The organism is Microcoleus sp. AT3-A2 (assembly GCF_036705685.1).
Lineage (GTDB): Bacteria > Cyanobacteriota > Cyanobacteriia > Cyanobacteriales > Microcoleaceae > Microcoleus.
Map to the genome: position 1 here is coordinate 57,672 of NZ_JAUBVF010000020.1, position 40,921 is coordinate 98,592.

The 40,921-nt window shown below is 46.2% G+C and carries 39 protein-coding genes (1 of these 39 running past the window's edge); 22 read left to right on the plus strand and 17 right to left on the minus strand.

The genetic code is table 11. The annotated features are described in order from the left end of the window. Both QUB37_RS13855 and QUB37_RS13860 read right to left on the minus strand, forming a co-directional pair. Positions 1-210 carry the beginning of a PIN domain-containing protein gene (locus QUB37_RS13855; protein ID WP_333162821.1) on the minus strand. It extends 588 nt beyond the left edge of the window, so 210 of the gene's 798 nt are visible here — the first part of the coding sequence; the start codon lies at positions 208-210; its stop codon lies off the left edge, out of view. A 19-nt stretch (positions 211-229) separates the two neighbouring features. Next, positions 230-676, minus strand: coding sequence for a helix-turn-helix domain-containing protein (locus QUB37_RS13860; protein ID WP_333162822.1), 447 nt, complete (start codon positions 674-676; stop codon positions 230-232). Between the two features lie 311 nt (positions 677-987). Here QUB37_RS13860 and purB point away from each other — a divergent pair, with 311 nt between their 5' ends. Both purB and QUB37_RS13870 read left to right on the plus strand, forming a co-directional pair. Further along, positions 988-2,283, plus strand: a complete 1,296-nt coding sequence (purB, locus tag QUB37_RS13865) for an adenylosuccinate lyase (RefSeq protein ID WP_333162824.1) — start codon at positions 988-990, stop codon at positions 2,281-2,283. Between the two features lie 300 nt (positions 2,284-2,583). Next, the gene (locus tag QUB37_RS13870; RefSeq protein ID WP_333162826.1) at positions 2,584-3,309 is read left to right on the plus strand and encodes a M15 family metallopeptidase; all 726 of its coding nucleotides are present in this window, start codon (positions 2,584-2,586) and stop codon (positions 3,307-3,309) included. A 74-nt stretch (positions 3,310-3,383) separates the two neighbouring features. Here QUB37_RS13870 and QUB37_RS13875 read toward each other — a convergent pair whose 3' ends face one another. Then, positions 3,384-4,223, minus strand: coding sequence for an SH3 domain-containing protein (locus QUB37_RS13875; RefSeq protein WP_333162828.1), 840 nt, complete (start codon positions 4,221-4,223; stop codon positions 3,384-3,386). Between the two features lie 245 nt (positions 4,224-4,468). Here QUB37_RS13875 and QUB37_RS13880 point away from each other — a divergent pair, with 245 nt between their 5' ends. Beyond that, a complete protein-coding gene (locus QUB37_RS13880; protein ID WP_333162830.1) occupies positions 4,469-5,836 on the plus strand; it encodes an NACHT domain-containing protein in 1,368 nt (455 codons plus the stop codon). Positions 5,837-5,917: 81 nt separating this feature from the next. Next, the gene (locus QUB37_RS13885; protein WP_333162832.1) at positions 5,918-6,163 is read left to right on the plus strand and encodes a type II toxin-antitoxin system HicB family antitoxin; all 246 of its coding nucleotides are present in this window, start codon (positions 5,918-5,920) and stop codon (positions 6,161-6,163) included. A gap of 35 nt (positions 6,164-6,198) precedes the next feature. On the opposite strand, the gene QUB37_RS13890 is transcribed toward QUB37_RS13885, so the two are convergent. Next, a complete protein-coding gene (locus QUB37_RS13890) occupies positions 6,199-6,762 on the minus strand; it encodes a Uma2 family endonuclease (RefSeq protein ID WP_333162834.1) in 564 nt (187 codons plus the stop codon). Positions 6,763-7,086: 324 nt separating this feature from the next. Here QUB37_RS13890 and QUB37_RS13895 point away from each other — a divergent pair, with 324 nt between their 5' ends. The 4 genes from QUB37_RS13895 (at position 7,087) to QUB37_RS13910 (ending at position 11,241) form a co-directional block, all read left to right on the plus strand. Beyond that, on the plus strand, positions 7,087-8,070 hold the full coding sequence (locus QUB37_RS13895) for an alpha-ketoacid dehydrogenase subunit beta (protein WP_333162835.1): 984 nt from the start codon (positions 7,087-7,089) through the stop codon (positions 8,068-8,070). 144 nt (positions 8,071-8,214) lie between these two features. Then, entirely contained in the window at positions 8,215-9,612 is a 1,398-nt protein-coding gene (gene secD / locus QUB37_RS13900; protein WP_333162837.1) for a protein translocase subunit SecD, read from the plus strand. A 163-nt stretch (positions 9,613-9,775) separates the two neighbouring features. Next, positions 9,776-10,744 carry a protein translocase subunit SecF gene (secF, locus tag QUB37_RS13905; RefSeq protein WP_333162839.1) on the plus strand — a complete coding sequence of 323 codons (969 nt, stop codon included), beginning with the start codon at positions 9,776-9,778 and terminating at the stop codon, positions 10,742-10,744. Between the two features lie 116 nt (positions 10,745-10,860). Next, complete coding sequence (locus QUB37_RS13910; RefSeq protein WP_333162841.1) at positions 10,861-11,241, plus strand: hypothetical protein; 381 nt, start codon at positions 10,861-10,863, stop codon at positions 11,239-11,241. A 211-nt stretch (positions 11,242-11,452) separates the two neighbouring features. Here the strand turns inward: QUB37_RS13910 and QUB37_RS13915 are convergent, their stop codons facing one another. Further along, a complete protein-coding gene (locus QUB37_RS13915) occupies positions 11,453-12,937 on the minus strand; it encodes an ATP-binding protein (RefSeq protein WP_333162843.1) in 1,485 nt (494 codons plus the stop codon). A 1,430-nt stretch (positions 12,938-14,367) separates the two neighbouring features. Between QUB37_RS13915 and QUB37_RS13920 the strand changes: the two genes are divergently transcribed. Both QUB37_RS13920 and QUB37_RS13925 read left to right on the plus strand, forming a co-directional pair. Then, on the plus strand, positions 14,368-14,766 hold the full coding sequence (locus QUB37_RS13920; RefSeq protein WP_333162845.1) for a DUF4342 domain-containing protein: 399 nt from the start codon (positions 14,368-14,370) through the stop codon (positions 14,764-14,766). 583 nt (positions 14,767-15,349) lie between these two features. Continuing rightward, the gene (locus QUB37_RS13925) at positions 15,350-16,192 is read left to right on the plus strand and encodes a hypothetical protein (protein ID WP_333162847.1); all 843 of its coding nucleotides are present in this window, start codon (positions 15,350-15,352) and stop codon (positions 16,190-16,192) included. A 226-nt stretch (positions 16,193-16,418) separates the two neighbouring features. Here QUB37_RS13925 and QUB37_RS13930 read toward each other — a convergent pair whose 3' ends face one another. From QUB37_RS13930 to QUB37_RS13945, 4 genes are all read right to left on the minus strand, one after another. After that, positions 16,419-17,804, minus strand: a complete 1,386-nt coding sequence (locus QUB37_RS13930) for a hypothetical protein (RefSeq protein ID WP_333162849.1) — start codon at positions 17,802-17,804, stop codon at positions 16,419-16,421. 393 nt (positions 17,805-18,197) lie between these two features. Beyond that, positions 18,198-18,344: a hypothetical protein gene (locus QUB37_RS13935; RefSeq protein ID WP_333162851.1), complete on the minus strand. Its 147-nt coding sequence runs from the start codon at positions 18,342-18,344 to the stop codon at positions 18,198-18,200. Between the two features lie 271 nt (positions 18,345-18,615). Beyond that, a complete protein-coding gene (locus QUB37_RS13940; protein WP_333162853.1) occupies positions 18,616-20,145 on the minus strand; it encodes a YifB family Mg chelatase-like AAA ATPase in 1,530 nt (509 codons plus the stop codon). A 58-nt stretch (positions 20,146-20,203) separates the two neighbouring features. Continuing rightward, the gene (locus QUB37_RS13945; RefSeq protein WP_333160752.1) at positions 20,204-20,386 is read right to left on the minus strand and encodes a hypothetical protein; all 183 of its coding nucleotides are present in this window, start codon (positions 20,384-20,386) and stop codon (positions 20,204-20,206) included. On the opposite strand from QUB37_RS13945, the gene QUB37_RS13950 reads away from it, so the two are divergent. The 3 genes from QUB37_RS13950 (at position 20,385) to lnt (ending at position 24,468) form a co-directional block, all read left to right on the plus strand. Beyond that, positions 20,385-20,732, plus strand: a complete 348-nt coding sequence (locus QUB37_RS13950) for a histidine triad nucleotide-binding protein (RefSeq protein WP_333162855.1) — start codon at positions 20,385-20,387, stop codon at positions 20,730-20,732. The genes QUB37_RS13945 and QUB37_RS13950 overlap by 2 nt on opposite strands. Before the next feature lie 545 nt (positions 20,733-21,277). Beyond that, complete coding sequence (psbA, locus tag QUB37_RS13955; RefSeq protein WP_333102764.1) at positions 21,278-22,360, plus strand: photosystem II q(b) protein; 1,083 nt, start codon at positions 21,278-21,280, stop codon at positions 22,358-22,360. 335 nt (positions 22,361-22,695) lie between these two features. Continuing rightward, positions 22,696-24,468 (plus strand): apolipoprotein N-acyltransferase, encoded by a 1,773-nt coding sequence (gene lnt, locus QUB37_RS13960; RefSeq protein ID WP_333162890.1) that lies wholly within the window; start codon positions 22,696-22,698, stop codon positions 24,466-24,468. 67 nt (positions 24,469-24,535) lie between these two features. Here the strand turns inward: lnt and QUB37_RS13965 are convergent, their stop codons facing one another. Beyond that, positions 24,536-25,441: a bestrophin family ion channel gene (locus tag QUB37_RS13965; RefSeq protein ID WP_333162857.1), complete on the minus strand. Its 906-nt coding sequence runs from the start codon at positions 25,439-25,441 to the stop codon at positions 24,536-24,538. Between the two features lie 370 nt (positions 25,442-25,811). On the opposite strand from QUB37_RS13965, the gene recJ reads away from it, so the two are divergent. Next, complete coding sequence (gene recJ, locus QUB37_RS13970) at positions 25,812-27,908, plus strand: single-stranded-DNA-specific exonuclease RecJ (protein WP_333162859.1); 2,097 nt, start codon at positions 25,812-25,814, stop codon at positions 27,906-27,908. A gap of 121 nt (positions 27,909-28,029) precedes the next feature. On the opposite strand, the gene psb30 is transcribed toward recJ, so the two are convergent. Beyond that, the gene (gene psb30 / locus QUB37_RS13975; RefSeq protein WP_015175616.1) at positions 28,030-28,170 is read right to left on the minus strand and encodes a photosystem II reaction center protein Ycf12/Psb30; all 141 of its coding nucleotides are present in this window, start codon (positions 28,168-28,170) and stop codon (positions 28,030-28,032) included. A 346-nt stretch (positions 28,171-28,516) separates the two neighbouring features. Here psb30 and QUB37_RS13980 point away from each other — a divergent pair, with 346 nt between their 5' ends. The 3 genes from QUB37_RS13980 to QUB37_RS13990 all read left to right on the plus strand — a co-directional run bounded on the left by QUB37_RS13980 (position 28,517) and on the right by QUB37_RS13990 (position 29,925). After that, positions 28,517-28,885 carry a YkgJ family cysteine cluster protein gene (locus QUB37_RS13980; protein WP_333162862.1) on the plus strand — a complete coding sequence of 123 codons (369 nt, stop codon included), beginning with the start codon at positions 28,517-28,519 and terminating at the stop codon, positions 28,883-28,885. A 172-nt stretch (positions 28,886-29,057) separates the two neighbouring features. Continuing rightward, on the plus strand, positions 29,058-29,381 hold the full coding sequence (locus QUB37_RS13985; RefSeq protein WP_333162864.1) for a hypothetical protein: 324 nt from the start codon (positions 29,058-29,060) through the stop codon (positions 29,379-29,381). 256 nt (positions 29,382-29,637) lie between these two features. Beyond that, complete coding sequence (locus QUB37_RS13990; protein ID WP_333162866.1) at positions 29,638-29,925, plus strand: YggT family protein; 288 nt, start codon at positions 29,638-29,640, stop codon at positions 29,923-29,925. Positions 29,926-30,149: 224 nt separating this feature from the next. Here the strand turns inward: QUB37_RS13990 and QUB37_RS13995 are convergent, their stop codons facing one another. The 3 genes from QUB37_RS13995 to QUB37_RS14005 form a co-directional block, all read right to left on the minus strand. Continuing rightward, on the minus strand, positions 30,150-30,581 hold the full coding sequence (locus QUB37_RS13995) for a hypothetical protein (RefSeq protein ID WP_015175619.1): 432 nt from the start codon (positions 30,579-30,581) through the stop codon (positions 30,150-30,152). Positions 30,582-30,643: 62 nt separating this feature from the next. Then, positions 30,644-31,663, minus strand: a complete 1,020-nt coding sequence (locus QUB37_RS14000; protein ID WP_333162868.1) for a shikimate dehydrogenase — start codon at positions 31,661-31,663, stop codon at positions 30,644-30,646. 163 nt (positions 31,664-31,826) lie between these two features. Further along, positions 31,827-33,191 (minus strand): P-loop NTPase fold protein, encoded by a 1,365-nt coding sequence (locus QUB37_RS14005; protein WP_333162870.1) that lies wholly within the window; start codon positions 33,189-33,191, stop codon positions 31,827-31,829. A gap of 351 nt (positions 33,192-33,542) precedes the next feature. On the opposite strand from QUB37_RS14005, the gene QUB37_RS14010 reads away from it, so the two are divergent. Continuing rightward, positions 33,543-33,770 (plus strand): hypothetical protein, encoded by a 228-nt coding sequence (locus QUB37_RS14010; protein ID WP_333162872.1) that lies wholly within the window; start codon positions 33,543-33,545, stop codon positions 33,768-33,770. A gap of 494 nt (positions 33,771-34,264) precedes the next feature. Here the strand turns inward: QUB37_RS14010 and QUB37_RS14015 are convergent, their stop codons facing one another. Beyond that, a complete protein-coding gene (locus tag QUB37_RS14015; RefSeq protein WP_333162874.1) occupies positions 34,265-37,042 on the minus strand; it encodes a phycobilisome rod-core linker polypeptide in 2,778 nt (925 codons plus the stop codon). Between the two features lie 466 nt (positions 37,043-37,508). On the opposite strand from QUB37_RS14015, the gene QUB37_RS14020 reads away from it, so the two are divergent. Then, complete coding sequence (locus QUB37_RS14020; RefSeq protein WP_333162876.1) at positions 37,509-37,664, plus strand: hypothetical protein; 156 nt, start codon at positions 37,509-37,511, stop codon at positions 37,662-37,664. 60 nt (positions 37,665-37,724) lie between these two features. Next, on the plus strand, positions 37,725-38,909 hold the full coding sequence (locus QUB37_RS14025; protein ID WP_333162878.1) for a class I SAM-dependent methyltransferase: 1,185 nt from the start codon (positions 37,725-37,727) through the stop codon (positions 38,907-38,909). A gap of 364 nt (positions 38,910-39,273) precedes the next feature. On the opposite strand, the gene QUB37_RS14030 is transcribed toward QUB37_RS14025, so the two are convergent. Together QUB37_RS14030 and QUB37_RS14035 are read right to left on the minus strand one after the other, a co-directional pair. Continuing rightward, a complete protein-coding gene (locus QUB37_RS14030) occupies positions 39,274-39,603 on the minus strand; it encodes a PIN domain nuclease (protein ID WP_333162880.1) in 330 nt (109 codons plus the stop codon). Next, entirely contained in the window at positions 39,604-39,885 is a 282-nt protein-coding gene (locus QUB37_RS14035; protein ID WP_333162882.1) for a hypothetical protein, read from the minus strand. A 243-nt stretch (positions 39,886-40,128) separates the two neighbouring features. On the opposite strand from QUB37_RS14035, the gene QUB37_RS14040 reads away from it, so the two are divergent. Next, complete coding sequence (locus tag QUB37_RS14040) at positions 40,129-40,260, plus strand: hypothetical protein (protein ID WP_333162884.1); 132 nt, start codon at positions 40,129-40,131, stop codon at positions 40,258-40,260. A 138-nt stretch (positions 40,261-40,398) separates the two neighbouring features. Then, on the plus strand, positions 40,399-40,665 hold the full coding sequence (locus tag QUB37_RS14045) for a hypothetical protein (protein WP_333162886.1): 267 nt from the start codon (positions 40,399-40,401) through the stop codon (positions 40,663-40,665). The last annotated feature ends 256 nt before the right edge of the window (positions 40,666-40,921 follow it).

Consider the following 40,921-nt stretch of genomic DNA (forward strand, 5'->3'; position numbering starts at 1 on the left):
GGGAAAGGCTGTATTGATTTCCGCTTCAAGATGGATTGCTTTCTCCTGGCATAATATCCCTTGGCGGACAAGGTTGCTCATTGCTTCATCCAGGATTTTCTGCGACCAATAGGGTAAATACAGACCAGCCTCGGCGGTGGAAAGCAGAGTATCGCGCAGATACATAGGAAACAGGACACAAGCATCGAGGACAACACTAAGCTTAGACATATTAATGTTGGAATTATTTCTATGCCTCGTACAAACCAGCTTCTTCGGTCATCTCGATTAGCCGATCCAAGTGTTTGCGACGTTTGTTGTCTCGATGTTCTTTATATAAAGTTAAATCCTCCAAACGAATACGTCTATGCTTTCCTACTTTGATACAAGGAATTTCTCCCTGGTCTAGTAACTTGACCAGAAATGGTCGGGATACATTCAGAATATCAGCAGCTTCTTGTGTTGTCAGTTCGTGATTGTGAGGTACTAGAGAGATAGCTTGACCTGATGCCATTGCACGCACGATCTGACGCAAAATGCTGTAGACTGATTCAGGAATTACTATCTCTTCTCCGTTACTTCCGACTAATTTTGGTTGTGCAAATTCGTGGCTGAGAATCCGATCTAATTTTGCTATTTCTTCTTGTTTTTGTTCGGGAATCAAAACTGACTCAAGCGATGCTTTTTGGTTCAACATAATTAATCTCTTTTTTGATGTGATAGTTTTTGAAGCACAGAGTCAATATTTTATGCCTCAGCAGACAGAATCTGCGATCGGGGAAAACCTGTGCAGCCATTGCTGGAAGGGGTATGTAAGTATTTGGCCGGCATATACTTGGTTGTTTCCTTGACGATAACACTTACTGTGCCATAAACGCAATATCCGAAACAGACGAAATATTCAAACTCAGAAGAGGGATAGTTCGATCGCCCCAAATTCCCCATCCCGACTGAAGACAGAGGCCTCGCAGATGTACAATAGGACGATCGCATTCCCCAACTCCCACCGTGATAGAGCGCTACACCTTGCCCGAAATGGGCAACATCTGGACTGAAACCGCCAAACTCAAAACCTGGCTGCAAGTAGAAATCGCTGTCTGCGAAGCTCAAGCCGAACTCGGCTACATCCCCGCCGCCGCAGTCGAAGAAATCAAAGCTAAGGCTAATTTTGACCCCAAACGAGTCCTCGAAATTGAAGCGGAAGTCCGCCACGACATGATCGCCTTCTTGACAAATGTCAACGAATATGTAGGCGATGCCGGCCGCTACATTCACCTCGGCTTAACCAGTTCCGACGTGCTCGATACCGCTTTGGCGCTGCAATTAGTCGCCAGCGTCAATATCTTGTTAGAACGTGTCGAAGAATTGAGTCAAGCTATTCGCTATCAGGCTCAACAGCATCGCAATACCGTCATGGTTGGCCGATCGCACGGAATTCACGCCGAACCCATCACCTTTGGCTTTAAACTAGCAGGATGGCTGGCAGAAGTGTTTCGCAGCCGCGCCCGATTAGTGAATTTGCGATCGTCCATTGCAGTCGGCAAAATCTCCGGCGCAGTCGGAACCTATGCTAATATTGACCCGCGAATTGAAGCGATCGCCTGTCAAAACCTCGGACTCGAACCCGATACCGCATCTACTCAAGTCATTTCGCGCGATCGACACGCCGAATACGTCCAAACCTTAGCACTCTTAGCAGCATCGATCGAGCGTTTTGCAGTAGAAATCCGCAACCTGCAACGCACCGACGTTCTCGAAGTCGAAGAATTCTTTTCCAAAGGGCAAAAAGGCTCATCCGCCATGCCCCACAAACGCAACCCGATTCGATCGGAAAGACTGACAGGGATGGCAAGAATTGTCCGCGCCAATGCCGTCGCAGCCTTAGAAAACGTGGCGCTTTGGCACGAAAGAGACATCTCTCACAGTTCCGTAGAACGGATGATTTTGCCCGACAGTTCTACAGTAACTCACTTCATGTTAGTAGAAACCACAGACTTAGTAAAACACCTGCTAGTCTATCCCGAAAACATGAAGCAAAACATGAACCTTTACGGCGGAGTCATCTTCAGCCAGCGCGTGATGTTAGCTTTAGTAGAAAAAGGCACGAGTCGCGAAGACGCCTACAAAATTGTGCAATCTTGTGCTCACGAAGCTTGGAACAAACCGGGCGGCAATTTCTACAATTTAATTGCTAAGGACGATCGGGTAACGGCTAAGATGACGACCAAAGAAATTGATGATTGTTTCGATCCGCAGTATCAATTGAGGCATTTAGATTTAGTGTATCAGCGCTTGGGAATTTGAGGACAATTAACAATTGAAAATGACTCATAGAGAGAAGTGATTTATCATTCTCGCGCTTGTCCCACAGTCCGCCGGGGGTTAAAACCCCCGTCTCATAGCTAAAGTCGGTTAAAACCGACTGAAAGACTCATAAAATAAAAGTTTTAGAGAACTATTTCAGTCCTCTTCAGAGGACTTTAGCTGTGAGACAGGGGTTTCAACCCCTGTCGGTCTGGCGGGCTGACAGACCACACGAAAAGCGGGAAAATTCCCCAAAATATCAAATGTAAAAACTCTATTAAATCTCCACTTAACAGAGCTATGAAATTAAACCGATTTACAAGATATCTAATTCTATTCATCCTCGTATTACTATCTACAACCACACTGAATTATACAACATCTATTCGCGCCCAGGAGCCGCCACAAGTGCAAAATACCCAACCAGAATCAAACCCAGTAGTACCTGAAAGTATTTTCATGAGTCAACTTCCCAGTGGGGCGCGACTGGTTGACATCCGCACCGTAAATCCCAACATTCGCCTCGATATCCGATACGCCACTACTAATAATTTCTTGAAACGGAAACTTTACACTATATCGAAATGCGCTTTGAGAAGTTCCGTTGCTCAACAGTTAGGGCTAGTTCAAACAGATTTGGAAAAAATCGGATTGGGTTTGAAAGTTTACGATTGCTACAGGCCTTTCTCTGTGACTAAGCAAATGTGGCAAGCTTGGCCAGATCCGCGCTATGTTGCTAATCCTGCTAGGGGTTCGCGACACAATCGCGGTGCTGCTATTGATTTGACTTTAGTCGATCGCACTGGCAAAGAATTGGAAATGCCAACACCTTACGATGATTTTACCGAAAAAGCTCACGGAGATTATCAAGGCGGCAGCGCCGAATCTCGGAAAAATCGTCAAGTGCTTAAGGATGCGATGAAAAAACACGGATTTATGAGTATCACAACTGAATGGTGGCACTTTGATTCGGAAGATTGGCAGAAATTTGCGATTCTTGATATATCGCTTGGAACGATTCCTTAATTATACTATTGATTAAAAGTTGCATATCCGGTTAGGGAGACGGCACTGCCGTCTCCCTAAATATGTCAGAAAACTTATCGTAATTTAACCGAAAATTCGTATTCGTATCCCCGGAAATTTGAGTTTAGTTCTAATGTGTAATTGCCAGTTACTGGCACTTTTCCAGTCCACTCTGTTTCATTGCCTTGATAAGCATCTCCTGCTAAAAGCTTGCCACCAGGAGTTATAATTTGGGGGAAAACATCTTTGCGATTCCTAACAGTCATAGTTTGACCTTTTCGGGCGCGAATCCGGTAAGAGTGGGTGCCTCCGCCGATAATTCGACCTTTAACAATTGCCTCATCTCCTCCCCGCCGAAAATTAATCTGCTGGTTGACGTTAGAACAACTGCTTTCGGTGCGGTTTTTGGCAATCCAACCGGGCGGATCGTTAATTCGCAGCCAACCGTTTTGTTCTTCGACGACTGAAACAAAGGTATTATTTTTAAGTCTTCCTACTATGTTGCTGCCCCTTACTTGCGGGATCGATCGCACATTTAGCGGTGGATTCGGATCGCTGACTACAGCTTGGCTGATTTTGCAACCCGAATTTGGCGGTGTGACAACTACTGGCTCAACTTTTGGCCCAGAAACTCCTGCAACTAGCGAGGATTGAAGTGCTGGGGTTTTTGCAGGTTGGGGTTCGGATTTCGGAGATTGTGCGGCCTGGGTTTGTGCTTGCAGAGGTTCTGGTTGCCGAGATTCAAGGTTGTTCGTCGGCCCTGCAATCTGGTTTGTGGTGGATGCCGGTGATTCTGCAAGGGGAGGATGGGATTGTTTCATCGCACCCGACTGTATAGTGGCAACAGCTACTCCCACCGCTGTTGCCACTCCTGCTAAGCTTACTGTGATGATTTGAGCCTTCGTAAATGACATAAAAAACCCTCTCTGTATCTATACTAATAATTTTTGTTTGGGAGTTGAGGCGATCGCCAGTTAATTTATAGTGGAAATACCTAGTGCGGGCCACAGGGTCAGGATTTTTATATAAAATTTTACATGGATAATTGTCGCAATAATTTGAGTCAATATATACTGGACGCCTATACTGATGGTAATCTTGCTCTGGGGTATTTGCGCGCAAATTTGCGAAAGTAAGCGTTCAGCGCGAGGTACATAAAATGTCAAAATTGATTCCTCTGAGATTACAACCGCCTCGCGATCGATTGTTGGAGGAGGTGAAGCAGGAAGTCCAAGCAGGACGATCGCAGTCTTTGCACGCCGCTGTGCTGGCTAACCTCAGTCAAGACTCGCCGCCAACGGGTGTTAACCGCTGTTGGGATGTGGAAGTGAAAGCCGGCAACCGTCCGAGTTTTCGGCTTCCTCCCAAAGCCAGCATTGCTAAAGTGTTCGATCGCAGCGGTGGCAAATTGGTAATTTTGGGAGCCACGGGTGCAGGCAAAACTACAACGCTGCTAGAATTAGCTCGCGTGTTAATTTCCCGCGCCCAAAAAGATGCTAGTTTTCCAGTACCAGTGCTGTTTGAACTCGGATCATGGAAAGCAGAACCCGGGGCGATCGCAGATTGGTTAATTGCTCAACTTCACTTCAAATACGGCATCTCTCCTGCTGTTGGCAAAAAATGGCTTGCCGAACAACAATTGCTGCCTCTCCTCGACGGCTTGGACGAAGTAGAAACCGACCGCCAAAATATCTGCATTCAAGCAATCAATCAGTTTGTTGAAAGCGAATTTAAACCCAAACATTTAGTAGCTTGCAGCAGTTTTGAAGCTTACAAAAACTGCCAGACTAGATTTCGCCTGCAAGCAGCGGTTTTATTGAAACCTTTAACAGAAACTAAAATTCAGAATTATCTGCTAGAAGCCAGAAGCCGCGAACTTTGGTACAGCATTGAGCACGAGCCGGAGTTGTTGAAATTGGCAAAAGTTCCCTTGCTTTTGAGCATGATGGCTTTGGCTTACGACGATATTTTAATTGAAGCTTGGAAGCGCATAACTTCCGCAGAAGAACAGCGCAAATATTTGTTAACTGCCTATATTCGCCACCAAATGACCGGGCAAGTCAAGCAGTATCCCAGAGGTAAGGAACTGCGGCCCGAACAAATTCGCCACTGGCTGGGATGGTTGGCGAGAAGGATGGAACAGCAAGGAATTCAAGAATTTTACCTCGATCGCATACCGTCTAGCTGGCTGCAAACAGCCGATGAACGGCGCAAGTATCAGTTTGGAGTTAAGCTGGCTGGCGGGCTGATTTGGGTGATTTTGGGATTAATTGCCACCCTAATCTCCGGGTCAATTTGGGGAATAGCTGCGGGTGCTGTTGCTGCGGTAATTAGTGCTTTGTTGCCGGGAATTCCGGGGATTGAAAGGTTTATATTGCGCCTAGTTATGTGGTCTAACGGCTACATTCCTTGGGATTACAGGCGTTTTCTCGATGCTGCGACCGATCGCCTGCTGCTGCAAAAAACTGGCGATCGGCGTTATCGATTTATTCACGATTTATTGCAAAAACATTTTTCAGAAATCTAAATGCCGGAGGTTGACAAAAACAAATATAATTGATGTAACTGTGAAGGAGATTCCAATATTCGACAAGCAAAAGGAAACTCAATGACTGTAAAATTCATTCTGAGCGAATACGTTGACAAAGCGATGGCTGAGGCTACGTATGACAAACTTGAAGATCATAGCTTTGTTGGGAAAATTCCTGTTTGCAAGGGAGTCATCGCCTTTGGTTCAACTTTAAAAGAGTGTCAAAATGAGTTGCGATCAACTTTGGAAGACTGGATTTTGCTAGGGTTGAAATTGCGACATCGAATGCCCGTCATTGACAATATTGATTTAAATATGCAATAGCTTCTCCACTACCATACACTCATCATAAAAAAAGTTTATGGTATTTTTGCCATCTGAAATAGCTTTTCAGCAGTAAATTCTAATCCATCAAAAAGTGTATCTATTAATAGCGTATCTCCCATATAAGTCTGCGGTGCTGCATCGGGGTAAAAAACTGTAATGCTTCTCGCCTTGCTATCTACTACCCAAACCCGCAATACCTTAGCATCTAAATAATCTCTCGCTTTAGCAGCTAACTGACCGAAAGTTTGTTCGGGTGAAATAATTTCTATGACTAATTCTGGGGCTACAGGACAGGCTTCATCTTGATTCCAGTCAGGAGATAAGCGTTCGTAAGAAACATATAAAATGTCTGGTACTGGCACCCAGTCTCGCCCCTGGCGGGTTAATTTTACCGCCCATTCTACACCAATTTCTCCCCGTTCCTCACCCCACTGTTCGAGGAGTTTTATTAGGCTTCTGGTGAGGCGAGAATGAAATTTTTTAGGTGACATCTTCGGTACTGCTTGCTCGTCAATAAGTTCGTAGGTAATATCGCCTTCTCCTTCGGGAAGAGCGAGAAACTCTTCCAGAGTGAGTTGAGTTTTTGTCTGGAGCATAATATTCCTCTGCTGTGGGCAGGCAAGTTATATCATTTCCGGTGTAACCGGAAATGATGTTGACTGTTGACGGTTGACTGTTCACGGCGTCAACCGTCAACCGTCAACCGTCAACCGTGAACTCGAATTTACTATTCCGATGCTAACGGATTTGATATTAGTATTATTTTAACTTAAATATTCATTGACATAATACAAATGTTATGATAAAGATTGGCAAAATCTCAGGTTTTAACTGCCGAATTTGCGATCGACTCCTAGATCGACACCCCCGAAAGGTTAAGATTCTAATCTGACCCTCCTGCAATCATTGCTTCACCTCCTATGGCAGAAACCTTATTGTTCAACGCCCTCCGCGAGGCGTTAGACGAAGAAATGGCCCGCGACTCCGCCGTATTCGTACTCGGCGAAGACGTAGGTCAATACGGCGGTTCCTATAAAGTCACCAAAGACCTCTACAACAAATACGGCGAACTTAGAGTGCTCGACACCCCGATCGCCGAAAATAGCTTTACAGGCATGGCAGTAGGCGCAGCAATGACGGGATTGCGACCGGTCATCGAAGGCATGAACATGGGCTTTTTGCTGCTGGCCTTCAACCAAATTTCCAACAACGCCGGAATGCTGCGCTACACATCCGGTGGCAACTTCAAAATGCCAATGGTAATTCGTGGGCCTGGCGGCGTGGGCCGACAACTCGGCGCCGAACACTCCCAACGCCTAGAAGCATATTTCCAAGCAGTACCGGGTTTGAAAATAGTCGCTTGTTCGACTCCCTACAACGCCAAAGGACTCTTAAAATCAGCCATCCGCGACGATAACCCCGTTCTGTTTTTCGAGCACGTCCTTCTTTACAACCTCAAAGAAAATTTGCCAGAAACAGAATATTTAGTGCCGCTGGACAAAGCAGAAATTGTGCGATCGGGCAAAGATGTCACCATCCTGACTTATTCCAGGATGCGGCACCACGTCTTGCAAGCCGTGCCAGCCCTGGTAAAAGAAGGTTACGATCCAGAAGTAATCGACCTAATTTCTCTCAAACCCCTGGACATGGAGACCATCGGCGCATCCATTCGCAAAACTCACAAAGTAATTATTGTAGAGGAGTGCATGAAAACAGGAGGCATTGGTGCCGAACTCATTGCTTCGATTAGCGATCGATTTTTTGACGAACTCGACGCACCGGTTTTGCGCCTGTCTTCACAAGATATTCCCACACCTTACAACGGCAATTTGGAAAGACTGACAATTGTCCAACCCAATCAAATTGTCGAAGCAGTCCAAAAAATGGTAGCTTTGCGAGTATAAATAGTGATTAGTCAGTAGTCATTGGTTGACTGTTGACTGTTGACTGATGACTGTTGACTGATGACTGATGACTGATGACTAAAATCTGCCAACTGCCAACTGTCAACTGACAACTGCCAACTGACCAATGACTAATAATTAAATATGCAAAAACAACGTTCGCTATTAGCCCTAATTTTTGTTCTAATCATCGCCGCCATTACTGTAATAGTAACAATTCCGACGCGGCTGGGATTAGACTTGCAAGGAGGGTCGCAACTCACAATTCAAGTAAAAACTACGCCCACAATTCCCAAAATTGACCCGGGAATGTTAGAAGCAGTGCGGCGGATTGTCGAAAACCGCGTCAACGGTTTGGGTGTTTCCGAAGCATTAGTCCAAACAGTAGGAGAAGACCAGATTCTCGTGCAGTTGCCCGGAGTAAATGACCCGCAGCAAGCAGAACGAGTTTTGGGCGGCACGGCCAAGCTAGAATTTCTGGAACAACTGCCTGGAACAGAAGCACAATTAGCCATTGAGAGGCAGTTGCAGCAGGAATTGCTGGTCAAACAAGAAGAATTGAAAATTCGCCCGAATGAGGCTGCTATTAAAGAAAATCAGGCTGCTTTGAAAAGAAGTAATGAGGCGATCGCCAAACTCTTCAAAAGCAGCGGTCTCGGCGGCGAAAACCTCAAAGACGCTCAACCTCAACCCTTGGCGTCTGGAAACAACTGGAACGTTGCTCTTGTTTTCGATACCAAAGGAGGCGAACTCTTTGCCCAACTCACTAAAAATTTAGCAGGCACAGGACGCAGTATCGGTATTTTTCTAGACGAAAGAATGATCAGTTCTCCAGTCGTCGGAGTTGAATTTGCCCAAACAGGAATTACTGGTGGGAGTGCCGTAATTCAAGGCAACTTTACAACGCAAGAAGCCAACGATTTGGCAGTGCAATTGCGCGGTGGTGCTTTGCCGGTGCCGGTCGAAATTGTAGAAAACCGTACTGTCGGCGCTAGCTTGGGTAGAGACAGCATTCAAAGCAGTATTAACGCAGGTATCGGCGGCTTAATTTTAGTCTTGATTTTCATGGTTGCCTACTATCGACTCCCCGGCGTAATTGCCAATATTGCGCTGTTAATTTATGCTCTGTTAACTTGGGCAGCTTTCGTGCTTTTGGGAGTGACATTAACCCTGCCGGGAATTGCGGGTTTCGTGCTCAGCATCGGGATGGCGGTGGATGCTAACGTGCTGATTTTTGAGCGCACGCGGGAAGAGTTGCGGGCGGGGAAATCGCTTTATCGATCGGTCGAATCGGGTTTTTACCGCGCTTTTTCCAGCATTTTAGACGGCAACGTCACAACAGTTATTGCTTGTCTTGCTTTGTTCTCCTTGGGCGCAGGTTTAGTTAAAGGGTTTGCTGTAACTCTGGGATTGGGCGTAGTAGTGAGTATGTTTACTGCGCTCACTTGCAGCCGCACTCTGCTGTTCGTAGTATTGAGCTTTCCAGCATTGCGGAAACCTCAGTGGTTCTGTCCTAATTTGTCGAAAACTGCTAATAGTTAATGGGTAATTGGTAATTGGTAATTGGTAATTGGTAGTTGGTAATCGGTAATAGTTATCAACTACAAACCGCTAAAAATTAGTTGTAAATAATTAATTACCAATGCCCAATTACCAATGCCCAATTCCCAATTCCCAATTCCCAATTCCCAATTCCCGCTAAATTATGAAATTCAGTGTAATCAAATATCGATCGCTCTGGTGGAGTATTTCCGCCGCTATAATCCTCGCAGGTATAGTGTCGATGGCGATTTCTTGGACTCGTCCCGACATCCGCGCACCACTGCGCCCCAGTTTGGACTTTATCGGCGGCACTCGGCTGCAATTTGAACTCGACTGCACGAAACCGGAAAATTGTAAACCCATCGATCTTGCTGCTGTCCGCCAAGTCCTGGACACCCAAGGTTTGGCCGGTAGCAGCATTCAAGTTATCGGCAAAGAACAGCGCGGTTTGTCGCTGCGAACAAAAACTTTGGATGTCGAACAGCGGACTAATTTGCAAACAGCTTTGAGCGAGAAAATAGGCACTTTTGCTCCTCAATCTATTCAAATAGATACGGTTGGCCCTACCCTCGGCAAACAATTATTTACTTCGGGATTGTTGGCTTTATTTCTTTCCTTTGCTGGAATTACGGTTTATCTAACATTCCGGTTTCAGTTGGATTATGCCTTTTTTGCTTTCGTTGCTCTCTTCCACGACGTGTTAATTACTCTTGGTGTTTTCTCAATTTTGGGTTTAGTTCAAGGAGTGGAAGTTGACAGTTTATTTGTGGTAGCGCTCTTGACAATTATCGGTTTTTCTGTTAACGATACAGTAGTAATTTACGATCGCGTGCGCGAAGTAATCAAGCTGAATCCGGGACAGTCGATCGATCAAATTGTCGATGATGCGGTAATGCAGACGCTGGGAAGGTCAATTAACACGACGTTTACCACGCTGCTGACATTGTTTTCAATCTTTTTGTTTGGCGGCGAAACCCTCAAATACTTTGCTTTAGCATTGATTGTCGGTTTTATTGCGGGTGCGTATTCGAGTATTTTCGTTGCCAGCACGCTGCTAGCTTGGTGGCGCAGTCGCACCGGTCACTCCATCCCCGTCCCCGCAGAAGGAATCAACCAGTCAGAGGAAGTTTAATTGACTGTTGACGGTTAACTGGTGACGGTTAACTGTTGACGGTTAACTGTTGACTGACTAATAATAAATCCTCAATAATCAATAACCAATGATAAATGACAAATGACAAATAACAAATGACTACTGACCAAACTTTTCAAATTGAAGTCCAAAGGCTTCACAAACTAACAGTTTACGGCCGCTGGTTAACTGTGATATTGCTGTGGATTAGCGTCGGTTCTTTGAGCATTTGGGGTTTGCGACGCGAAATAGCTTTGTGGTTAGAACACTTCACTTGGGCGGCGGTGCGCTACGGTTTATCTTTTCATCGCTGGCCCACTCTCGGTTTGGGTTTGTGCTTGGGGATGACTTTAGGAGTGCTAACTTGGCAAAGTCGCAATATGATGCGAGGATTGCCCCACCGGGAAAAACAGGGTTTGGAACAACAAGTGCGCCGCATTCGCCAACAGGGGCCGAGTCATCCTTTGTGGAAGTGGGTTTGCAAAGGTTCGCGGTAGCTGACGGGCTTTATTCTTTAGTCTCAAGCGAGAGGAACGAAAGTTTGACAAGAAGCGGTTTCAACGGCCGAATCCCTAACTTTTATTCCTTCTTCCTTCTATCCTTTACATCCGTTACATCCGTTACATAATCCGTTGCCGAACTTCCTTCTATCCTTTACATCCGTTACATCCGTCGAGCGAATCCGTTGCCGAACTTTCTTCTGCTATATCACGCAAAGGGAGGCAAAATCTGTGCTAGGGAAGACTGTTGAAGTGGAATTTCGATCGCAAATTCTGCTCCTTTTCCCAGTTCCGAAAAACACTTCAATGCGCCGCCGTGTTGGTTCACAACAATTTCATAGCTAATCGACAGTCCCAAACCCGTTCCTTGACCGACCGGCTTAGTAGAAAAGAAAGGGTCAAACAACCGCTTCCGAACATCTTCTGTCATCCCCGGGCCGTTGTCAGAAATTTTAATTATTACCTTTTTTTTATCAATTAACTCGGTGCGAATCCGAATCGTAGGAATCAGGCAGGTAGACTTATAAACTGATGATTTAGTCTTTGTACAAGACTGATTTTGCTCGCATGATTGCGACTTTTTCGCGCTTTTATTATCGACATTTTCGTGTTTATTAGACTCAACAAGAGCGTAAATTGCATTAAGTAAAATATTCATAAATACCTGATTGAGCTGTCCGGGATAGCACTGCACCAGCGGCAAGTCGCTGTATTCTTTGTGAATTTCGATCGCCTCGTGCCCCGGTTTCCCTTTAAGCTGGCTTTGCAACAGCATAATCGTGTTGTTGATACCGTCGTGAATGTTGACCTGCTTCATTTCAGCTTCGTCTAATCTGCAAAAATTCCGCAGCGACAAAACGATGTCGCGCACTCTTTCTGCACCTTGCTGCATAGAATTTAAGACTTTCGGCAAGTCTTCTAGCACATAATCGAGTTCGATTTTTTCTGCTTCCGCTTCAATTGCTGCGATGGGTTCGGGACAGTGCTTTTGGTAGATGTCGAGCATCCGCATTAAACCTTGCGTGTACTCTTTAGCGTGGTGCAAATTGCTGTAGATAAAGCCGATCGGATTGTTGATTTCGTGAGCTACTCCTGCTACTAACTGCCCCAAAGAAGACATTTTCTCCGTTTGAATTAGTTGAGTTTGAGTGCGCTGAAGTTCCAGCAGGGCAAGTTCGAGCTGTTGGGCTTGATGTCTCAATTGTGCTTGCGACTCGCGCATCGCCACGGTTGATAACTCGTGAATTTGCAACTGAGAAAGCAGTAGTTGGTGTACGTCTAAAAGTTTGTAAATTTCCGGTTCTACTTGTACTACAATTGGTTCGTGGATTAGTTCGGGCGATCGCTCCAAAGACTGCCGCACTGCCGTCATAATTGAGGTTTCGCGATCGAGAACCAACATATCAGTTTTAGTAAAGCGGTAGAGTATGAACAAAGGCTGTTGAGAAAATAACTCCAAGCTGTAGGGGCGGCTCATATGTTCAAAATAACGCCGCCGCGAAATCATCCCTATAAACTTTCCTTGCTGAGTGATGATGATGCCCGGAACTAAAGGGTTTGCTTGAAAAATTTTAGCAACTTCGTCCCCCAGACACTCAGATTCTAGGAGAAAGTCGTACAGGGTTAATTCCTGTAGAGTCGATCGCAAACCAAGCGGCGATTTTAGGGGACTCAACCCGTCAGTTTCATACACTGCTCCCTCCTTTGGTAATTGGCAGTTGCGGTTGGCTGCTGGAGTCTTGCCTACTATTTAGAAAGCCTTTTCAACTCTTTTTATAGCTTAGTCATCAACTTTCCTCTGCTCCCTCAAATCAGTTAATTCAGCAGGATTATTTTTTGCCTTAAATCGTGCTGGTGTCCCCCGAAACGATATTGCAGGTGAGATTGATTTAACAGCAGACACCCCTTTGAAATCTGACTATGTATTGAATTTTATATATCCAAGATTTTACTAATCCGAATATAACAGTCATAACTATTTTTAATGTTTGATGACATTAATTTGGTTCAGATGGATAGACATCTGCGACCTGTGGCAGTACATTTCGTATTGCCCCTTGCGTAAAATTATATTACAATAAGACAAGAATAGCGACAAATCTGCAGCCGATCGCCCGATTTTAAAATTCAGGCAAAACAGGTTCCCGGCAATTGCCAATAAATCTCAATTGTCAGTTTTTTTGCACAAATGCCGATCGCACTCAACCCGAAGATTGTATTGTAGGTAGTCTCCGAGCTAGGGACAGCCGATTGCGAGCAATTTGTCAAGTTCGGCAGCTTATACTTTAGCCACATCGAGGCTCCAAAGCTTCACCGACGAAATTTTTCTGGGCAGATGCTAAAGTTGTGCGATCGCCACTAAAACTCACATTCCACACATCCGCTTAATGTGCCTTAAAAATTTGCATAAAAGTACCATCTGGCTGCCAACTTGATATTTAAATTCTCTCGCTGGCAAATCCGATACGGAGAATCAAGAGGAAGCAGAAAGAAATAATTCTAATTTACCCGACTTTTCCCCAACTTCAACTTCACTTTGAGGAAATTGGTTTGGTTATGATAATATTTCGATCATTATTATTTCTCCTCCCCCTTGATTTTAGGCAATTCTCATTAGAAACTCTAAGATGTTGATTTGAGGAACCTCCGGGGGTCGGGTTTGATTTGGCGATCGCACTGATCTAAATTGAAATAACATTTGAGGAAAGTAAGCAACGGTTTCCATGTGCGGTTTCCCGAACGAGAGGTGGTAATTGTATACACGGCGGGACGATCGTACTTTCAGTACAATGTCAGTATTTCAACCTGTACACCTGTTGAGCCTGAGTCTCTGAGAGTGTGAAAGTCGCTCTCATCCTTTCGTTGTCTGGATTTGAAGTTTTTCAAGGATTAGGCGGTGCGAGGGTTAGAAGCAGACAGTTAACTAAACGGCACAAGGAGAAAGGGACAGATGGGATAAGCCCAAAAGCGAGAGAGTGAGGGAATTTTCATCATCATACCTTCTGAAAATCACGACAGCAGCAGCAAGATCACCCAAAAGAATGATTGATTCAAAAAAAGTTGCGTGTTATATTTCAATATAATTCTATACAAAAATACTTTTACCTAAAAGGAGAACAAAAAATGGACACACCTACAGAACGCCTACAAGAACCAGTCGGGACAAGAGAACTCGAATCAATACCTGTATCTGAAAAAGTTTCTGCCGACAAAATGAGTGAGGTTAATTTTGAAACGACTCCTTTAGAAACCCCTACTTATACTCAGGAAAAAGTTAGCGTCGAGGAGTTGAAGATTAACGGCGACGATTTGGTTGCTAAAGTTAAAGAACTGATGCACGAAGGCCATATCCGCCGCATCATTATCAAAAATGAAGAGGGACGGATCTTGGTAGAAGTTCCTCTGACGGTGGGAGTAGTCGGCGGAGTCATCGGTGCGGCGTTGTTTCCAGTCATTGCAGCAATAGGAGCGATAGGTGCATTAGTCGCTCACCTTACCATCATCATTGAAAGAACCGAGTAAAAAAAACTCAGTTGTCAGTAATGCTGATGTCCGGTTAATTTCCTGTAATAAAGCTTGTTTGTAGTGAGTACGACTATCCTCTGTTGATGGATGAGAAAAAACTTGGCTTTATTACTAAAAACTTAATTGTGGCTATCTAATCGGACTTAAACACATTTCAAGCACAAACCGGCTTTATAAATATAGCAATCCTTGCAGCAGTCGTAATTTTTTTTACGACTCCTGCAAAGGATTGCTATATGCTTGCACAGCAAACATTATAAATAACTCATTTAGCGGGTATTCTTTGTTGAAGTCGGGCTCATCCTATTCCTTTGAGGAGTTGGGGAATCACTCTGAGGGTAGAGCCTGGTTAATACCTTAACGAGTTAGATTCGATACAGATGAAGGAAAAGCCAAAAGTTCTCTAAACTCCCTAAGCAGAAAGCTGTTAAGCACTTAAACTGGGTATGACCAAAACGCCAAATGCTTACACATGAATCTTGCCTGAATCTTGACAATGCTGAACAGCTTAGCTCAAGTTTTCCAACCAGAGCATCTCCTACAGACAAATATTTTTTGAATAGTTGTGGCGAAGATAATTATGAAACCTAACGAAGAAAATAGTTCTAGCCGTGAAATTCATCAAGAAGTTCACACAGATGCAAGTAACGGTCACGTCAGTACGACGCGAACTACTACAAGTGTTCCGAGTACAACTGCGAAGGCTTCTAAAGAAGCAGCTCATCACCAAGGTTATGTACAGGGTGAAATGGCCGAAAACAACCGCCAAGTTGGAGTCCAAGAAGTCCGCGATAATGAGAATGCTGGTCGCGGGTTACTGTTAGGGATTCTTCTTACTTCTTTGGTAGGCTTAGTTCTGGGCACTGTATATTACTTCAATCGGGGTGAGGAGGCTCCTACTCCTGCTTCTGCTCCTGTGATTGTTGTACCGAAAGCGAATCAGCCTTCAGCAACACCAGCTCCGACTCGGACTATAGAGAGAGAAAAAACGATCATTCAAAAGATTGTTCCGGTTCCGGTTCAACCAAGTCCAGCTCAAAACGCTACGCCTGCTCCTCAACCAAGTCCAGCTCAACAGGCAACTCCGGCTCCTCAAGCAAATCCGTCTCCCAATATCAATATTACAATTCCCAATTCACAGCAGCAAGATGCACCCGCTCAGGAAGCAGCGCCGTCTCCATCTTCGCCGTCAAATAATACCAATACTACGGTTCCGACTCCGCAGAATGAGCCAGCTTCGACTCCGCCAACTCCAGCATCTGAGAGTTCAGCTACTCCACCCCCAACTCAGGGTGAGGGCGCTCCAGGAGCAGGTACCAGCGGCGAAACTAATACCGAAAGCCGGAGCGATTCTAATCCTACAGATACGGCTGTACCTGAGAACAAATCCGGCGCAGAGGGTGCGACTGGTTCACCGCAATAGAAGTTGGATGTCGAATTAGTCCGCCAGGGGTTCAAACCCCTGACTCATAGCTAAAGTCCTTGAAAGCTGATATCTAGCACCATTCTCAATTAGCCTTTTAGGAACAAGCTTTCGGGCCTGTTAAGCGAGAATGGTGCAACAATCTCAGACTAACCGGACATTGTGGCTCAACTCAAGAAACCTGGTGTCTGCGATGGAAAACGTTTTAAGATTGTGCCAACCTATCCTAAGAAACTGTTTGGTGAACTAATTTAACTTTCCCTAAAGCCGTCTTCCTGCTGTCAAAGAGTTTCATCACCCCGGAGGAGATGGTCTCGATGACATCGGGAGAACAATAAGACAGAAACTCTTCCGAGGAAATATGACCGGCAAAAAACTCTTGAGCTTTCTTCAAAAAGTTTTCAGTTTCAGCAAAGCCGATAGATTTGATAATAAACGTAGCTACGGGAGAGTTTTTAATATCATAGGGAGATTCTTGATTTCTTCCAATTGCTAACAAATTTAAAACCTCTTTTTCCAACTGAGTGTCTAATGGGTAGGCGATCTGCTTGTTGGGCAAGTAATCCTCCAAAACCGAGGTCTTAAATCCGGGTGCGCGCAATTCTCCCATCATAGTAGAAAGCGGAATATCGCGCCCCAATCGGTAGGAAAGAGCTTCTAAAATGGCGATGGTAATTAGCTTGATACCCAGATAAAGTTTAGCAACTTCGATATTTTTGCGAGTTCGGGCAATCAGGTTAGCGTAGGTTTCATCGTCCGGCTCTTGCATAAACTGCTGGAAAACCAGTTCGGGTTTGAGGAAGTTCAAAAATCCTTCCATTTTTTGCAGAGACCTGCGATATCCGGCAACAGTATAGGAATTAACATTGCTCAATTCGTGGTTAGTTTCTGGCATCAAATTCCAGGTATTGTCTAAGAAATTAGAGGAATTTGGAGATGCAAAATTCTCGACATCTCTATTTGCTAACCTGACAGAACGCTTGACAATTTCTACGGTTTGGGCATCGCTCCATCCGAAGTTAAAATCGCGATTTATACTTACCAAACGCTGGTACAAAAGTTCGATCGCGCTCAAACCGCTGGGCGAAACGGGACGAAAAGGAATAGTAGCTTCGATGCAAGCTGTAATCTCAGCGATCGTACTAGCTGGCAAAAAAGGCTCCAAAGATTTGCCCGCAATAACGGCACTCAAAAATTCGTTTTGGCCGCCAAACGGAGAGAGAGCCTTGCCGGGAATAAACCCAAAGACTGAGGCCACTAGGTGATACATGGCATCGTCGGGCAGTTCGGTTTCATCTCTAATAACTAACTGCGATCGCACTTCTTTGACAAATGGACAAAGGGCGCTACTAATATTGAAACTAACGCCCTGATCGACTTGCACGTACACGAGGTCGTGAAACAGCGCAGCCAGCACCTCGATCGGATCGACTGACCCTCCGACCTCAAAAATGTGTTCCGACGTGTGAAAGTAGCGCCAAGGCCCTCTCATCGTTTGAATGATTAGCTCAGCTATCTGCTCCAGCTTTGGAATGTCTACTCGACCTCCCAATTGCTCGATCGAGCTTACCAAGCAATCCAAGCACCGTTTTTGTTCTGCCAAAAGCTCCATTTACACACCTCCAGTGCATTCCCTGATTGTCTTGCGCTTGATTGCATGGTATCAAAACGCGCTGCGATCGTGCCATGATTTGTCACTCAAAAATTTCAAATTTTAGGGGGAAACAGGGAGAGGGGGCGAGGGAAAGAGGAAGAGGGAGGAAGAACGAGGGAGAGGGAGGGAGAGGGAGAGCGAGAAATTAAATATTAAAAATTCGGCCGTTGTGGAGATTCGGGCAACTTGGGCGATCGGTATCATAAATTACAGTAAAAATGACAAAAAGTGGGTAAAAACTTGATGAATTTTAGATGAAATTATCAGGGGTTTTTGACAAAAGCTGTGGGTGGGTGGCATTGACACCAGCTTCAAGCTGCGGTGGTATAAATACTGCGTCCTGCCTCAGAATTAAGATTCGTAGACGTGCTGATAAACCTCTTGATATTGGGGCTGATACACTTCAGTTGAGTAGCTTTCGGGAAATCTATCTAAAGCTTCCTCGATCGCCACTTTAACTGCTGCCTTGGTTTGCTGTCGCCTCCCCCACTCTAACACTAACAGAAGTTACACAACTGTCACCAGTGATCCTGGCACCATGCAGCACAAAATCAGACAATAAACATGGGAAAATCGGGGCGTTTCAGTGGCTCAATTAAATAATTGGACAACATCAATCCAGCTTAAATACCCCCTTAATTCCTTAGTCCCCCTCTGCTGGGACTTCGTATGTTTAGAAGTGATTTAAATCCCCGAATCAACTGTTAAAGACCCAACTTCTTTAAGAATTCGGCGATCGGGGTATGGTGTCTTTGGAGACGTTGCTGACTTACTGCATCCGATCGATCGTCCGATACTGCACCGCCTCGGCCACATGATTCGTTTTCAAGCTTTCATCCCCCGACAAATCAGCAATAGTTCTAGCAACCTTCAAAATGCGATCGCTAGCCCTTGCCGAAAGCCCCAACTTCCGAATCGCCATCTCCAATAAATTCCGAGAAGCCTCATCCAACTGACACCATTTGTTAATGTGACTGCTTTGCATCTCCGCATTACAGCGCACACTAGATTCCGACTGAAAACGGCGAGTTGCGAGCTCTCGCGCCCGCTGCACCCTCACCCGCACCGGTTCCGACTCCTCTCCCGTCGGCTGTCGCGTAATTTCCTCGGGTTTCAAACGATTAACTGCCACTTGTAAATCGATCCGATCCATCAAAGGCCCCGAAAGCTTGGCCCAATATTGCTCCCTCTTTTGCGGCGAACAAGTACACTGTTGAATCGAATCGCCGTAATAACCGCAAGCGCAAGGATTCGTACTAGCAACTAAAGTGAATTGCGCCGGAAACATCACCGATTGTCTAGTTCGAGAAATAGTCACATACCCATCTTCCAGCGGTTGTCGCAAAAACTCCAAAACATCTCTTTTAAACTCAGTTAATTCATCGAGAAAAAGTATGCCGCGATGTGCTAAAGAAATTTCACCCGGACGCGGAAAACTGCCGCCACCTACCAAAGAAGGGCCGGATGCCGAATGGTGAGGACTGCGAAAAGGTCGATCGCCCACCAAGCTTCCCTTATCCTTCAATAACCCAGCCACCGAATGAATTTGAGTCACATCTAAAGCTTCCTCAAAAGTCAGTGGCGGCAAAATACCCGGCAAACGCCTCGCCAACATAGTCTTACCGCTCCCTGGCGGCCCCACAAAAATTAAATTGTGTCCCCCCGCCGCCGCAATTTCCAAAGCCCGCCGCGCGTGAATTTGCCCCTTTACATCCTTTAAATCTAGACCCGAAAATCGCGTTTTCGCTAACTCTTCTTTACCGTTTACTTCTACAGGCGAATAAACTTCAGGATTGTTCAAAAAATCAGTAACTGCAAAAATGTTCTCAAAACCATAAACAGATATTCCGTGCACCAAAGCCGCTTCTTGCGCGTTACCAGCCGGTACAACTAATCCTGAAATACCCATTTTTTGAGCAGCAGCGGCGATCGGCAAAACCCCAGCCACAGGCCGCAAACTCCCATCTAAAGAAAGTTCCCCTAAAAACAAATAATCTCCCAAAAGTTGACCGCTGACTTGTTCCGATGCTGCTAAAATGCCAATGGCGATCGGCAAATCAAAACTCGGCCCCTCCTTTCGCAAATCCGCTGGAGTCAAATTAATCACAATACTCCGCATCGGAAAAGCATATCCCGAATTTTTTAGCGTAGCCTTAACTCTTTCTTTAGCTTCCTGCACCGCAGAATCTGGCAACCCCACAACCACAATTTTCGGTAGCCCGCCTGACACATCAGCCTCAACACCAACCTTTACCGCGTCAATTCCAACGATCGATGCACTCCAAACCCTAGCAAGCATTTTTCTTTATCCTTAATTTGCCTGTCCCTGATTCATCATCTATTATGATTAACAATGACTAATGAATATCGGAAGAGGCAAGAAAAACTTTTCCTTGCCTCTTCTTTTTCTCCTCTTCCCTCTCTCCTGCTGAGTCTTCCCTCTTCCCTCTTCCCCTTCTCCCTTCCCACTTGGGTCTTCCCTCTTCCCACTTCCCACTTGGGTCTTCTTCCCTCTTCCTTCTTCCTTCGTTAACACCCATGACAACTCAAGAAACGCTTTTCAGCAAAATTATCCGCAAAGAGATTCCGGCAGACATCGTTTATGAAGACGACTTGGCCCTCGCGTTCAGAGATATCCATCCGCAAGCACCCGTCCACATCCTCGTCATTCCCAAACAGCCTATTGCCAAATTAGCCGATGCCGAGTCGCAAGATCACGCTCTCATGGGACACCTGCTGCTGACTGTCAAGCGCGTAGCAGAACAACTCGGACTTAGCAACGGCTATCGCGTCGTCATTAATAGCGGCAGCGACGGCGGCCAAACTGTAGACCACCTGCACCTTCACATTCTCGGCGGTAGGCAGATGAAGTGGCCCCCAGGCTAAAGCCTAATTTTTACGCAGAACTTACGGACTCATCCTCAGAAACCCGGTTGATTTCTATTGCCCAGCGCTTCAGAAACCGGGTTTCTTTTTTCGTCAATAAACCTGGTGGATTGGATCTTGTTGAGAATGCAGCCCGCACTAGAAACCCGGTTTTCAGTATTCTCCCGATACAAACTTACCCTCGCAGAATCCACCGATGATATGTAAATAAATATTAAAAATCATCTCTTCACGACCTAATTAACAGATATTTAAATAGAAAGAGAATCGACCTGAACAAAAATAATTTGCTCGAACTGCTGAACCAAGCTACAGACAATAGATTCAGTTCTTCTGACCGCTGTATTTAACCAGTTTGGTGTGTAATTTTACTTTGTAAAATAATACAAATATTTACTAATAATCAAGTTTTTGTAAAAGTTTGTAAAATTTTTGAATTGTCAGCAGTAATCCCTTGGCAAACTTTAGTGAATGGTGTTACTAATATAAGCGTGGGGCATTCCCACAACGAACTTTGAAAATTCAATTAAGCCATCATAAACCAAATGACAACAACCGTACAGCGTCGCGAAAGCGGCAACGTTTGGGAACGGTTCTGCGAGTGGGTAACTAGCACCGAGAACCGCATTTACATCGGTTGGTTCGGCGTCTTGATGATTCCCACCTTGCTCAGCGCCACCATCTGCTACATCATCGCCTTCATCGCTGCTCCTCCAGTGGACATCGACGGCATCCGCGAACCCGTTGCAGGTTCATTGATGTACGGCAACAACATCATTACTGGTGCAGTTGTTCCTTCATCGAATGCGATCGGGCTTCACTTCTATCCCATCTGGGAAGCAGCTTCCCTCGATGAATGGTTGTACAACGGCGGCCCCTACCAATTGGTAGTATTTCACTTCCTGATTGGCATTTTCTGCTACATGGGTCGTGAATGGGAACTGTCCTACCGCTTAGGTATGCGTCCTTGGATCTGCGTCGCTTACTCTGCACCAGTTGCAGCAGCCACCGCAGTATTCTTGATTTACCCGATCGGACAAGGCAGCTTTTCTGACGGTATGCCCTTGGGTATCTCCGGCACATTCAACTTCATGATCGTGTTCCAAGCCGAGCACAACATCCTGATGCACCCCTTCCATATGTTGGGAGTTGCTGGTGTCTTCGGCGGTGCTCTGTTCTCCGCCATGCACGGTTCTCTTGTTACCTCTAGCTTGGTTCGCGAAACAACCGAAACTGAATCTTTGAACTACGGTTACAAATTCGGTCAAGAAGAAGAAACCTACAACATCGTTGCAGCCCACGGCTACTTCGGTCGTTTGATTTTCCAATACGCGAGCTTTAACAACAGCCGTTCTTTGCACTTCTTGTTAGGTGCATGGCCAGTTGTCGGTATCTGGTTTACCTCTTTGGGTATCTCCACGATGGCTTTCAACTTGAACGGTTTCAACTTCAACCAATCGATTATCGACTCGCAAGGTCGTGTGATCAACACTTGGGCTGATGTCATTAACCGCGCTAACTTGGGTATGGAAGTAATGCACGAGCGCAACGCTCACAACTTCCCCCTCGACTTGGCTGCTGGTGAAACAACTCCTGTAGCTTTGGTTGCTCCTTCTATCAACGGCTAAATTTAGCTTTTGATTAACAAAAAGCGCTCCTAGAAATAGGGGCGCTTTTTGTTTTGGCAAGTAGAATTTGATAGATTTCCTTCTGTTAAATCCGTTAAATCCGTTAAATTCCAATACGGTTCAGTTAAAACTATTTATTGCTCAGAGATCCCCCTAAATCCCCCTTAAGAAGGGGGACTTTGAGTAAGTTCTTGTCCCCCCCTTTTTAAGGGGGGCTAGGGGGGATCGAGCTTAACTGAACCGTATTGCGTTAAATTCCATACACTGCGCCTTGGCGAACTTCCCGATCGATCTGATATATTAATTAAGAATTATTATTTTTGGCAATCATCAAAGTGGCGATATTTAACAGGCACAAATTTGAAAAACTCGCGGTTCATAAATCAAAAACATTAGCCTGGGCGATCGCATTTTTTAGCGGCATTTTGATGGCATTGACAACCGCACCAGTAAATGCTTGGCTATTGGCTTGGGTAGCATTAGCTCCCCTGTGGGTTTTGGTTGTCAGTTATCAAAAGCCAAAAATAGAAGAACAAAAACAAAAATTTCTCTTTCTTCCTTCTTTCCTCAACATCCATCCGTTACATCCGTTACAGAATCCGTTGCCGAACTTCCTTCTTCCTTCACTCTGGGGAATTGGCTATCACGGATTAGCTTTATCTTGGATTATGGGAATTCACCCGATGACTTGGTTGGGAGTTCCTTGGTGGCCGAGTTTGGCGATCGCACTTTTTTGCTGGGCATTCATCACCCTCTGGGGAGCCGCCTTAGTCGCCGTTTGGGCGTGGCTATTTGTAATTCTCAAGTCCCTCACTTTACCCGGCAAAAATCCTCTTCTTATTCTCAACTCCCTCACTTTACCCGGCAAAAATTCTCTTCTTAACTCCCCCCCTTTACAAGGGGGGGCTGGGGGGGGTAAAGCTCAACTTTTAGCATTAACTCGCGTTTTAATTGGCACAGCTTTGTGGTGTGCCTTAGAAAGTATTTGGAGTACAGGTTCGCTGTGGTGGACATCCCTATCATATACGCAAAGCCCGCACAATTTAGCAATATTGCACCTCGGTCAACTCTCCGGCCCCAGCGCAGTAACAGCCGCTATTGTAGCAGTAAATGGCTTAATCGCAGAAGCTTTTATTGAAGGAAGAAGGAAGAAGGAAGAAGGAAGAAGGAAGAATTGGATTGCTTATATTTTGCCTGCTAGTTTGTGTGTAGTTTTGCATATTGCAGGATGGAGTTTATACAATCGCCCTTTGAATCAAGAAGCCGCAACTGCTTTAAAAATTGGCATTATTCAAGGCAATATTCCTAACGAGATTAAGTTTGATTCAGGGGGTTGGGGGCGCGCTTTGGAAGGTTACACCAGTGGATACAAAGAGTTAGCCGACAGGAAAGTCGATGCTGTGTTAATTCCAGAGACGGCTTTGCCTTTTATCTGGACAAATGAGTATCAACGTTCTACTCTTTCGTTTTACAAAGCTATTCTCGAACGCGGCGTTGTCGCTTGGGTGGGAGGATTCGGACAGCAAGATAATAGTATCACTAACAGCTTATTGGCGATCGATCGCACAGGAGAAATTGTCGGCCGCTACGATAAACTAAAGCTAGTGCCTTTAGGCGAATATATCCCTTTTTACGAAATTTTAGGCGGGATTATTAATCGGCTTTCTCCCTTAGATGCTCATTTAGTACCCGGCAATTCTCAACAATTGTTTGATACGCCATTTGGTCGCGCCATTGTTGGAATTTGTTACGATTCAGCCTTTGCTGAAAATTTCCGATATCAGGCGGCGAATGGAGGCGAATTTATGATCACCGCTTCCAACAATGCCCATTACAAACCGCCAATGTTGGCTCAACATCATGCTCTCGATGTGATGCGGGCAATTGAAACTGATAGATGGGCAGCTATCGCAACTAATACGGGTTACTCTGCATTTGTAAATCCTCGCGGCGAGACGGTTTGGAAGTCTGGAATTAATACCTATGAAGTCCGAGATGCTACTATTTATCGGCGGCAAACTCGGACTTTGTACGTGCGGTGGGGAGATTGGCTGATGCCTGTATTGTTAGTATGGGCTGGGTTAATGCGGTTGATTGTTAGAAATTAACCAGTAGGTTATACCATTTTAGATTTTCGATTGGTATCTAAAATCTAAAATCTAAAATGGAATGACTCTACTTATCTTTCACCTGTTCGTGAACGCTAGGAGATAAAGAAATTAAATCGTCGATATTGCGCTGCATCGCAGCACAAATATTGTCTAAAGGCAAATCATTGGCATCGTGCCCGAAGGGATTTTCTATTTCAATGCCGATTTCTTCGATGCCGAACAAAGTAAAACTAATTAAAGCCACAACTAAGCCAGTTCCCCAAGTCAAATCTTTCACCATTTGAAAGGGCAGTGCCAAACAGTAAAGCAACAATAGTTGTTTCAGGTGAATCGCGTAAGCCAAAGGGATAGGCGTCTTCAAAATCCGCTCGCAGCCTCCTAATACATCTATCATAGAATTGAGCAACTGATTCATAGCAGTTAACTGATAGACATCCAGGCAATTGCGCTCGTACTGCTCGTGCATATAATCCTCAATCCAAAAGGCAATTTCTAGGGGCGGATTGTTCATTGATTTGAGCTTTTGGTACTGCGCTGGCGACATTAACGGCTCCAACTCTGGATTGACTGATTGTTGCCGCAAGTGCAGTTTCATCGCCACTGCAAAGGCAGGTAACAGGCGCAGGGCTGACTTTTTGAGTTCTATATCCTTCGGGTCTTTTTCCTCAATGGCTACCCAGATTTGGCGCGCTAAATTGCGGACATTATTGACTAAAGTTCCCCAAGCTTTTCGACCTTCCCAAAATCTTTCGTAGGCTGTATTTGTCCGAAAAACTAACAGTAAACCCAGGACAATACTCGGTACAATACTCGATAAAATGGGCATGGAAACAGGCAACTTAAAAAAGTGCAGCACGGAAATAAAAACTCCAAAGCTGCCGCACAGCAAAACGCGGGGCAAAATTGAGGGAATGACAGACCCCCGAACCTGTAATGCAATTTTAAACCAAGGCGGTCGATCGCCACTCATGCAAGTCTCCTCATTAAATTAAATTAGCCCCGCCCTAGCGCGGGCAGCGCAAATGCCTGGTAAACTTAGTTCTTTGGCTGTCACCAGTCGATTGGAGATTCGAGATTTTAGATTGGCTCCACAGATAAATCTGGAGGGTTTGAACTTAGGTCTAAAATTTTTGGTCTCTACGACTGCTGTCAGCGCTTGTATCCCTATTTGGGTGGGGTGAGAGCTTCCAAAAAAAGCTTTCCTACAAACAACCTTTGGATTTTACCCAAAAAACTCATCTTTACGCTCAATCTAAAACCTAAAATCTAAAATCTACAATTGATTCACGGAGGAACTTAATTCGGTAAGATTAACTATGTATCTTTAAACCTCAGCTTCCGTGCAAGAGCTACCGACATCTGTGCCCCCGCATTTTCACCGATTGCCAAACCAACGGTGGCAAATTTATTCGCCTCAACCACAGCAAGCCGAACAGTTTGCCACTGAAATCGGTTTGTCGCCCTTGCTGGCACAGGTACTGATTAACCGGGGCATCGATTCTCTGAAAGAAGTGCAAGGGTTTATCGAACCGGAATCTCTGGTTTTGCCCGCGCCAACCGATGAGTTTCCAGATTTGGCTGCGAGTGTCAAATTGTTGCGGGAGGCGATTTCGGGAGGGCAAAAAATTGCTATTTGCGGCGACTACGATGCTGACGGGATGACGAGCACGGCTTTGTTGCTGCGCGCTCTCAGGGCTCTGGGCGCGAATGTGGATTATGCTATTCCCAGCCGGATGCGAGAAGGTTATGGGATTAACGATCGCATTGTAGAAGAATTTCACTCGGAAGGTGTGGCTCTCATTCTCACGGTTGACAACGGAATTGCAGCCTACGGCCCGGTTGCTAGAGCGCGAGAACTGGGTGTCAAAGTTATTATTACAGACCACCACGACTTGCCGCCAAAACTGCCGCCTGCCGATGCTATTCTCAACCCGAAATTAATCGCGGAATCTTCCCCTTATCGCGGTTTAGCTGGCGTAGGCGTTGCTTATGTTTTGGCTATTACTTTGGCTCAGGATATGCAGAAAGTTGGGGGATTAGTGAATCCACTGCTGGAGTTATTTACGTTGGGAACTATTGCGGATTTAGCGCCTTTGACTGGGGTTAATCGGCGCTGGGTAAAGCGGGGTTTGCGGCTGTTGCCTCACTCGCAATTGGCGGGTATTCAGGCTTTGATTCAGGTGGCGGGAGTGCAGCCGGGAAGTGCGGAAAGTTTACCTCTTCTGAATTCAAAAAGCCAACCTAGCAATACGTTAAAGCCTGAAGATATTGGTTTTCGGCTTGGGCCCCGGATTAATGCTGTGGGGCGGCTGGCTGACCCTCAAATTGTGATAGAGTTGCTGACTACGGACGATCGCGAATTAGCTCTCAAAAACGCGATGCAGTGCGAACAAATCAATCAGCGCCGGCAGGAGTTGTGCCAGGAAATTGAGCAGGAAGCCATTGCTTGGTGCGAGGAAAGTGATCTCGACTTGCAGCAAGAACGAGTTTTAGTTGTCGTGCAACCCGGTTGGCACCACGGGGTGATCGGGATTGTGGCGTCTCGGTTGGTGGAACGCTACGGCGTACCTGTGTTTATTGGTACTTTTGAGGATGAGGCTGGCGAAAACGAGGCTGTAGAGACGGTAGCCCATAAAATTGTTCGGGGTTCGGCGAGGGGAATTCCTGAGTTTAATGTATTTGACGGGCTGAATTTTTGCGCGGATTTATTAACTAAATTTGGCGGGCACAAAGCGGCGGGCGGTTTTTCTATGCCGGCTGATAATCTAGAACAATTCCGCAATCAACTGTCAATTTTTGCAAATCAATGTTTGCAGCCGGAACACCTAAAACCGCTGGTTTCAGTTGACGTGCGAGCGGATTTGGCTGAGATTAACCTCGACCTTTACCGACAAATTGATGCTCTGGAACCTTGCGGGATTGAAAATAAGGCTCCTGTATTTTGGACACCTAATGTTTGCATAACTGAACAGAAAATTGTGGGTAAAGGAGGTCACGTTAAACTAACTGCAACTCAAGATGGAAATGTATCGGCTAGTGTGAAGGCGATTGCTTGGCGTTGGGGGGAATATTTTCCTTTGCCTCGGCGGGTTGATATTGCTTACCGATTGCGGGAAAATAGTTTTAATGGCAAGACATCGGTGGAGTTAGAATTGTTGGGTGTCCGGTTGCCCGCAAGTGTTGCTAGTTCCAGGTCGCCGATGTTCGGAAAAGTTGAGTTTGATTATTGCGATCGCACTTATTCTTGCAGTCTGTCTCCCGCCGGTTCGATCGAGGAATTGAGAATTCGCAACTCTCAAGGGCAAGTTTTGGCTGTTGCACCCGGACAAAACATCGGTTTGTTAGGTAACTCCCGCAAAGATGCTAGAGAAGTCGATGTATCTCTACCTTTTTTTGAGAATTTGATTCAAACTGCTAAACACGCCCTTGGTATTTGATAAGTCGCTATTTGATAAGAAAGCTCGTGCTGCTGGGAAAATTGGCGATCGAGCGTTGTGAATTTTGAATAATTTAAAACTCAAAACTCCCAACTCTTGATCGCCCCGGAGCGTGCTATAATTACAGGTCGCCGCCTTTAGCTGCCAAGAGAAAAATCACGATCGGGCCAGAAAGCACGACGGCTGCGAGTAAAGCTACCTGAACAATGAGTTGGTAGTCTACACCACCCAGACCACTGAAAAGATCGGTTATAAAGTCCATTTGTCCTCCTGACTGTAGTGATTAAGTCTAGATTGTTGAATTAGAAAATCCGCTTCTGATTTTACCGGGCGATCGACCATATTTTTTAAGGAACTTTACAAAATTCAACAAAATGTAAACTACGATCGACCTCTCAGTCACAGGAAACCAGGGACTTGATGCCCCTTCCCGGAAACTCCCCCCAATCTCAAATCTCAAATCTCAAATCGAACCCCCTTTCGGGATATCCGTCTCCGGCGGGCCCTGGCAATTGATATACTTTAAGAGCCCCAATTTCCTAAAGTTTGGCATTTTCCACACAATGCTCCGAATCTAAAATCTAAAATCTAAAATCTAAAATCAAACTATGGCTACTTGGCGTTGCGTAAAGCAGTGCGGTGCTTGTTGTTACCTCGACCCAACAGAGCGCCCTGACTTAGACGAGTATTTATCTGAAGACGAATTAGCGGTCTATTTGAGCTTAGTCGGAGATGACGGTTGGTGTATAAATTTTGACAAAACCACCAGAGAATGCGGAATTTATGCCGATCGACCGCGCTTTTGTCGGGTAGACTCAGAGGTGTTTCAGGATATGTACGGCGTTGAGCCGACTGAATTGAACGATTTCGCTATCGAGTGCTGCTTGGAACACATTGAAGATCTTTATGGCGATCGATCTTTGGAAATGATCCGCTTTAACTCGGAAGTCGGAATTCTCGCCTTACCTGGCAACTAACCGGCTTGATGCCCCTTTGGGCTTTTGTCCCTCCGGCTCATTTTCCCGATCGCCCTCTCAATTCTTTAATCAAAAGTCTAAAATCTAAAATCGAACGATCGTCTGCCGCTTTCTCACCGGGAGAGTGTCAAAATAAACAAATCAAAGAAATATCGCGCAGTTGAGTTGATCCATGAGCAATCGAGAGGGTTTTACAGGGGGATTTATTGCCGGAGCCGCAGTTGGCGGCTTGGTGGGTGCAGTTTTGGGCGCGGTGCTGTCGCGGCGCGCTGCTGAAGCTTTGCTGAGTGAACCTTCAGAAGCAAAGACAAGAAAGATCCGCCAGAGGAAAGCCAGTCAACTCGAAGCCGACAGCATGGAAGTAGCAAGGCTGAGTTTAGAAGATAAAATTGCCCAGCTAAATCAGGCAATAGATGACGTGCGGCTGCAACTCGGCGACGTAAACGGCAACGCGCCGGCGTCGGGCGGCGAGGGTTCGATCGCCCAAGACTCCTGAATCCATTTAAAATTTTAGATTAGTCTGGCAGATCGATGCGGGCGATCGGTCAACAGTCGCACATTTCTCTCTTCATCTTTCCAGCTAAAAGGGGGAGACAGAAGGAACAAGGAACAACAAAAACGCTCCCCCTCTCCCCATCTAAGCCTCTCCCTCCTCTGTCACTCCCCCCACTCCCACTCCCCCCACTCCTCCAGCTATGCTAAACTCACAGTTAAAGTGTCTGTAAACTTTACTCAAACTACAAGCAAAATTTATGAGTTCTTCAATAGGCCTTTTGGCAACCACGCTGTCCACATTTCTGCAAATCTATGTAGCCCTGATGATTATTCGGGTGCTGTTAAGCTGGTTCCCTAACATCAATTGGTACGACCCCCCGTTTTCGATTTTGAGTCAGTTAACAGATCCTTACCTCAATCTATTCCGCTCGATTATCCCCCCCTTGGGAGGGATTGACTTTTCACCACTGATTGCGTTTTTTGTACTTCAGTTCGGAGCGGAATTCTTGATCGGTCTTTTGACCAGCTTGCAAACATCCTTGTAGTTTGAAAAGCTTAAGTTTTTAAGCATCGAGCGTAAATTGTTTGGCCGACCTAGCTGCCGGCAACTAAATTTTAGATTTGACATTTTTAGATTAACTCCCCGGTTGAAAAGCTGGGGAGTTAATCGTAAATTAGAAATGAGAAATTGCCGGCCACTCAACAATCGAAAATCGAAAACTGCATCGCAATTTCACCGGCAGCCAACCCAAAATCTCCAAGAGTTTCGTTAACGGCGAACCACGCCAGTAAAACCTGTAGCTTTAAATTGCTTGAGTTTCAAAGGTGTTCGTTGATTGGCTGCAACGGAAATTCTGAGCTGAAAATCGCTAACTCCCGGAGGAACTTCTTCTATAGAACCCAAGCGAGTGCGGTTTTGCATCACCGGATTGTCGTCGGCATCATAAATGCGGCCGAAAATATCGGCATTGACAACTGGTTTGCCGGTGCTATTTTCAGCTTTCCCAGTAATCAAAAAGCAGTTAGCTTCCATAGAACTGCCGCTGGTGACTGTTCCTTCTCCCATTTCTGCCGGACATTCGCGATAAGAAAGGTCGGAAAGTTTAATCTGTGTCAGAGCCCAAGCAGGTGGAGTGAATACCAAACTAAAAATTCCGATTAGGCAAGTAGCAAAAAAAAGGCTGATAGCTCGAAATTTCATAAATGGCGGGGCAAGTATATTTTAATTCTCAGCTTAGCGCGAATTCAGTTGTAAATTGCTACTTAGCTTAAGCCTAAATGCTTCTGCAAGGCTTGGCGCATCACATCGACTGGGACGGATTCTTTATCCAGCCAAATTTTTAAGGCGGCTGCTCCTTGTTGAACTAGCATTTCGAGTCCGTCAATAGCTCGCGCTCCCCGAAGCTGTGCATCTTTGAGAAACTGGGTAGGATTCGGGGTGTAAATTAAATCATAGACGATCGCACCTGCTGAAATTCGATCGATCTCACCAGCGGCAACCGGCGACTTTTCCCCCTGCGGATACATCCCCACAGGCGTCGTGTTCACCAGCAAATCTGCCTGCGAGATTAAACTTGACAAATTATCCCAAGTATGCACCTGCAAATTCTGCACGGGCATTGGAGAATTGACCCAACTCTGCTGAAATTCCGCTAAATTTGATTCGCTGCGGCCGACAACGTGAATTTCTGCACATCTCAATTGAGCGCATCCAGCCACAACAGCTCTTGCCGCCCCGCCATTCCCCAAAATTACCGCTACTTTCTGACTCCAATCGGAACCCGCCCCTAGGGGGGTTGTTAAACCCGGAGATCCCCCTAAATCCCCCTTAAGAAGGGGGACTTTGAGTGAATTCTCCCCCCTTTGTAGGGGCGGTGCCCCCGTGCCCGCCCTGCGGGGGGGATCTGAATCTGATTGGAAAGTTTGAAAACCCCCCGTTTGCAGCGGCGCGAGAAAGCCTTCAACGTCAGTATTTGTGCCGCACCAACCTTTGTCACTCAGGTATACGGTATTGACTGCGCCGATCGCTCGGGCGATCGGGGAAACTTCCGACAGCAGCGGTAAGATGGCTTGTTTGTGGGGAATCGTGATGCTAAATCCCCGAACGCCGATCGCCGCAAATCCTGCAAGAGCAGCTTTTAAATCCTCTGGTTTTACCGGAAACGGCAGGTAAACAAAATCGACTCCCAAGTGGGAAATAGCAGCATTGTGCATCGCCGGCGACAGAGAATGTTCGACGGGATGACCAATTACTCCCAACAGTTTAGTAGTGCCTTTAATCATTTTTGTTAGTTGACTGTTGACTGTTGACTGTTAACGGTTGACTGTTGAGTTTTGTTAGTTTTCGTACCAGATCCTGCTACAGTTGGGCCCTTATTCTTTAGTCGGCTAGGAGTGAACTTCGTGGGTTCAGAATCGATTTTCCTCGCCGAGTCACTGTCAACTGTCAACTCTCAACTGTTTCCCGAAACTCTTTGGCGTCAGCCAAAATCGGATTGACATCAAACCAGTAATCCTCGCCGTAACGGTATTCAAACACCCAGAGACTCCGCAGCAATATTTGGTATTTAGTTTCCCCGTTCACAGTTTTGGTAGCGGATACTTGGCGCAGCAATTGCCACTCATCCGGTTCGATCGCCAAAGTAAGCTGGTGGCGGCGCTGGACGATCACATTTTCCAAAGTTTCCCGCGACAGAGGAGGGTCTTGCTTCTGCAGACAGCCATACAGTAGTTGCAGCAAATTGCGGACATGACCACCGCTGACTCGACACAGGCGATCGAGAGTTTCCGCAGAGTCGAAAACTTTGCCCACCAAAGCATAGCGCTGCGAAGGCTGCACTGTGGGAAAAGCCCGCGCCAGAACCATCTGACGCAGCAATTCCAGACCCTCAGAGCACTCAGAACCGTCGCTAAACTGCACCGGCACCATCGGCAAAACCTTCGGATCTACCCCAAAGCGATTGGTCAACTGACCCAAATCGTTAGAGAAAATCAGCACCAAAGGAATTGTATACACGACGTGGCAATTTAGTCTTGCCAATTGTTCGCCGCGATCGACAAACAGGTATTCCGGCTGAAGCCGCCCCGTCGGTTTCGTGCACAGGTGTATGCGATCGAGATTGTCGATAATTACTACAAGTCCTTGTTTCCCTTGGCGTTTGAGTTCTTGATTAGCCGGCTCCAGCAACTCCTTATTCAGTACATCTAAAATTACGTTAGTTCGCGGCTCCAAATATTGCCTCAACTCCGATCGCAGATTCGGAGCATCTTTCGCCTTAGCAGTAATTTTGCCAATTCCCAACGCCAGAGAAAATTCTCCCTCCGTGCTGGCATTTATTTCCCCAAAACCCGGAACATTAGCTTCCGCGCTCAAGTCTATTTGAGTTTGAAAAACATCAGCAATCCCTTTAAGCAAAGCTTTAAAACCCGTCGGTTGCAGCTTAATTTTCATTTTCTCGATGCTTTCGCTCACCTGACGAGCAACGCTCAACAAAATGTCAGTGATATCTACATCTGCCATGTCTAAGTCTTTACTCGACTCAAAATAAACAACATGAAATCCTTGTTGCTGCAATTGAGCTTGCAGCCGCAGCAATTCTGTTGATTTACCAGAGCCGATGTGACCGGTGAATAGTTGACAGGTAGGTGCATCGGGGGACAGACGGCTGATGGTACGCTCCAATTGTTCGACGATTGTGCCACCCCGCACTGAAGAGAAATCGATATAGTATTGTCGGTCTTGTTGATTTGCTACTGCCAGGGTGTAGCTGGGATTGCAGGCGCTATAAAATTTCTGTAAATTTAGTTCCATACCCTGTTCGCTCAAAACTACATTATGCCCTAATAGCTTATTCGTTTCGCTACTTGACTAATCAGAACAAGTGGTTCGTTTATTCTGCTGTTTTATTTTGCGGTCAATATCTTGATGTAGCTCATACAATTTTAGATTTGAGATTGGGAATGGCTCATCACTATTGCGCTTTATATCTGACCTAGCGTGGTATTTTTTGGGGAAATTTTTATCATAATAGGCGCTAACCAATTATACCTAATTTTTGCCCACAGGGAATGAAGGGAAGTCACTAATACCCGATAACTAGGCAATCGATCTGTCTGTGCCACGATTTTGTATATTGAAATAAACGACGAAGAGTGGGCGATAATGTTCTCGCGTCAAAGTGGCTATTTGAGTACGGTTAACCGAATAGATAAAGGGCGGGAACTTGCACCCGCCCCGATGCGGTTATCAAGTCAAGATCAACTCAAATCTCAAACCTCAAATCAAATTGCAGCAGCAAATCCAGTGGCAAATTTAAAACTGTTGGCTGCACCGATTCAGCAGATTTGGCACCGAGCAAAAACCGATACTTGCGAAGGACAACAGTCGTAGAGAGATCAAGATTTTAGGCTCTTCTTCAAGGTCAGAGATTCATCTGTGGAGTAAATCTAAAATCTAAAATCTAAAATCGACTGACAGCGCTATTTTCCCTAAATCTTACCATTCGTTCAGGTACACCTCCTGAAGCGTGGTTTTGACCTGTAACCAGCCTCTGGCTCGCAACAACGTAAACTTGAAACTTGGGAAAAACTACAGCCAAGAATAAAACTGATGCTAGAATTTTACCAATTTCAATAATTGTATAAACACGAGGCAGAGCCTCTGGATATGCGTTACCAGGCTCAGCGTGGGAACGAGAAAAACACTTAAAGATTTTGGATGTAATAAACGATATCCAGTCTCTTACTACAAAATCACAATCCTCCGCGACCTCTATCGCCCAAAGTGAATATCCTATAAAAAAAGAGCTGGCAATTATACCAGCCCTTCAACTAATTTGAGATGTTAAATTAGCAGTAATCTAACATCTCAAACCTCAAATCAATCTAGCTTCTGTCGATCGCAGCCACAGGCTCAAAACTCGGAACCACAATTTCACCATTCTGCTTAGTCAACTGGTTGTACAGCCTTTCGGTATTCGGGAAATTAGCAGCCGGTAGAGTCGGAAAGCGGCGGTAAGGAACAGTATCCTCACCAAAAGCCTCCGCATATTCAACGCTGTTCAACATCGCGTTGATAAAGCCCTTAATCCCTTTACTTGCCAAGATTTGGTTATAAGTCCGAATCTCCGCTTGATTGCGAGGAGCACGGCCCAAAAAGTGCTTCGTACCCAACTCAATCACCTTAGTATTGGGATAAGGTGCGTAGAACTGTTTGATGTACAGCGACGAGCAGCCCAAAGCCTCAATGAACTCCTTGAGATTGATTTCATTGTTGCCCAGTTTGCTTTCCAGCGCCGTGAATTCATTCTTCACAACGTAGGGGTTTAAATCGCGTTCAAAAATTTGACGGTAAGCAGCTTGAATTAAAGTTTTCAAAGCTACTTTGTCCGAAGTAGTCGTCAGCTTGAACATCTTAGTTTGTTCACGCCGCTTGCTGACACCTTGAGCAATCCGACTTTGCAACTCGATATCGCCTCGATTGCCTGCTGCACCGAGTTCGATAAACCGAGGAGTTTCTGGCGTCTGAGCTTGGAGATTTTGCTCAGCGACGGAACCCGATCGCATCGTCCGCATCGACAAACCACCGGGAGTCACATAGCGCTCGTAGGGAACTGTATCTTCCCCAAAAGCTTCGTTGTACTCCATGCTGTCCATGATGCTATCGACCAGCGCGTAGAAACCCTTCTTGGCGCAAATGTCAAAGTAAGCGTTCATTTCCTGACGGCCGTAGGTAGGGCGTCCCAGGAGTCGGCGGTGAATGTACTCGATCGCCTTACAAACGTAGAGCTTGCTCCAGTACATATTGCGGAACACGTCCGACTTCGCCAACATCCGAATAAACTCGCGCATCGGAATCTCGCCGTTTTCCAGCTTAATTTCCGCTACCTTTTGGCGCTGGCCGTCGAACACATCGCGACCAAACACTTGCAGGTAAGCAGCCCGAATCACCGCTTGTGTGGAACTTTCGGTAAATTTGACACTGGAAGCATTGCTGTAGCTGCTAGAGACACCGCGGGCAGTTTTCTTGGAAGCAACATAGTTGCTCGGTAACTGGTCTAATTTAAAGACCTTGGGGCCGAGAGAGCCGGGAGCAGCACCGCGAGCCGCCGGATTGCTCAACTGATTGTCAATACCTGCACCTTGACGGATCAGGATACGGCGAGTGTCCTTGCCGAAGGGAGCCGGACGGCTCTTGGGGTTGCGAGTTTCTTTCGGGAAAATCGCGCCGAACTGAATTTCTAAGGGGTCATTGCCAACACCGTAAACGTGCTGGTCTGGCAGAGGCTGGTTGTAGCCAGCAAACAAGGTGATGAACTGAGGAACCTTGCGGAACGGAGCGCTGAAATTGAACAAATCAATTTGCGGGCCCCAGTTGCGACACTCCTGAGCTTCTTGGCCCAAACCGCGCAGGTAAGGCACTGTTTCTTCGCCGAAGTAATCGGAATACTCCTGGGAATAAACCATCGCGTCTACCAGGGCTGGCAGGCCGCCTTTGCTGACGATCGCAAAATACTTGCTAAATTCCTCCCGCGAGCTCAAACCGCGGCCGAGGAAGTGGCGGGCGGCAAGTTCTACAGCGCGGCTGTTGACAAACGGCTCGTAGAATTGCTGACGGTACAGAGGAGATTTGCCAAGGCGGCGAATAAACTCTTTCATCGAGATTTCGCCATTTTTGACCTTGGATTCCAAGTCAGAAATGCTTTGGCTGTATGCGCGGGTAATATCGCGCTCGAATACTTGGCGGTAAGCTGCTTTGATTACTTCTAGCTTTTCTGCCGAAGACAGACCGGTTTTCATGACGAATTTCGCCCGTCGCTCGGCTGCGTTGAAGTAAATTTGAGGCAGTTGCAAGCCTTGCTGGTCGTTGCTTTCGCGCTGCCGCACCTTGTCTGAAGGTGTGGGAGCTTTGAATTCGGTAATTGCTACGTCGAAATACTGTCCGACGATCGCACTTGCCTCTGCATTGTTTCTGAAATAGCCCAAAGATGCTGCCTTCATTTCCTGCATTGCCACAATTGTGGCCGCCGAAGAGCAAGCATTTTCGATGATTTCCCGCAATCCGCGCACGTTCACCGAAATAATGTTCGGGTCGCCAGCGACAATTGCGTAGGTGATGTAGCGCAAAAACCAGCTCAAGTCGCGCAGAGATTTGGTCATGTTGCCCGGGCCGTAGCGCGAGACATTGATCGGCTGAAATCCTGCGGGGATTGGGCCGCTGTAGCCGCCACCGTTGCCAGAAAATAGATTTCCTAGCCCCAAGAAACCACCGCCGCCGCCACCGCCGTTGCCACCGCCTGCGCGGCTTTCAACGTAGGTGACATTTCCCAGTTTCATGCCTTCAGAGACATTCGCCGAGCCGCCGCGAGCCGCCCCTGCTACAGCCATCGCAGGTTCTTGTGGTCTTTCCAAAAATGCCAGCGGGGAACCGCCGGTAAAAATCCGGTTGGCTGCGCGGGATACTATCAGTTCCGAGTTTTGGGTCAGCGTCGCAGAGATATCGATCCGAAGAGCCCCTGAACTGAAATAACTTGCCAGTTCGCTGAGTTCGCCCCGCTGTAGAAAGCGGTCTTGCTGTTCTGCTTGCGAAATTGTTGCGACCGGTACAGTTTGATATAGTTGCGGACGCGCAACCGAGCTTCCACCACTTGCTTTTACAGTCATTAGACTCCTTAGCTCCCTATCCAAATAGTTGCAGCATTTAACCAGACTAACCTTGCCTTCTGATGCAGGTCAAAGTAGGTATTTTTGCTTTGTTTACTTTTTGCCTTTACCTGTCACGAGGTTCGGGCGCGCTTACTTTCTTAGATTAAAATGTTTTGGTTTCATCTTTCTGCCTGCGGGGAAATGTCCGATCCGAAGGCAGGCACGGGGTACTCCCTCCGCTGCACTCCGCCGGCATACCCGTGGAAAAAAGACTCGGCAGGAGAGTTGCCTTTGGGCGATTGTAGCCAGTGCCTTGAATTAAAGGAAAAGAAAATCAAAAATTTTCTTCTGCCTGTTTCGGGGCTTTTGACTTTCTGCGGAAAGACGCCTCCGCTTTACCCGACAGTTCAGCGGTGGGTTATTGACAGTCCTTATTTGTTAAAAAGCCTGTCGAGATTTATTGTATAGATTTAAGAGAGCTTATATGAGAAAAAATGATAAGTTTTATTACGCAGAAGCTGTCAGGGCTTGGCTACCAGGGGTTAGTCGATCGCCCGATCCCTCTGTTTCAGGCTTGCCAAACTATCGCGCAGCGACACTTTTGTGGCGAGTAACGCAGCAAAAGAAGTGCTTGGCGTAGCCGTGTTACCCCGTAGCTACTGACAACCAATCTCAAAACCCACGCACTATTACCTCACTTATGGATACTACGCCTGATATCAGTGCTGCCGTGCGGCGGCTTTACGATACTTTCCCTTTTCCGCCCGATCCTTTGTCCGATGAACCGCCCCCTGGGTACAACTGGCGCTGGAGTTGGCCTGATGCTTACAATTTTTGCACCGGCCAAAAGCCGCCAAAACTCGATATTCGGATTTTAGATGCTGGCTGCGGCACTGGTTCGAGCACCGATTATCTGATTCACCTCAATCCCGAAGCTTCGGTGACGGCGATCGACCTGAGTGCGGGTGCTTTGAAAGTAGCACAAGAACGTTGTCGGCGATCGGGCGCGCGAGAAGCTGATTTTCGTCACCTCAGCTTGTACGATGCCGCTGAGTTAGAGGGCGAGTTTGATTTGATCAACTGCGTGGGCGTGTTGCACCACTTACCCGATCCGATCCGGGGCATTCAAGCGCTGGCGGCGAAGTTGGCGGAGGGGGGTTTGATGCACATTTTTGTGTATGCTGAGCTCGGACGCTGGGAAATTCAACTGATGCAAAGGGCGATCGCACTTCTTCAAGGCCCGCAAAAAGGTGACTATCCCGATGGTGTGAAAGTCGGTCGTCAAATCTTTGCTTCTTTACCAGAAAACAACCGTCTTGTCAAGTACGAAAAACAGCGTTGGGCAGGAGAAAATCAGCGAGACGAATGTTTTGCTGATATGTACGTTCACCCGCAGGAAATTGACTACAATATCGAGACTTTGTTCCAGTTAATTGACGCTTCGGGATTGGAGTTTATCGGTTTCTCAAATCCGGGATATTGGCAGTTAGAAAGACTTTTGGGGAAAGCGCCGGAATTGATAGAAAGAGCTCAGGGTTTGACGGAACGGGAGCTTTATCGATTAATTGAATTGTTGGATACGGAAATCACTCATTACGAGTTTTTCTTGGGCAAAAAGCCTGTTAATAAAATTGATTGGTCGGACGATAAGGCACTTTTGGCGGCAATTCCTGAGTTGAGTGGTTGTATGCACGGTTGGCCGAGTCAACAAGTGTTTGATTGCAACTACCAATTGCTCAATTTGTCAAGTGCGGAATTTGAGTTTTTGCAAGGTTGCAATACCAAAACTGTGGGAGAGATTTTGGCGGATGTGGAGATGGGATTGGATGAAGTACGATCGATCTTATCAAAACAGCTAATTTTGCTAACACCCGGTAAAATCTAAGGGCGGGCTCTCCGGCCCAACTCCTACTCCCCACAATCAAATTAGCTTTTTGTGGAACAGGCATCTTGCCTGTTCTTTGCTCGGAGTATAATTTCTGTTAAATTCCCAATTAATCAAGGCTTTACAGTTGGAGGGTTAACAGCCGTAATTTGTGAATAACGAGCGAAATCAGCAATGTTAAAAGTTAGGATATGGGTTAAACCATCAACTAGCATAGCAGCAACTAGCCGCGCATCATGAACGTTAACACTAATTTAATGTGAAGTTGCACATATCTCGATCCCCCTAAATCCCCCTTAAGAAGGGGGACTTTGAGAAGAATCTTGTCCCCCCCTTATTAAGGGGGGTTAGGGGGGATCAGATTCTATGCAGCCTCATAAAAAATTGGTATAACCTTATGTGTTATCACCAGTCGCTCCCATTCTTGATAAATTGCTTCGGTATCCAACAACAGAGGAAAAAGCTGTTTTAAGCGATTAATTTCTGCCTCTGCTTCTGTTGCAGTACGCCCTAATCCATTTCTCTGGATCGGGCGCGTGCAAACGTTCCAAAACTCGATCAAATTTTGGGGTACGATATAAAGTTGTTCCCCGCGATCGCGCAGAGTAATCACGGCATTGACAGCATCAGGATTCATTGGGTGTGCTGTATCGATGCTACGCAGCAGTATGTTTGTATCTACGAGAAACGGCATTTAACCTCTGTCTCCATAAATGCTCTCTCTGCTAATAGCTTCATCTGAAAGAGTGGGGAGATTTAGGGTACGATGACTGTCAACCCATTCTTGAAATGCTATTGACCATTCTGTTGGGGTAGCTGTTTCATAAAATGGAGGTTGTTGAGGTTCAATTAGCTGTTTGAGCATCGCATCTAGTAATGGTTTAATCTGCTCCGCCGTGCGGTTGGTGATTTTTCCCAAAACTTGAGTAATTGTCTGTATCTCTTGTTCGTGAGATTGCTGAAGATTGTGCAGCATAATTATCCTTGAGTGCAAGTTTTTGGGTTGACGATAACAAAATCCATCGCACTTTTTAAATTGATTTTAATATTATAACTGTAGCGCAAAGCCTAGGAAGTAGGCGATTGCTCGTTCCCAGGCTCTAGCCTGGGAACCAGTTAATCCTCGATGCACGTACTAGGATTTTCTGTCATTGCCAACGTAGTGAAGCAATCTCAAAGCTGACGCACCTTTCCCAAATCCCAAATCCCAAATGGAGGATTGACACAGGCCCCCGTCTGCGGCTACGCTTTGAAGTTAGAGGTTGCTTTGCTTGTAGAGGAAGTAGCCCGCGTCGCCCAAAAATCTAGTTGCACTGCCCAAAGCTGTTGCGAGCAGCAATGGACAGCATAACCGCCAAACTGATATCAGCAGTCTGGAGGCTAACGGAGTATGATAACACTCTCTGTAGCCGCCCTGCTATGTGTTGAAAAGCGGGGCGGCTGGGTTTTTGGGTTTTTCTAGAAAACCCAAAACCAGGAGAACATAATTATGTCACAGGAATTATTGCCTGACGACAACAAATTCGTTAGCGCAGCCCTCGAAGAGGATCGGCCAAATGACGACTCAGCAGCAGAATCGGAACAGGATGTGGTTTGTGTTACGGTGACAGGTTCGCCCAAGGGTGTCAGGGAAACCATACTCACCTTGTACCGGCTGGGATTTGCCCAAGTTGGCGATTGGAGTCCCCTACAACGTGCAGCTAATCCGAACCAAGTGATGAGTGTGCTGATTCGCCGTCGGAAGCGCAAAGCGTAGGTGTTTGCTCGTTCCCAGGCTCTAGCCTGGGAACACATTCCATGAGCATCTGCCTCGTGTTTTTATTTTTATCCGTTAACGAGGCAGAGCCTCTGGCTCTCGGTTCCCAGGCTCTAGCCTGGGAACCAGTTAAGAAGACCAACAAATATCAGGCACGTTATTTTACTAAATCAGCAGGATAAGCTGTTGTGCATTTAAAACGCATATTGGTATAATATAACATAATGATATTCAGAAAAAGTGAATGCCTGCTAAA

Excerpts from the sequence above, each read along its gene's own strand:
- QUB37_RS14010 (WP_333162872.1), top strand. The coding sequence starts at position 33,543 with ATGTTCTCGCGTCAAAGTGGCTATTTGAGTACGGTTAACCGAATAGAT.
- QUB37_RS13885 (WP_333162832.1), top strand. The coding sequence starts at position 5,918 with ATGACTGTAAAATTCATTCTGAGCGAATACGTTGACAAAGCGATGGCT.
- QUB37_RS13940 (WP_333162853.1), bottom strand. The coding sequence starts at position 20,145 with ATGCTTGCTAGGGTTTGGAGTGCATCGATCGTTGGAATTGACGCGGTA.
- QUB37_RS14035 (WP_333162882.1), bottom strand. The coding sequence starts at position 39,885 with ATGCTGCACAATCTTCAGCAATCTCACGAACAAGAGATACAGACAATT.
- QUB37_RS13880 (WP_333162830.1), top strand. The coding sequence starts at position 4,469 with ATGTCAAAATTGATTCCTCTGAGATTACAACCGCCTCGCGATCGATTG.
- QUB37_RS13920 (WP_333162845.1), top strand. The coding sequence starts at position 14,368 with ATGGACACACCTACAGAACGCCTACAAGAACCAGTCGGGACAAGAGAA.
- QUB37_RS13965 (WP_333162857.1), bottom strand. The coding sequence starts at position 25,441 with ATGAGTGGCGATCGACCGCCTTGGTTTAAAATTGCATTACAGGTTCGG.
- QUB37_RS13890 (WP_333162834.1), bottom strand. The coding sequence starts at position 6,762 with ATGCTCCAGACAAAAACTCAACTCACTCTGGAAGAGTTTCTCGCTCTT.
- psbA (WP_333102764.1), top strand. The coding sequence starts at position 21,278 with ATGACAACAACCGTACAGCGTCGCGAAAGCGGCAACGTTTGGGAACGG.
- secD (WP_333162837.1), top strand. The coding sequence starts at position 8,215 with ATGCAAAAACAACGTTCGCTATTAGCCCTAATTTTTGTTCTAATCATC.
- QUB37_RS13870 (WP_333162826.1), top strand. The coding sequence starts at position 2,584 with ATGAAATTAAACCGATTTACAAGATATCTAATTCTATTCATCCTCGTA.
- QUB37_RS14015 (WP_333162874.1), bottom strand. The coding sequence starts at position 37,042 with ATGACTGTAAAAGCAAGTGGTGGAAGCTCGGTTGCGCGTCCGCAACTA.
- QUB37_RS13945 (WP_333160752.1), bottom strand. The coding sequence starts at position 20,386 with ATGGGTGTTAACGAAGGAAGAAGGAAGAGGGAAGAAGACCCAAGTGGG.
- QUB37_RS14020 (WP_333162876.1), top strand. The coding sequence starts at position 37,509 with ATGAGAAAAAATGATAAGTTTTATTACGCAGAAGCTGTCAGGGCTTGG.
- QUB37_RS14000 (WP_333162868.1), bottom strand. The coding sequence starts at position 31,663 with ATGATTAAAGGCACTACTAAACTGTTGGGAGTAATTGGTCATCCCGTC.
- QUB37_RS13995 (WP_015175619.1), bottom strand. The coding sequence starts at position 30,581 with ATGAAATTTCGAGCTATCAGCCTTTTTTTTGCTACTTGCCTAATCGGA.
- psb30 (WP_015175616.1), bottom strand. The coding sequence starts at position 28,170 with ATGGACTTTATAACCGATCTTTTCAGTGGTCTGGGTGGTGTAGACTAC.
- QUB37_RS13860 (WP_333162822.1), bottom strand. The coding sequence starts at position 676 with ATGTTGAACCAAAAAGCATCGCTTGAGTCAGTTTTGATTCCCGAACAA.
- QUB37_RS13985 (WP_333162864.1), top strand. The coding sequence starts at position 29,058 with ATGAGCAATCGAGAGGGTTTTACAGGGGGATTTATTGCCGGAGCCGCA.
- QUB37_RS13990 (WP_333162866.1), top strand. The coding sequence starts at position 29,638 with ATGAGTTCTTCAATAGGCCTTTTGGCAACCACGCTGTCCACATTTCTG.
- secF (WP_333162839.1), top strand. The coding sequence starts at position 9,776 with ATGAAATTCAGTGTAATCAAATATCGATCGCTCTGGTGGAGTATTTCC.
- QUB37_RS13875 (WP_333162828.1), bottom strand. The coding sequence starts at position 4,223 with ATGTCATTTACGAAGGCTCAAATCATCACAGTAAGCTTAGCAGGAGTG.
- QUB37_RS13895 (WP_333162835.1), top strand. The coding sequence starts at position 7,087 with ATGGCAGAAACCTTATTGTTCAACGCCCTCCGCGAGGCGTTAGACGAA.
- QUB37_RS14045 (WP_333162886.1), top strand. The coding sequence starts at position 40,399 with ATGTCACAGGAATTATTGCCTGACGACAACAAATTCGTTAGCGCAGCC.
- QUB37_RS13910 (WP_333162841.1), top strand. The coding sequence starts at position 10,861 with ATGACTACTGACCAAACTTTTCAAATTGAAGTCCAAAGGCTTCACAAA.
- QUB37_RS13950 (WP_333162855.1), top strand. The coding sequence starts at position 20,385 with ATGACAACTCAAGAAACGCTTTTCAGCAAAATTATCCGCAAAGAGATT.
- QUB37_RS14005 (WP_333162870.1), bottom strand. The coding sequence starts at position 33,191 with ATGGAACTAAATTTACAGAAATTTTATAGCGCCTGCAATCCCAGCTAC.
- QUB37_RS13930 (WP_333162849.1), bottom strand. The coding sequence starts at position 17,804 with ATGGAGCTTTTGGCAGAACAAAAACGGTGCTTGGATTGCTTGGTAAGC.
- QUB37_RS14030 (WP_333162880.1), bottom strand. The coding sequence starts at position 39,603 with ATGCCGTTTCTCGTAGATACAAACATACTGCTGCGTAGCATCGATACA.
- QUB37_RS13925 (WP_333162847.1), top strand. The coding sequence starts at position 15,350 with ATGAAACCTAACGAAGAAAATAGTTCTAGCCGTGAAATTCATCAAGAA.
- QUB37_RS14025 (WP_333162878.1), top strand. The coding sequence starts at position 37,725 with ATGGATACTACGCCTGATATCAGTGCTGCCGTGCGGCGGCTTTACGAT.
- QUB37_RS13980 (WP_333162862.1), top strand. The coding sequence starts at position 28,517 with ATGGCTACTTGGCGTTGCGTAAAGCAGTGCGGTGCTTGTTGTTACCTC.